We start from the raw sequence: 57,671 nt of genomic DNA, 5'->3' as shown, positions 1-57,671 counted from the left end.
TCTCGCTAAATGTTAATGAATTAAAAAAAATAAAAATCTCTCACGCACATGTACACACGTGTCGTCGTTTAATATATTCCATTATTATGTTATTTATGAGTGTAACGAATAAATAATATAATATTCCTTATTCCATTACGCGCGCGCGTGCGAGCTTGACTTTTGCTTCCCCGAAAAATACACTTTGGTTGGCGTTTGGTTGGCGTTTGCTACCCTTTTGGTTCACGTTTGCTACCCTTTTGGTTCACGTTTGCTACCCTTTTGGTTCACGTTTGCTACCCTTTTGGTTCACGTTTGCTACCCTTTTGGTTCACGTTTGCTACCCTTTTGGTTCACGTTTGCTACCCTTTTGGTTGGCGTTTGGTTGCTTTTTGGTTAAATGTTAATGAATTTAACATACAGGCTATGAAAAATGGAAGATTTTGCTACCCTTTTGGTTGGCGTTTGGTTCACGTTTGGTTGAACTTTGGTACACGTTTGGTTGAACTTTGGTACACGTTTGGTTGAACTTTGGTACACAAAAAGGCGTCCCATACTCACGTACAGAACGCCTCAAACAATCTTCTAACCTTAATTTAACTATGAAACCCTAAGCGAAAATTAAATTATAGCACTTCTACAAGTAGAAGAATTAGACGTTACTCACCATCTTCTTCTTCCTCGCAAAGTTCACGCAGTTTGTCCTCAATGGTGAGCGATACATTATGCGTGTTGATATTTGCATCGACGGCTTTGAGTTTCGCTTGATGAAATTCAAGCAGTCGAAGTTCAGCACTCACACGGTCATCAGCAGTTAAACTCATCTGGTCAAGCTCAAACTGCGTCAGACCATTCTCAACAGGCTCCGTGAAATACTTCTCGGAGTGAGCTCTTATGAAGCCTTTTAGTGGATTATCTTTATTTGGCGTGCCTTTCACACGCCCTCCTGTCTTCTTTCCTTTCATGTGCGACAATACTTAAAATATGAGTGCAAATATAGTATAATAACTTAGCACGCAAATTATAAGTATTGTAACATAAACTTTTCAGATATGTTAGGAAGTATTATCGGAGCAGGCGTAGGAGCAGCTGCCTCTATCTTTGGCGGCATCAGTGCTTCAAAAGCTATCAAGAAGATGAAAGCTAACCTCGAAGCACAGAGAAAGAAGAATCAGGATTGGTATGACCAACGATATAATGAGGATGCAACACAGCGTGCAGACGCACAGCGTATCCTCACAAAAACAGAGGAGGCTTTTCGAAACCGCAACAGAGCAGCACAGGGAGCAGCTGCCGTGATGGGTGGTACAGAGGAAAGCGTAGCTGCAACTAAAGCTGCGAACTCGCAGGCTTTAGCAGACGCTACAAGTCAGATAGCTGTTAATGCTGATGCACGTAAAGACCAGATTGAGCAAACCTATCAGCAAAACGACACTAATATTCAGAACCAACTGAATGCCTTAGAACAGAAGAAAGCAGACGCAATCAGTCAAGCTGCACAGGGTGTAGCATCTGCGGCATCCAATATTGGAAGCTCAATGTAAGATATACGAAAAGTTATGACGAAAATAGGATATGACCAGGTAAAACCTAATATTGCCACAGAGGGAAGTGCAATCAGCCAATCAAGCAATGAAGAAGAAAAGCAGAAGATTGACACAGCAATAGGTGCTGCCAATATAGCAAGTCAACGTGCTGAGAATGTGCATATGCGTCAAAATGGGGCTGTGCCAACCTTTCAGAATAGCACCGCCGTGGTATCACCTGTTTCTTCTATACTCCCAATAGAACAGACTCCACCACCAACTGTATCATCAACAACTCCAGATAATCATAAGGCGGACCTCATTGGCTATGACAATCAGATAGACATCTTGAAGAAAGCACAGGCAGACTATGCCAGTGCAAACGAAACTGAGGAGGAACGCAAGAAAAGGGAGAAGAGAGAGAAATCGAAGCGTGTTATAGCTGCTGTAGGTGATGGCATAAGAGCACTATCTAATCTCTACTTTACTTCACAGTACGCTCCTAACATGTATAACCCCGATGATACTCAATTGGCGAAAGTGGATGCACGGCAGGAAAAACTGAAAGCGGAGCGAGAGGCGAACAGGGATAAGTACCTCAATTACTCATTGAGAATTGGCGACCTTGAGAATGACAGAGCCAAGACAGTTAGAGAAATGGAGGCGCAGGCTGAAAGGCTTAGGCTTGCACGAGAAAAAGCTGATAGAGAGCAAGAGGAGCATAAATGGCTTGCAGACCTGCAGCCAGATAAAAAGCGTGAACAGACTGCTAAAGCGGACGCAGCTGATAGTGTTGCTAAAACAAAAAAGGTTGAGGCTGATAATGCAGATGCAATACAAAAAGCGAAACTCAATACAGAGAAAGAGCGAGGGAAGACAGAGCGGACAAAGCAGGCTGTTAACAACGCTACAGCTAATTTGAGGGGTGCACAGGTAGTTGAAAGTGGTGCTAAGGCAGCAAATGAACGTGCAGGAGCAGCCGCACATTATGCAGCTGCAAGAGCAAGTGACCGTAGTAACGTCAGCGAGTTCTCTGCGTATGACTCTAAAGGAAGAGAACATAAGTTTCGAACGAAAGATGCTGCAGATGCTTACGCTAAGCAGCATGGAACATTTAAGGAGGAAAATAAGACCGAAAAGACAACGACAACGTCAAAGGTGCGTGGCCGTACATCGAGTCGAGTCTCTACAAAGAGTTCAAGTGGTGGTGGGTATTCACAAAAGCCACCACAGAAAAAGAGTACAGGAGTGAAGTGGAAGTAACAATAATATAACATACTATCTATATGGAAATGCAAGATAAGCCTTTACGCAAACTATATATTTCATTAAAGAGTAACAACTATGATGTGCCTGATAACTATGAAAGTTTTGAACGCACGCTGACACAGGTAGGGCAAGCTGGTGCTCAAAGTCGACGTGCCCTACATGAGTCTCTGAAAAAAGATAATTATGATGTACCAGATAATTACGACAGCTTCTATAAGTCACTTTTTACTCCTGTAAATAGTACGACTTCAATGGCTATTGGTAGTGAGCCTGCAAAACCAGCACCACAGAAGCCTACTACGTCGACTACTACTGCCACTCCACAGCATACTGTACCACCTACAAAACCCGCACCAGCGCAGCCTGTAAGACCACAACAGGTTCAGAAACCTCAGGGCAAGCCTATGACGGCAGCACAAAAAGCGGCTGCAATTGGATGGGCACAAGGCTTGACAGCACAGACAAAGGCTAACACGCAGCGTGCCATGCAAAAGATTAAGAACATAGGCAAATACCAGAAGGCGCAGGGGGTGTATGGTCAGACAAAGAAAGGAAATATTGAGTACAACCCACAGACAGGTAAGATGGAGCAAACATATCTTACCCCACAGGGTGAGCAGACTACTCATAAGGCAACAGCGGACTTGGCAAGTCATGAGTTCCGTGTGCAGCAAGGTTTTCTTTCTCGAATGTCAGACAACGGATTGAACCCAGACGACCCAGAAGATGTTGCTAAGCAGCGTCAATTGGATAAGGAGCATCCTATCCGTGATGTACTGGATAGTGTATGGAAAGAAGCTGAAGGTATAGACAAGCAAGCACAGGAAGAGCTACGAAGTAAAGCCTCATCAGGTTTCAGTCTTTCTACACTTGCAGAAGCCTCAAACTCTGCAGGAGCACCACTTGCAGGGCATGATAGGAATTTCAACGACGAGCTATCTTATCAAGAAAAGCGTCACAAGGCATTTGACTTTGATAAGATGGCTAATACAATATACAACAGATTGCCAAAGGACTATCGTAACGATAGATTGAGAGAATACACAGCATATTTTTCTAAGCACCCAAAGGAGGCTAAAGGCAAGAGTGCTGTTGCAGCTGCTAAGGATGCACTGATGGGGCAGATATACAATAATGTATATAGTCATGCTGTGCAGGAACGCCTACCGAAGTCTAATTTAGAGTTCTTACTGCGTAAAGTAGCAGACCAGCCCCTTATCTCAAGTAAAGCAGCTGCAGAGTTTGCTGCTTCATCAAGGACAGGCTCACATGGCCTTGAGGTTGCTGAACGTGATGCAATGGCGCAATTTGGCAGTCAGCATAAGGCAATGAATATTATGGGTACGGTGGCTAACATGGCACTCGACCCTATTACATACGTTTCTGGAGGTGTTGGCGGTTTTGTTGGCAAGAAAGCCCTTGGACTTGCAGGCAAAGCAATGTTAGGTAAGGTTGCTGAAAAAGCCACTGAGAAAGCAGTTGGTAAGGTTGCCACAGATGTTGCAAGTAGATATGCAGCAGGGACGCTTGCTGGACGTGTAGTGCAGGGCGTTGCAGGTGGTGCAGCTAACTTTGCTACATTCAATACGCTGAAAGGAATTGAGGAGCAAGTTGCAACAGGGGGTGTTGTAAACCCTGAAACAGGAAAATCCGAGGGTTTCTCTGTTGGTGAGATATTGAAATCAACAGGACACGGATTATTACTCGGTGCAGCAACTGGTACATTGTCGCCTATCATTGGTAACTTTGCAGACAAGGCAGTAAAAGCAACGACAAGCACAGTTGGTAAGGTTGCATTACGTGTAGGTGAGACTGCTGTCAGTACCCTTGCAGAGGGTACAGTGTTCTCTATCCCAGAATGGATTAGCGGTCAAGGTGACGCATTCGATGTCTGGACAAACAATATGGCAATGATGCTTGGTTTCAAGGCAAGCCATGCCATTAAGAGTGCGCCACGTGTGTTAGACGCATTACGCACAGATGGTAAGAGATATGGTTTCAGCTTTAAGGAACGTCTGAATAAACAGATGGAAGCATCACCTTCTGATGCAGGATTTACGAGTGAAGAACTTGACGAGTTGCGTAACAATGGTTATATGGACTTGTTTATGCTATTTCGTAATGCACAGAAACAGAAGAGTACAAGCCCTAAGAGTCATGAGGTCAGCAAAGAGGTTGTAGATGATTACGAAAATCTTACCCCCGACACATTCGACGGCTACGAAGCCATGAAGCGATTGATGAATGATAAGGGGGTGAGCGAAGCTACTCGAGCAAAGGCATACTACATCCTTACAGGTCGTATGTTACCTATGTCAACCATTACAGGGTACACTACAGATAAGACAGAGGATGGAGACATCGTAGTAAAGAGTATGAGTGCACAAGGAGATGTTGTGACCTCTCGTCAATTCACCAATGAGAAAGCAGCACAAGGTGAGATTGATAAAATTATGCGTCAGTCAGAACTTAACTCTGTAGATGTCGGTGAGAAATATAAGGAAACAGCTTCAAATATGCTTGTTGTGGAGACAGCTATCAAGGAAGTTGCACCTGATGCAGACATGGAGACTGTCTTGCAGAATTACCGAAAGGTGAAGAGTGGACAGGAGGATATGCCTCAAGAACTCATAGACCAAGCAAAGGCTATTGATGCAGCTATAGAGCGTAATCGTGATATTGCAGATGCTAACCGTCCAGAAGCAATTCGTGCAAAGCTCAATAAGGAAACAGGGCTTGATGTAGATGCAACTCTTCGTAAGATGCCGAAAGACCGCACGGAAGAGGAGAAAGAACTTGTTGATACCTATATTAAGTCTTTATTCCCAGAGCAGGAGAAGACAGAAGACGGACAGACTGCAGACGTGCAAGCTGATACAGAATACAAGCAGCGTATAGAAGAGCGTCAGCAAGCATACGATGAGGGTAAAGAAGCCTTTAATGTTGCAGACACAGAGGGTGATAATTCCGATACTGATGCTATCAGACTTCGTTATCGTGAGGCATACGATGAAATCGAACGAGTGTTTGCTGATGATGCAGAAATGCGTATTGCTCAGCTTGAAGAAGACCCTTGGGAGGTAATGAATGACCAGTCGCTTACACCAGAGCAACAGGACGCTGTAGCATACTTCGTCAACTCCAAGGCTGCGATGGATGGACTTACAGCGGCTGCCAATGAAAACAGCGAGAATAAACGTGCAGAAGCCGAGCACAAGATTGCTCAACGCACCAATAAGCAGAGTGGCATGATACACCCTGCCACGCTGAAAGTTGATGATAAGCAGGTTTATATCGTCAGTGGAAATGTAACTATGTTCCCCGATGGTTCTACGGTAGATATTCATCATTCATCGGAGAGTGTCGTTGTATGTGATGCTGAAACTGGTGAATTGAAATTCATTTCTCCTGAGCAAATCTATAAGGTAGATGAACCTGTAGACCCAAGTATGGAGTTGAAAGCTGTAGACGAGGCTATCAGTGCAGAGCAACAGGCTATATTAGGTAATGAGGCTGAAACAGAAGTATCTGAAACAGAAGAAATGCCTGAACAGGAAGAAAATGGTCAGCCACAAGCTATACAGCAAGATGATGCCGTTGAGGAAACGAATCTTGATGTACAGAATGAAAATGAGGTAAATTTACCACAAAGTGGGAATATACCGCAAAACAGCATAGAAAGTGAGGTAAATTTACCACAGAATGAAACTGATGTCCAGGAGCCATCAGCCTTAAACCGTATTCCAAAAGGTGATAATGGTGAGCCGTTGCTTGAACAGACAGACCCCGAAACAGCATGGGACGGTGTTGTGGAGTATATGGAAGATGCCAATGATGCACAGGAATATGTCGAAAGCATGGTGGCACAGCTTACCAAGGATGTTGACAATGCGAAGAAAGCTGTCAGCAAGGTAAAACCAAGTGCAGATATGGCAAAGTTCAAAGCTGATAAGGCAGCTGCAAGGCAGATACAGGCAGATGCAGAAGCACGACTTGATAAGTGGTTGCAGATTTCCAACGTGAATAAAGCACGCAAGCAGACAGAACTCAATCGTATCAATGCAGAGCGTGCAGAGGCTGACCGCATTGCACGTGAAAAGGCTGTAGCAGAACTTGCAGAACAGAAGCGTGTTGAGGCTGAGAAGAAAGCCGAACAAGAGGCTATCGGTGCACATGCCGTTAATCCGAAGATAAAGGAGAAGTGGGACGCTGCTCCTAAGGTTGTAGGAAATGCTGATATTATAACTCTACCTGATGGTAGTAAGCTACGTGGTCATTATGTGCTTACAGAAGCTGGTGCAGCTACAGCAAGTCATGATGTAAACAACGCATACAAACCAACAGAGGGATTCCCTATCGATGAAAATGGACAGAGTGTGAACGATAGAGATTACGAGCGTGATGAAGATGCACGTAAGATTTCACGTAGCATAGCTGATAACTACGATAGTAGAGCGTTGCAGTCTGTTACTGTTGTTGATAATAATGGTATTACGCTAAGTGGTAACGGACGCAATATAGCTGGTGAGCTTGCCGCAAAGCAAGGAACAGACGGTGCATATATTGACTATCTGCGTGAGTTCCCACAGAAGTACGGACTTACAGCAGAGCAGGTTCAAAGTATGCAGCACCCTCGTGTACATTTCGTTCCTGATGAAGTGTTGCCATACGATGCAGCTACATTTGCACGCTTCAATGCACAGGAAATGAAGTCACAGAGTAAGCCAGAAGCTGCGGTAAAACTCGGCAAGGTTGTTTCAGACAACACATTCGGCCATATTGTACGCTCACTCGCACAGTACGACCGTCTGTCTGATTTCTATGCAAATGAGAAAGATGCTAACGGAGCTATCATGGAACTTGTCAAGGCTGGTGTTGTTAACGATAAGCAGCTGCCAGAACTACGTACAGGTGATGCTCTTAGTGCTGCAGGGCGTGAGTTATTGGAAAACACCCTCATTGGTAAGGTGTTCCAGAGTAACCCTGATGCAGTACGACAGATTATTGCACAGCCAGGAATTAAGCAGTCTATTGTGATGGCTCTCAGTGAGATTGCACACAACCGCACTCTTGCTAATGGTTACGACCTTAGTGAAGAACTCTCAAATGCTGTAGACCTTGTAGCAAGAGCCAAGCAGGCAGACCCCGATACTTACAAGGAGGGTATGCCTGTATCACCATTCGGTCGCCAGCAAGGATTGTTTGACGACGAACTTGGAGATAAGCGTGTAACGGATGCAACCACTCTGTTGCTTGCTGACATTCTCAACAGCACCAAGCCGAGCGACCTGCGAAAGGTTCTTGCAACTTATAATGCTGAGGGTGAAACGGCAGCCAACGGGCAGTTGGATATCTTTAGTGGCGACCTCAGAAATAAAGAGGAAATTCTTACAGATATAAACAAACATTTTATCAATGCAACAGCAAAAGAACAACAAGCCCTTGTCGATGCAGCCATCGCAGAGCGTAAGCGGAGAGCTGCCGAAGCAGCAGCTACCGAACAAAGTGGAGGAAACGATACAGCTGAACAAGCTGCGTCTGTTGAAACGAGCAGTGGACAGCCTCAACCAGTACCAGTAGAAACTACTCCTATTGGCACAACGTCTACACCTACTGAAATTCAGGCACAGCGTGAACAGACGGAAACTAATCCAACCGAAGCACAGAAAGAAGCAGGTAACTATCGTAAGGGTCATATCAAAGTAGATGGTTACGACATCGTACTTGAGAACCCCAAAGGGACCACACGTAGTGGTAAGGATGCAAACGGCAAAGAATGGAGTATTACCATGAAGCACGACTATGGTTATATCCGTGGTACGAAAGGTACAGATGGAGACCATATTGATGTGTATTTGTCAGATAATCCAACGGCAGGTAATGTATATGTCGTAGACCAAGTCAATCAACGGACAGGTGATTTCGACGAACATAAGGTAATGTATGGCTTTAACTCAATGGAAGAAGCTGTACAAGCATACCGTGACCAATACGAAGATGGTTGGAAAGTTGGTACAGTCACCGAGGTAAGTCGTGAGGAGTTCAAAAAGTGGGTTGATAGTTCTGTCCGCAAGACGAAACCATTTGCTGAATATAAGAGTGTAAAGTCAGAAATGGGAGTTGGCTTTGATACAGAACACGCACAATCAGGTGAAAATTATGCGCATAATTCAGAAGAAATTATGCACGAGGACATGAAGCCTGCTGAAAGTTCCGAGAAATACACAATTACTCCTACCCAATATACTAACAAGAAGGGTAAGACGAGTGATATGTATTTCGTCAAGTTCAATCATGAGTTGAGCAAAGAAGAGAAAGCTGCTGCAAAGACTTTCATTAGCGAGCCATTGGCAGAGGGCAAACGTACTCCAAGAGGTTGGTATGACCGTGAACAAGAGGGGTATATGGTGCGTAGTGAGGACGCTGCAAAACAATTAGGCGATATGATGTCTGATGAGGTTGCTGTAGCTGATGAACAGCCACTCACAGTGCAGGATTACCGCAATGCAGTAGCGCCAGCTGCTCATAAAGAACAGGAGAAGAAACCAGCTAATACGGTTTCCGTAGAAGATACTGCTATCCAAGATGTAGATACTAAGGTGTACAATCCTAAAGATAGTGGGCTTGACTTTAACGGAGATGTCAGTAAGGAGGATTTCAACGATGCACTTAAAGACTTACGTAGCTTATTGGGCGTATCAGATGACGAGGGGGATGTTGGTATTCTCTTCCGTGATGATGACGAACTTACCAAGGAGCAGCGTAAGAAGATTAAAGCCGCAGGTCTTAGCGTAACGCAGGTACTCGTTGATAATGGTATGGTTAAGTTCTCTGACTACGCCAATAAGATGGTTAGCCTCATCGGAGATAAAATTCGTCCATGGTTGAAATCTTTCTATGAGGGTATTCGTTGGGAGCCAGGCTATGAGAGTGTGGAGTTCACGCCAAGCGATGAAGTAGCAAGGTTTGATGTACAAAATTTCGACAAACCTACTCCAGACGTATTGAAGCAAGCTGAAATGGTTGTTGCCGAACAGAAAGCAGCAAAGATTGCCAAGCAGACAGAGCAAGAAGTTAAAACAGAGCGTAACGAAAAGAGAAAAGAAGATGAGAAACGAACAGAAGCAAATACAGCAGCTATTACAGAAGAAGCAGGAGCTGTTGCAAGCAAAGCAAGAACTGTTGCAAAAAGAGCAACAACTGACACAGAAGTAAGGAATGCCACCGAAAAAGTAGATGCTACACTTGAAAAGGTTAATAACCAGTTGGCACTTCTTGGCTACTATGAAGCTGATAAGGTAGAGAAAGACTTCAACGAAGCATACGGCTATATGCGTAATGCAGAGAAGAAAGCCGTTAAGGATGCTACCGCTTTGGCAAAGCGCATAGCCGACGACCTTGGTGTAGATATATATGAGGCAACTCATACAGCACCAGGTAAGAATGGTAAACGTAAGAGTAAACCATTGGCTGTTGCAAACATTGCACCTATTGGTGGTGAGATTACTATTCATCTACCACTGGAAGATGGGAAGAACTTGAGTATCTATATCATCTTAAAGGCTAATGATACAAAGGGTAGCCTTGTCCCAGGAGATAATCTCGAAGTCGGAGACATCATGTATCGTCTTGAAAAGCCTAATGCGAGCGGTCAAGAGAGATATGGTAGAAACAACTTTGTAAGTTCTGATGTAGCATACAATGAACTTCTTGATGGTATAAGGCGAATAACAGACAGTACAGAAGTACGTGATAAGTCAAATCCTGATATAAAATCCTATTTAGCAGAGCATCTAAACTCTATTGCCAAGGACAAGAGTATACAACAAATCATAAATCCTGCTACAGGAAATTCAGAAGAGGTTATTAGAGATTATCTTGCCAATGAGTTGCCTGGATATGTCATAGACCATTTCACTAACTATGCAGATCCAAAAGTGAAAACCTTATTGGAGTATGTGACAGGAGATAAGTCTTTGAGTAAAGAGGAAAACAAGAAGAATCTCGACTTAATTATAGATGCTCTAATTGACCGTGCTCGTTCTATCTTAAAGGATGGTGAAGACGTGGAAGAGTTTCATGGTGGTGAGCAAGTCTATTCTGTTAAACATGGTGCTTATAAGCATATATTAGCGGCATTCCATGGTTCAGATGGAAAGACGGAATACTATACGTTCTCTGATGGTACAAAGGCAAATGCTAATGAGGTACAGAAGACAGAACCCCAAAGGGATTTGACTGAGGAGATTTCTCAGCCTGTTATAGGACAACCAACCAATAACAAGCTGCTTGCCCAATATAATGCTTTAAAAGAGAAGCACCCTGATACAAAAATCTTGCTTCGTGTTGGGGATTTCTACGAGACGTATCAAGATGATGCAAAAGACTTGTCTAAGACACTTGGTATTGTTCTTACCAAAAGGAATGATGGTGTTAATATGGTTGGTTTCCCATACCATGCACTTGATACCTATCTTCCAAAATTGATACGTGCTGGTTACAGAGTAGCTATTAATGAGCAGTTAGAATTGCCTAAAACTAACGAGGACGTTGTTCCCAATGGTACGCCTCAGCCCAAGAAAGTAAATGTAGAGAGCCTTGTTCGTGAACTTCAAGATAAGGGCAAAGCCAGGTTGAGCGAGCATACCGAAGATGAGAAAGCAACTACACAAAAAGAAAAGCCAACAAAAAAGAACAATTCAAAGAAAAAAAGTGTATCTTTGAAGCGAGAGCCGACAGTCGGTGATTTGTTTGGCGATTTGTTTGATAACAATGATTTAGACAGCAAAGACAATGACACAGCAAGAACTCGACAGGCTGAAAGTAGCAGCCGAGAAAATGGGACGGTGGGCAGTATATCTACTGAGCGAGACGGAGTACTGGACACCCGAAGCACTGGAACAGCTGACGGAGGAGAAGCTGCAAGAGTTTCAGACACGGCAGGCACAGTGGCTGATGGAGAACGAAAAGAATTACTCGGACAGCGGAGCAGCAGAAGCACTTCGGGAGGAAATCACGGAGATGGTGAAGCAGAACGACCGATGCCTGAACGAGGACAACGCATCGGAGATAGAGATGATGCGAATGGACGAAGTGCCATTGCCAGAGCTACTGACGAAAGCCAAAGAACTTCTCGACCAGCAGCAGGAAGCAGTGAGCAGCTGGTACACAGTGAAGCCAGACGAGGAGGACGAGGAGGAAATGTAGCCTCAGCCAAACAGCCTGAACCAAAATTTAAGCGCAACTATCTATATCCTGAAGACTCTTCGGAGGTAGATAATATGACACCTCAACAGCGACTACGGTCGAATGTTGAGGCTTTGGAGCTTCTGCGTTCCTTAATGAAAGAGGGACGTGAGGCTACTGCGGATGAGCGTGATGTACTTGGTCGCTATCGTGGATGGGGAGGTGTAGACTTAGGCAGAGCCTATTCTACCGACATGATGCGTAGAAGTTCTAATGGAAGATGGGGGACGCAGACAGAAAATGATAAACTGCTTTCACGTCTTGCAGACATTATAGACGAACTCGACCCAGACGGGAAGCGTGGTGTTTTATCTGCCATCAACCGTGCAGCCCTAACATCATACTATACCCCTACAGCTGTAGCAAAAACCTTAAACGACTTTGTAGAACTTGCAGGTTTCAAGGGTGGTAATATGCTTGACCCATCTATGGGTAGTGGTATTTTTGAGGGTACAATGTCAAAGGCTGTGCAGCAGCGCACAATGATACATGGTGTCGAACTTGACTGGCTGACAGGTCAGATTGCAAGAAACCTTTATCCAGATGCAAATGTGCTTGTTACAGGCTATGAGCAGGCTGGCACAGCAGACAATGCCTATGATGTGGTAATGAGTAATATCCCATTCGGAGACCTTAGTGTTACAGACAAGACATGGAAGCATGATAGTAGTCCTGTACGCAAGGCTGCGCAAAACCGTATCCACAACTACTTTGCTGTGAAGATGCTTGACAACACTCGCCCAGGTGGTTTGTGTGTCATCATGACCAGCAATGCTATTCTTGATACTAAGAGTAATCAGATAATTAGAGAACATCTTGCGGACAAAGCAGAGGTGTTAGGAGTTGTACGTCTACCAGATAACACATTTAAGGGTGCAGGTACATCTGTTGTAACGGATGTCATCTTATTACGTAAATACAAGAATGAAGCAGACCGCATTGCAACTCGTGGCAACGAAACCTATACTACTAATATTGAGAAGCCTTTCCTTTCATCAGGTGAGTTACAACTAAAGAACCCAACTGATGGAAAAACTTACGATGTAACCGTGAATGGTTATTTCACCAAGAATAAGGATATGATGATTGGTGATGGTAAGGCAGGAGGTCAATACAGGGCCGATGAGTTCGGTCTTAGTAGTGCTATGAGTACAGATGAGATAGCCAAGTCCATACGTAATTTGGTGGAAAAGAGGATTGTCGCAGACCGTAAGGGTAAACTATTTGATACTCATAAGACCGAGCGAGAGGTTAAGCAAGCTGTTTCAGAAGCCTATAAGGGTGACGGCAACTATATCAGCAGCGGAAATATCGTAGAGCAAGACGGCATGATAGGTGTCGTAACCAGCACCAAGAATAAGTATGGTGATGTAACTACGACCTTTAATGAAATACCATCATTGAAAGGTAAAGCAGAACGCATTCAGGCTATGTTGCCTATTCGTAAGGCGATGAAGCAACTTATTGATATGCAGATACAAGGTGTGGATAATAACCATCTTGAAGAAGCACGAACAGAGTTGCAGAATACGTATGACGCTTTCGTGAAGAAATATGGCCGCTTGAACGATAAGGCTAATGATTTCCTTACAGAAGATATTGACGGTTATACCCTACGTTCTTTGGAGAAATATAAAGATAGTAAGTTTATTGGTCTATCGGACATTTTCACAAAGAACACTATCAAGCCTGCACTTGATATGACAACTGCCAAGACACCACAGGACGCAATTAGCCTTTCTCTTGCTGAATATGGAGAAATTAAGCCATCATTCATGAAAGATGTGTTAGGTGAAAACTGGGCGGAGCAATGTGATGATATACTGTTCAAGACACCGTTTACTGAAGATGAGTACGAGACTGTAGATGCTTATCTAAGTGGTGATGTTAAAACCAAATTAGAGCAGGCACGAGCAGCAGCAAAGGAAGATGCAACCTTACAGCGTAATGTAGATGCACTTGAAGCGGTACAGCCAAAAGATATACCATTTGAGGATATTAGCATACGAATGGGTGCAAGATGGATACCTGCAGAGGTATATACAGACTTTATGTTTGAGCAATTTGGTATTCCCAAATATACATATAAAGACAACAAGAGTGGAGTTGAATACTTGCCGGAGGTTGACCAGTATGTTGTAAACGTTGATAAGAATGAACTTGGAGGTGAAGCAGATGCATGGCGAACCAGTCGAAGAAGTGCATCAGAGGTGTTTACCGCAGCTCTACAAGATAAGAGCTTATCAGTATTCGACACCGTTAAAGAAGGTGGTAAGGAAACAAAAGTCCTCAATAAGGAGGAGACCGAACTACTGAACAACAAGATACAGGACTTGCGCACAGCCTTTGAGGACTGGATTGGTCAGAACCCAGAGCGTGAGGAAATGCTGATGCGATTGTACAATGATAAGTTCAATCGTACTGTATTGCGTAAGTTTGATGGCTCTCATCTCAATGTTGCTGGACTTATGGCTAAAGAACTGAGGCCTCATCAGAAAGATGCCGTTTGGATGCTTGTCAACAACCGTGGTGGTATTGTTGACCATATTGTGGGTGCAGGTAAAACCCTTGTAATGCAAAGTGCTATCATGGAAATGCGACGTATGGGTATTGCCAAGAAACCTATGATTATCGCCTTGAAGTCTACCGTTGCACAGATTGCTAAAGAGTTTAGAGAAGCTTACCCAGCAGCACGCATACTGGCACCGACCGAAAAGGACTTTGCTGCAAACAACCGCAAGAAGTTTATGGCCCAAATCGCACTTAACGACTACGATTGCGTGATATTGAGCCACGACCAGTACAATATGCTGCCACATACGGAGGAAGTGGAGCGCAGTGTCATCGATGAACAGATGGCACAACTTGACAATGCAATTGAGTTCCTGTATGGACAGGATGATAAATCCCAGCTTACCAAGAAGCAGATAAAGGGCTTGGAGAAGAGAAAGAACAATCTTGAAACCAAACTCACCAATCTGCTTGACAGAAAGATAGACCGAGAGTTTACATTTGAGGGACTTGGTGTTGATTACCTTTTTGTAGATGAATGTCAGCATTTCAAGAGTCTACCTTATGTAAGTACATACGACCGTGTAGCTGGCCTTGGTGATAAGAAAGGTAGCCAGAAATCTATTGCCTTACTTAATGGCGTGCGTTATCTACAGAAAATGCACCAAGGCGACCAAGGTACAATATTCCTTTCTGGTACGACTATCAGCAATAGTCTTAGCGAGATTTACCACTTACTTAATTACTTGCGCCCTTCTGAAATGGAGCGGTTGGGTATGACAACCTTTGATGCTTGGGCAGGTAACTTTGCTATACACACAGCAGAATTGGAGTATGGAGTAACCAGTGAACTGAAAGAGAAAGACCGTTTCCGCTCACTGACCAACATTCCCGAGCTGGCTAAGATGTATGCGGAGATTGCCGATGTACGTAACGACTTGAACCTCAAGCTACCTAAGCCGAAGATGCGCAGCCATATTGTTACAGTCCCACAGACAGACCTCATGCAGGAAATTAATCGTGAGATAGTGAACATGGTGAAGGGTAAAGATGGCCGTTACTTTAATATCACCAGTAACGATAATACTCCGTGGGGACTGCTTGCCAGCACTCTTTCCGCAAAAGCTGCTATCAATCCTCGTTTGATAGACGAAAGTTGGGAGACAGAGGGAGGAAAGATACCTGCTGTCTGTGAAAATGTCAAGAAGATATACGACCAGTTTGCAGAACAGAAAGGCACGCAACTCATCTTCTGTGATACAGGCGTACCTGGCAAGGGAAAGAAATACGATGCCTATTCCGATATTATCAATCGTCTTGTAAATGACTATGGTATACCTCGTAAGGAAATTGCCGATATTCACGAGGCAAACACCGATGAGAAACGTAAGGAGTTGTTTGCCAAGGTGAATGATGGTAGTGTGCGTATTCTCATTGGTGGTACAAAGAATATGGGTACAGGTGTGAATGTGCAGAAGCGCATTGTTGCCATGCACCATGTAGATGTACCTTGGACACCAGCCGACCGTGAACAGCGAGAGGGACGTGGAGTTCGTCAAGGTAACGAAATTGCACGAGACTTCAATGATGATAATGTAGATGTTTACTTTTATGCTACCGAGGGTAGTCTTGACATGTACAAGTATCAGTTACAGGAAACCAAGGGTAAATTATTCGCACAGTTTAAGAGTGGAACCATCGGTGACCGTACATTTGATGAGGGCGATGCGGAGGGTGATTTTGACCCTGCAGAGGTTGTTGCCATGCTTTCAGGTAATCCTGTCATCTTTGAGAAGTCAAAGCAAGACAAAAAGGTGGAAAAACTACGTCGTGCCAAGAGAGCTTATGAAAGCGATTGGCAGCGTAGGCACGCTCGATATGAGGAGTTACAAACAAAGAAGAGGAATTATGAACGCCTATTATCTTTGAATGCCAGCGATGTGCGAGGATTGGAACGTGGTGGTTTCACAGCAGATGCAGAAGGCAAATATCCATCAACGGTTACGGTCTCTGCTAAGGATGATTACAGTTCTCGCAAGACCTTTGAGAAGCCGAAAGAGGCTGGTGCTTACATACATGAACTGCTGAAACAGAATAAGAGAGTACAGTTGTCAGGTTTCCAACAAACTGCTAATATCAGTATTCCTATTACTGATGCTGGTCTGTTTGGAAAGCCTGTTGCTGAGTTGGAAAGTTACGGAGGTATTAAGTATGCCGTTGAAGTAAGCGACGATGATACCGCAGCAGGTGTGGCATTCCGTAATCTGTTGCAAAAGGTTTACAGTAACAAAAAGGTTTACGAGCGTAATATCGAGGATGTGAATAACCAACTCAAGGGCGCAGACCCTGGAGAGAATGTATATCCTAAGCAAGCAGAACTTGATGAGGCATTGAAAGAAAAGAGACGTCTTGATGAGGAGTACAAAAAGTTGTCAGATGAGGAAGACAAACCAACTGCCAACGATGATACCAGGTATCGTGATTTTGACGAAGAAGTAAATGAACAGTTCAATAGGGAACTGGCAGGATTGACAGAGGAGAATGCAGATACTAAGATTTTCAATCTTGGTAGTCCGTCATCAATTCTTCTGTCGGCAGGTGTCGAAGATAAGTCAATGAAGCTGTATGGCTCTAAACTGATGAAAAAAGCAAAGTTGCATGGTTTCGCTCCGAAAGAACTTGAAAACCTACCTGCAGCCGTGGCAGACCCTATTGCCGTATTCGATAATTATAAGAAAACTGATAATCGTTCTATCCTTACAGAGTTGAAGACAAAGGATGGAAATTTCCTTGTATCTTTGACCATCGGTAAGGGAATAGATGTAGATTTCAATATTATTGCATCAGCTTTTGGGAAAGCCAATGACAGCATCGTAAAGTGGATAAACAAGGGCTTTGCAACCTATATAAATAAAGAAAAAGCCCTAAATTATCTGTACCTCTCCGCACCAATTGCGGAAGCCGCAGAAAATTCAGAGCTTTCTTCTGCTGCAAAGATAGTGAAAGATTTTGTAAATCCAAATATTGGAGAAGAAAAAACTTCACTACAGGGCAAAATTGACCCACAAGACACTACACCACAGGCAAAAGCATTGCAAGCTAAGATGCTATCTGAAAAGTTGAATACACCTATTCGTGTAGTTAGCGACCCAGAGGAAATCGCAGAGTTACCGAGCCGCAGACAGCAAAGAGCCAAAGGTTGGTGGAGTGCCAAGAATGATGAGGTAGTCATACTGTTACCCAATAATGCGGATGTTGCTGATGTCGCAAATACAGCTGTACATGAGGTTGTAGGACATAATGGACTACGAAAACTTATAGGTGTGGAGCGATTTGATGATTTCCTCGGTGAGGTGTATGAACATGCCTCAAAGCCTATTCGTGCAGCTATCGACAAAGCGGAACGCAAGTTATTTGAAGCCGAGGTGGACAAGCTCACCCAGCAAAAGAATGCAGAAGCTGACCGCATGGAAAGTCACAAGGGAGTATTCTCACGTGCAGAGGCAACGGTGGAAGCCAATAAGAAGCGTGAGCAGATGCGAAGAGAAGCCACAGAAGAGTACATGGCAGACATGGCTGGCCGCATAGGTTATGAAGGCTTTGAGAAGATGAGCGCAGAGGAACTCACATTCTGGGGAAAGGTGAAAGCCAAAGTACAGCAGTTCCTTGATAAGTTCCTGCGTGGCTTGAAGATAGCAAAGAGTGTCAGACTTACTGATAAGGATGTAGCTTATATCCTTTACAAGTCATGGAAGAATCTACGTAATGGTGGCAAGCCAACCATAATGGATGCTGCCGAAGATGCACTGATGCGCAGTAAGGCTCATTACGATGAGACGGATGTAAATCGTTTCCGTGATGGTGATATGGGATTAGAAGAAACCATCACCAACATGAAAGCAGAAATTAGTGCAGCTAATAAAGATGACTTCAATGCAAAGGTTGAGGCTATGAAAGCTATTGGTGGCAATCTGCAAAAGTTGCGAAGTGCCATGAGTCGACAGCGTTCATACGACATCAGTACAGCAAAAGCAATGACCGACCTTGCACAGGTATTACTCGATAAAGGTTTACTTGATAATTTGAGTGTTTACGAAACCAAGCGAGTACTTAGTGCTGTTAGGAATGGCGTTGGTAAGGAAGACATCAGCGGACATGTACAGAAGCTCATGGATATTATGGTGGATAACCAATTACATAGTGGTGCAAATATACTTGGTAAGCTTTTCACAATGCGTGGTACAAGATTAAATGATAGAGGGATTGAGGTGCAGGGTAACCTTGACCCACAAGGTCAGATTCTTGTTAAGACAGCACGTAAGTATACATCATTCCCTAAAGAGGAAATAGATAACACTCTTATTCCTGACCTTATGAGCCGTATGGGAAGTGACGACCAAACAATTGCAGATAATGCAGCCATAGAGTATGCAGGTGCTCAGATAGCAAGACGCTATGTAGAAGAAATCACCGAGAGCAAAGCAGAGGAGAAAGCATTACGTGAGAGTATCAAGACTGCCAAAGAAGATAAAGATGCAGGCAAGCTTGATGCAGATGCCTATAAGCAATATGTTAATGCAACCGAAGAAGCTATTCGTCAAAATAAAATAGACCGTGCAGAAGCCTATTCTTCAATAGCAGCGGAGTTTGGAGGCATGCTTGGTGAAAGTGCTAAGCGTGCAAAAGAGTGGCGTGAGGCTGAGCAAAAGCGTATCAATGATATTCATCATAACTGCAATAGCGATATGGAAGGTCGTATCACTGATGAACATCATAAAGATAACAAGGTTCAAAAGCTGATGAACAATAGTGCTATTCGTTTCCTCCTTGCCCCACTTGGTACTTTTGACCAAATGCTTAGGATGTTTGGCAAGAAGAATGTCAACGGTGAGGGTTACTTGTGGAATAGATTCATGCGTAGCTGGGTAGACGCAACAGAAAACGAGTATACAGGTTATCGTGACGATTTGAAAGAACTCGATGCAAAGGTCAGTGAAGTCTATGGAAAGAAAATGAAATGGGCAGACCTGTTTTCTTTAGAGCGTAAGATGGGGAAGGTTTCTGTTGAGTTCTGGGATGGCGGAGAACGTAAGTTGCACGAACTGACACAAGGGAACTTGTTGTATATTTATATGGTTGACAAGATGAGCGATGGTAGGATGAAATTGCGTTATATGGGTATAACAGAACAAGACGTACAACATATAACAGAAATACTTGACCCTAAATTCAAAGAACTTGCCGACTGGTTGCAGGAGGAATATCTTGTTAATAAGAGAAATAAATACAACGAAGTTCACAAGCGAATGTTCGGTGCTCCTATGGCAGCAATAGACAATTATTTCCCATTGAAGATACTGAAGAATGCTCTTGATAAAGAAGAAGATGTTGCAAAGGACGATAATGCTGGTATAGTTTTACCAGGCACTACGACCAATGGTATCATCAAACGAACACGTAATAACAAACCATTAGATGTCACAGGTGCTGACGCTTTCAATGTAATAGCTGACCATCTACAGGAGATGGAGCATTGGGCAGCCTTTGCAGAACTAACACGTGATATCAATACGATGTTAAGTTACAAGCGTTTCCGAAATCAAGTGATGAACATGTCTAGTGCATACGGTGCTGGTGCTGCGTTATGGAAGAATTTCCGTAGTGTCTGTAAGATGGCTGTAGGTGCGTATCGTCCACCAATAGCAGAACTTGATAAGACAGCTGTCAACGTAGCTAAGGGTGTTACGGCTGCAAAGGTAAGTTTTCGTGTCTTCACGGCATTGAAGCAGTTCCTGTCTTTCCCAGCCTATCTCCCAGATGCGAGTTTAGCTCATCTGGCGAAAGATGTAGTAAACCCAGTTAATGCATGGAATTGGTCGATGAAGAATCTTCCTATATTCGAAAAGCGTTGGCAGAGCCGTATGGCAGGTGACCCTCGACTGATGAAGAGCGATATGGACTGGAAGGCATGGCGTAGTCGTATAGTAGAGATTGCTTCGATGATAGGTATGTCTCCTAATGCATTTGTTGATGCGCTCACTGTTGCAATGGGTGCGCATGCTATGTACCAGTCACGTTATGCTAAGTATAAGCGTTGGGGATTTGACGAAGCAACTGCTGATAAGCGTGCAAAGCAAGACGCAACGATTCTTTATAACTCTACACAGCAATCAAGCGAGGGAGCATTCCTAAGCCCAATGCAGGTAGACCGCTCATGGTTAAGTGTCTTGTTCACGGTGTTTAGAAACTCGTCAATGTCCTACACTCGTCAACAGTATGACGCATTCCGAAATGAGGTAAAGCTGTTCACACCAGGTTATCGTCAGCGAGCAGAAGAATTTATGGTTAAGCAATTGCAACGTGAGGGACTGACAGAAGAACAGGCCAAAAAGGCAGCACATGAAGAACTCCGCAAGGGTCCACTTCATAACCTTGCACGAATAGCCGTATTTGGCTTCTTGTTACAATTTGCATGGAACTTAGGAGCTTATCTTCCTTATCTTATTCTTGGCGATGATGATGATGAGAAGAAAAAGATGACAGATGATGCCTTAACGCATGCCTTGTTTGGTAGCCTTGAGGGTTTAACGAGTGGTGATGTTCTTAGTCAAGCTGGTAATATGGCACTTCAAGGTGAAGGGAATTGGGCTACAGTTACGAAAGATATGCCGCTGGTTAGTGATTTGAGCGATATTTTAAAGACATTCCCAAAGGATAATGTGGAAGCTTTGAACGATTGTGTAAATCTCCTTACTCAGTCTGCTGTTGGTGTAAACCCACAAAGTATCACAGATGCTATGGTAGCTATCATGGATTATTGTGGTGATGATGCGCAGACCTCAAGGGAATGTGCATTACTGATGGCTCGTGTTCTTAACTGTCCGCAAAGTCAATTGGATAAGATTTACTTTGACGAGTTAAGTGCGAGTGGTGTTGAAGCAAGTAAGATGACACCAAGTCAAATTGCAGAACGCTTTGCACGGTACAAGCGACACCGCAGTGCACCACTCACAGGGTGGATGTATAGTGATGCAGCCATAGCAGATAAAGACGGTAAACGAAAAGAGACCGTGTACAAGAAAGCGAGAGAAAACTTTAAGGCTGCTGCGAGCAAGTCTAATAAGGAAGAGTTAGAACAGTGGAAAGCAGAATACAAAGAGACTGCTGCAAAACTAAGTGCTATAAAGAAACTCAGAGAGCAAGACGAGGATGAAGCTGACGAACAAATGAATGCGTTAGAGAATACTCCTGAATACGACCGCTACCTGATAATGAAAGACTATAACAGTGATATGAATGATATCACAAAAGCTTGGTTAAACTCAAAGTCTCCAACAGAAAGAGAGCAGCTTACCAAGGCAATGTTTAAGGTACAACAGGAAATGGTCAATGAACTCAAGACCTCTAAGTAGCAATAGATAAACAATGAGGGGTGATGTGAAGAATTATCTTTGCATCATCCCAATATCTAATTAAATGGCAAAGAAAAGATTACATCGGGCAAGTAAGGTAATGCCAATATCTGAAACAGACACTGTACTCCGTTCCAATATATTGGATGGACATACTCGTGCTTATAATATTCTGTATGAAGCACAACAGTATTGGAGTGCTATGGATACATTCCGCAGAGACCGTGAGCGCAACAAAAAGTATACATACGGCAAACAGTGGGATGACTATGTATGCGTAGATGGTGTGCGCATGAGCGAGGAAGAATATATTAAGAAACAAGGTAACGTACCTCTTAAAAACAACCTCATCAAGCGTATGGTGAATGCTGTGCTTGGCGTATATCGTAGTCAGGCAAGCGAGCCGACTTGTACAGCCAGAGACCGTGACGAACAGAAATACGGAGAAACCATGTCAACGGTCTTACAATGTAATATGCAACTAAACCGTATGACAGAGATAAATGCTCGCTGTATGGAGGAGTTTCTTATCTCAGGTTTTGTTGTGCAGCGCAAATGGTATGGCTGGCGTGAAAACAAACTCGATTGTTGGACGGACTATGTACAGCCTAACAACTTCTTTATAGATAACAACATGCGTGATTTCCGAGGTTGGGATGTTAGTTGTTTAGGTGAGATACACGATATTAGTTTTGAGCAATTGTGTGAACGCTTTGCCAAAAATTCTGCGGATGTTGCACAGTTAGGAAAGATATACGAATCTGCACGAGACAAAGGTGCGCTCGGTATGGCGTATGAAAGTTTTGGTTACCCATTGAACAGTTACTATGATTTCCTTGTACCGAACGATGCAACACGATGTAGGGTAATAGAAATATGGAGAAAGGAAAGCAAACCTCGTTATCGTTGTCACGATGTGAACAACGGTGATGTATTCAAGATTGACATTGAAGACTTCGAGGAGTTTGTAGGCAGTGTAAATCGTGAGCGTATAGAACAGGCACATCAACTTGGAATGGCTGATGAAGATGTGCCACTCATCAAATACGAATGGTTTATGGATAACTATTGGTATTATTATTTCCTCTCCCCATTTGGAGATATCCTTGATGAGGGGGAAACCCCCTACGAACATAAGAGCCATCCCTATGTCTTTAAGGCATACCCATTCATCGACGGAGAGATACACTCGTTTGTTAGTAATGTAATAGACCAGCAGCGTTATACTAACCGCCTTATCACTATGTACGACTGGATAATGCGAGCCAGCGCAAAGGGTGTACTACTATTCCCAGAAGAGTGTTTGCCTAAGGGTATGAGCATGGAGAATGTTGCAAATGAGTGGGCACGCTTCGATGGTGTCATTATGATTAAGCAACCTAAAACTGGTACGGCACTACCTCAGCAGATTGCAAACAACTGTACACAGATTGGTATTTCCGAACTCTTGAATATGCAGTTGAAGTTCTTTGAGGATATATCAGGTGTAAATGGGGCTCTACAGGGTAAGCCAGGTTATTCTGGCATGTCAGCAAGTCTGTATAACCAACAGGCACAAAACGCAACTACATCACTCCTTGATTTACTTGATACATTCTCGTCATTTATAAGAGATGGAGCAAGTAAAGACGTTAAGAATATCCAACAGTTCTACGATACTCCAAGAGTATTTAACATTGCTGGTAGAAATGCTACTATTGTAGAATACGACCCAAAGAAAATACGTGATGTTGAGTTTGACCTTTCTATTGTAGAGAGTACCGCTACACCAGCTTATCGTGCTATGTCTAATGATTTGCTTATGCAGATGTGGTCAGCAGGTGCTATTAGTGTACAGCAATTGCTTGAAAATGGTGATTTCCCATTTGCAGACCAGCTATTGCAGAGTATCAAGGCGCAACAGGAGCAGATAGAAAACGGACAAACTCCAGATGGCTTATCACCACAACTTGCAGAACAAGTACAGCAAGAAGCTAACATGGAGGCAGTACAGCAAGGACAGCAGATGTTGCAAAGGTAGTATGTCAGATAAGGAACAGGTAAATAAAATCATCAAAGAAAACGACCGACGAAACGAAGCAATCTATGCTAAGTTCAACCCTGTAACAGGTGAGGGTTCTATCGGAGAACGTACAAGAGTATGTATCTCCGATTTCGTTATGCCAGTTCAATGGCTTCCAAACACGATGATGAAGATACCTTTCGTGAAGAAACTCATTCATCATGGTTCTATTGACAAGTTCCTGACAAACGTTCTACATGTATTCCCCAACGATACGGACCGTCAAAAGGTTTCTAAGAAACTTATCCGATTACGTTATAAGCACGACTTTGCTTTTTGGGCAGCTACACTTGCATATATTAAGGCAAAAGGTGGGGGTAATGATGTGTTGTTTAAACTTAATAGAGCACAGCGGAAACTTATAGAAAAGTTTGAGAAAGACAGAATTGCCGATAAACCTATCCGTCTTATTCTCCTGAAAGCTCGTCAGTGGGGTGGTTCTACCGCAACGCAGATGTACTTCGCATGGCTACAGTTCATACATAAAGTAGGTCTGAACTCTCTTATCATTGCACATCAGGGCTCTACCTCTGATGAAATCAAGGACATGTTCGACCGCATGATAAAGGAATACCCAGTTGAACTGCTCCATAGTATGGGTGAAACATACTCAGACAATGAGGCGAAGATAGTAGGTGTCGGCAAGAGTGGTTCTATCCACCGAGTACCACAACGTAACTGCAAAATCAAGATTGGTACGGCAGAGCGTCCCGATGGTTGCCGTGGTGGTGATTACAACCTTGTGCATCTTTCTGAGGTAGGTATATGGAAATCCACAGAGGGTAAGACGCCAGAAGATATTGTGCGTTCAGCCTGTTCTGGTATCTTGTATAAACCTTATACTATGATTGTGATGGAAAGTACAGCAAATGGTACAGGAAACTTTTTCCATCGTGAATATGAAGCAGCATCAGACCCACATATCCCCTCACAATTTGATGCGCTGTTTATAGCATGGTTTGACATTGAACAGTACTCCTTATCTTTTAATTCTCACGTAGAGCTTAAAGCCTTTGCTGAAAATCTCTATCTCCATAGAGAAAACGCCAATGTGATGTCTCCTCGTGAAGAAAGTGGTAAATACTTATGGTGGTTATGGAATAAAGGTGCAACTCTTGAAGCTATACACTGGTATATAGAAGAACGCTCTGGCAAGAACGACCACGGTGTTATGGCAAGTGAGTATCCATCAGATGATATAGAGGCGTTCGTACACTCTGGTTCGATGGTTTTCGACAGGTACCAAGTGGAGGAGTTCAAGCCTGCATGTCGTCCTCCTCGTTTTATAGGCGATGTCTATGGGAAACAGTCTGAGGGTGAAGAAGCACTTACAGGACTTCGTTTCCATGAAGATGCGCAAGGCTTATTGTGGGTGTGGGCATTGCCAGAAGAAGATGAAGAGGTAGAAGTAACAGACCGTTATCTTACTGTGGTCGACGTTGGAGGTAGAACGGAAAAAGCCGACTGGTCAGATATAGTTGTTTTTGACCGTATCAATCTTATGGATGGTGGTCGCCCTGCTGTAGTGGCAGAATGGTACGGGCATTGTGATATGGATATATTAGCATGGAAGTCAGCACAGATTGCAGGTTTCTATAACAACTCCTTGTTAGTTATAGAAAGTAACACTATGGACAGTAGAGACAAAGAACGTCATGTTGAGGGTGGAGACCAATCACTGTACATTCTCAATCAGATAGGAAGTGTATATCCTAATATGTATGCACGCAGACAGAGCGAGGACGAGATACGGCAGGGACTCCCCAAGAAGTATGGCTTTAACACCAATCCTGCTACAAAGCCAATGATTATATCAACTCTTATCAAGTGTGTTCGTGAACGCTTATACACCGAGCGAGATATGCGTGCACTTGATGAATTGCTTGTGTATGAGAAGAAACAGAATGGCTCATACGGTGCTATATCTGGTAGACATGACGATAAGGTTATGACGAGAGCTATAGGTATGCATATCTGTTTTTATGAAATGGATATGCCAACGATAGTTGAGAGGAAAGAACGAGGGTTACATTATCATCGTGGTCCAATGACTGCTGCCACAATTTAGAGTTCCTCTTTATCGACTTGTGAATAATTCTTATACCTATTGAACTGCTTTTCATACCAACCATTTTTAATTCGGTAGATTAATTCTCCTACAGTACGAGGTGTCATGTAAAACTTAGGTGCAGGTTGGTTTACTACCATAATAGCGAGCGCATAGATAGACTTTTCAGGATATTGTTCACGTGCAATAAGAAAACGACGAAAAATCTCATCAAACATTTCACGTTTATTTTTTCGCATATTGGGAATTACTTTGCCAGCTAACAAAGTAGAAATCACAATAGCCGCACGTTCCTCACTCACCCAAAACCGTGAGCATGGCGAGTTTGCTACTTGCTCAAAGATTTTAGGCATAACGATGTAACCAGCTTTAGATAGTTCCTCTTGATAGACCCGCATAAGTTCTTGGGTACGTTCTTGGGTAAAGTCGAGTATGCTTCCGTAATATTTCACCAGTCTTAGTCAATTTGCTTGTAAAGATACTAAAAATATCTCACAATAGATAAAAGAGAAAGGAATAATTACCACATTATATTTGCAGGTAAATAAATCAGTAACTCTACGAGTATCAACGACATGGCTACAACTGAAAATAATGAAATCAGCAAAAGAGACCGACAACTCGGTCGATTACGTGAGAAGTACCCCGACAAGAAATTCGAGGATGACGAAGAAATATACGGTCAGATAGGTGAAGACTATGACAATTACGAAAAACAACTCGGTGGCTACAGAGAGCGTGAAAAAGCACTTTCTGACATGTTTGCTTCCGACCCTCGTAGTGCAGAGTTTCTTACCGAGATGAGCAAAGGTGGCAATCCTGTGCTTAGTCTGTTGAAGAATTTCGGTCCTGACATTAAGGAAACGCTCGATGACCCTGATAAGATGCAGGAACTTGCAGACGTATGGGCAGAGGAGCAACAGCGTATTGCAAAGAGCAAGCAGCTTGATGATGAGTATGCCGAGAACTTACCAAAATCTCTTGATGCACTCAAGCAGTTCCAAGAGGAGCGTGGTCTTACTGATGAGCAGGCAGATGAAATTATCTTCCACCTTATCAACATTGTGCGTGATGGTGTGATGGGTAAATTCTCACCAGAGATGTTTGACCTCATGACAAAAGCAATTAACCATGACGAAGATGTTGCAGATGCACAAGAAGAAGGTGAGGTTGCAGGACGCAATCAAAAGGTCACCGAAAAATTACGCAAGAATAAGAACGGTGATGGACTTGCACCTTTGAATGGTAGGAACAATCAGCAGGGAAGTGGCAAGCAAGGTATGGATATCTTCGACATCGCAAATATGGCATGATAGAACAAGTGGTAAAAATAGTCAGCAATTCCCAAATAGAACGAACTAAAGGGAGTGCAGGATACAAGACCCAAGTATATGGGGCAGCAGCGACGGTAAGCAATTTAGCCAATGCTACAGGTGGTATCAAAGCAGAAAACCTCGTCAAGCCCAGCATGTAAAAAATAGATTATTCATTTTAAATCTTTATTCAAATGGCAACAGAACAAACAGTACAACAGCATGCAGGTGGCTATCAGCAGCCTACAGCAGGTACAGCAGGAGCCCAGACACAGGTTAGTGGACAGGCTACAACTGTCAGTGCAACTGCTGGTGCTACAGGTGGCGTTGGCGCAGGTAACCTTATTACGCCTGACATTGACCAGAAGCTGTACAAGTTTAAGAGCGACGACACTCCTATGATGCAGATTATGCTGCATTCTAAGCGAGTGAATGTTAAGAGTCCAGTCGTTCGACACTACATCATCGACGAACCCAAAAGTTTCGTAACAACCAAAGATGCTGTAGCGAAGAGCACGGATAATCAGTTCATTCTTCCTCTACTCAGTCAAGACCAGAAACTGCCTCGACCTTATACCACACTCCTTGTTAAGGGTGTTGATGGTTACGATGCAACAGGTCAGAAAGCTACTCCAGGTAAAGACCTGATGATTTTCATTGTCGGCAGGGACACAACTACTGGTAACCCTGTAGCTATTGCTGTTAATGGTCCTCGTGCTGTATCAAGTGATGAGAACTGTACAACCCCAGCTATACCTGCAGGTTCTGTATGTGTGCTTATGGCTAATGCCTGCTATGAGACACAGAAGGAAGTTGACCCAGACCTCATCACGCCACAACCTATTGACTTACATCTGCAGAAGCGTATCTTGAACCGTGTTGTTTCAGATTACTTCGACGCACAGGAGAAGCAGATTCCGTTTAACCAAGCAATCATTGCAGAGGCGCAGATAACAAACTTTAAGGTTAAGGGGAATCGTACTCTATATGCAGGTCAGAAAGGTAAGATTACTGTTGATACCAAGCTGGGTCCGCAGGATGTTTACTTCACAGAGGGTGTACGCTATCAGGTGAAGAAAGAGATTAAGGACGATGGCAAATGGAATTTCAAGAAATTCATTGCTCTTGCCAAACTCATTTTTACAGGCGAAGATGTCCCTAACACTATCCTTGGTTTGTGTGGAAAGAACTTCTTAGAGAAGATTCAGACTATTGACTTCTCAGATCACCCTGAAGTGCGTTTCGAAGTGAATATGAACAATCTTGGTTGGGAGGTAACACGCATCCATACTATCTTCGGAAATTTGGAGTTCAAGCATGACCCAACACTTGACCGTCTGCGTTGGAGCAATTCATGTTTCATGATTGCCTACGACCGTTGTGTACACTATGTCTATAGTGCAGAGCATACAGACAAAGACCGTGTTGAGGGCGAAGAGGCAACACGCAATTCAACAATTGTGTGGGATGGTCTCGGTCTGAAGGGAACCTGTCATGTGTGGATAGATGGTGAAGGTGGTACAGATAACTATGGTACAGATGTGATTCACATGCACCTTTGGAATAGCGACAAAGCTCCTGCCACTCCTAAAGAGAACTGTGTATACTACCTCATGGTAGATTGTCTTGCAATTAATGCTGAAGCTGTTAGTGGTACAGTATGGCAGTACAAGAATTCTGCATGGGAACCATATACAGGCGAGATTCCATTGGGTAACTAATTCTCAAACACCAATTAGAAAACTATAGGCGGATAGGTTTATAACCGTCCGCCTATTTATTTAAGATACAAAATGAAGAAAAAAACATTATTTATGCCGTGGATGGTATGATAGAGTACCAAGCCCTTATCAAGGTAGGCAGTGCAAAGGTGAAAATTTCTTTTGCCAATGGTTATTCAAATGAGAAAGGACGAACTCCTGCAACTTTTTCAACTAAGAATCCAATTATCCAGTTGGCAATAGAGAATAGTAAGGAATTTAAGTCGGGGCATATTTATAAAATGCATGAGACAAAAACCGAAGAGGAAGTATATATTGAAAGCGAGCATGTTGCTCTACAGGAAGATGAGGATGTAGACACTTCCAGTGGAACTGGTAACAACGAAGAACTGACGGGGGAAAAGCAAGGTACAGACACCTCTGTCCAAAAAGAGCAGGAACAATCAGCAGATGAAACTCCAGTAACACAGCAAGAGGAAGAAACCGTTAATACATCAACTCGTAAAGAGTTTACATGTAATGACGACGCAAAGGACTTCCTCGAGACAGAGTTTGGGGTAAAGCGTAGTACATTGCGAACTCGTGCAGACATCACTGCTTGCGGTAAGAGCAATGGCATTGATGTAGTGTTCACTGATTAATCAGCTTTGAAATATGGTGTACGAAGTTAAGGACATCCTGCGTGATGTACGTATAGCCATAGATGAGAACAAAACCAACGAGCAACTTATAACAGATGAAGACATTGACACTTTGATGCTTGATGACATCATCTATAGTAAGGTCGTGGAGGGGGTGCGTCGGACAGTTACCAACGCACCTATCCACTTGCTTGATGGTGGCGTTCCGTTTGGCGATGCTGTTTATTGGCGCAACCAGCATTCGGGTTGGGTGATGCTTCCTGATGACTTTATGCGCCTTATGGTATTTAAGATGAGTGACTGGGAGCGTCCAGTATATGAACCTATTACCGCAGGCGACCCTCGGTATCAGTTACAGTTCTCACGATACAAAGGCTTACGAGGAAATCCACAAAAGCCAGTAGTTGCAATTGTGAGTCGTACTGAAGGACGTGTGTTGGAATTGTATTCATGCAATGACGATACTGCAACTGTAGAACAAGCTTTGTATTATCCTCTACCATCTATTGATGATAACGAGGGAATAATGATACCAGAGCGTTGCTATCAATCCGCTATCTATGAGATGGCAGCCCTTGTGCTTGCTACAATTGGGCAAAGAGAACAATCACAAGTAATGACCGATTTAAGTAAACAACTGTTAGTATGAGTTCTATTAAGACAACCGAAATAGAGGGTGATGTTAGTATTGGACGTCACGTAGGTGTAGGTGGTAATGCCCATGTGCAAGGCAACGCTGTAGTAAAGAAGAATCTAATTGTAGAGGGCTGGCTCGAGGCTAAGAATGTCAAGTCAGCCAACAAGGGTCTTTTTACCACAGTCGAAAAACTTCGTGAAGCATACCCACGTCCGCATGATGGGTGGTGGGCAATCGTAGGACGCAGTTTGCCTGCACCTATCTATGTAGCAGATGGAGGTGCATGGGTAGCAACAGGAGAGAATGGAGGAAACCCTACAGTGGATAGTGAACAATACAATGGTAACATATCTGAATTGCAGGGTGACCTTAACGCTGCGAAGACCGATGTTAAGGGCATCAAAGATGATGTAAAAGCACTCAAAACACAAGTAACAACACAAGGCGATAGTGTGAACCAAACTCGCACAGCCGTAGAAACAGCACAGCAGACTGCCGAGAACGCAAAGAAAGCAGCATCTGATGTGAATGCTGAATTAACCACTATAAAAGACTCGAAAGGCAAGGCAAATGGTATTGCACCTTTAGACGAAGAAGGCAAAGTACCATCTGCTCACTTGCCGAGTTACGTCGATGATGTTATAGAGTTTGATAGTTGTTTGGATAGCTTGACAGCACAGCAGCAAGCTACAGATAAGTCATCAAAAGATGAACATACTAAAGTTATCTACAACAGAGCTAAGAATAAGTTTGTATTGGCAGTAGCATCAGACGAAGATAGTACAACCACATATTATGCTGATTGGTCTGATGCGGACAATTACGGTACTGCTTCTAAAGATGGTCGCACCCCTGCAAGTGGTAAGGTATATATTGATTCTTCTGACAATATTACCTATAGGTGGAGCGGAACGAAATTAGCTCCTATTGGTTCAGACCTCGCTTTGGGTTATACTGCAGGGACGGCTTTTCCTGGTAATGAGGGCGCAGAACTAAAACAGAACCTTACCAATTCGCAAAGAGATATTGAAGCATTACAGAATGATGGTAAGGCAGCCGTTGCTCGTAGTGTTGTAAATGTCAACAAGCTATTAGGTATGGAGAACAGAGATATGACATTCTCTGTTGCTTTGGAAAAGATTAGCGAGTATAAGGACAAAGAAAAGATAATGATTCCTGGTATTGTCCTCACATTCAACACGCCTAATAATGGTTGGGTTTCTAAACAGTGGGTCAATACAGAGAGTTGGAACAAAGAGGGTAACTGGAAAGATTTTGGTGCAAACGGAACTAACATCGGTAATACGCTTAATGTTAACTCTCTTTGTCCTGATGTTGAATATACATTAAGTACAGCTATCAAGGCAGTCCAAGATTTGGAGCAAGCAAGCGGTTTTACCTATTTCAGAAGTGGAGCGGTACTTACTTTCAAGACAGCTGAGAAAGATAGCAACGGAGCGCACGTATGGGCAGCTTTCCAATTTACTCGTGAAGTACCAGACATTAATCCTGCAGATTTAAAACCATGGGTTGCCTTTGGAGGTGGTGGTACTGCAAAGGTTGAGTTAACAGGCACGCCAAGGAATAATGAAGAGAAAGCTTTTTCAAGTGCAGGTGCATATAAGCATATCCCAACCAATCTAAAGGTTAACACAGAAACTGAGGGCGTTGTAAAATTACAGATGACGAATGAAGCAGGAGAAAGTATAGGTGACGAACAACAGTTTGTTGTCGGTACTGGTTCATCTGTGGGTGGCACAACCATAGCTATTGCATTCAAGGAGAACCCATTGTATGGTAAAGCTGGTGGATTATTCAATGTTCATGCTTCTATCTTGAGTGTTACAAAGGCAGGAAACCAAGAAACAAGCAACAGTATTACAAACGTTCAGTTTGTAGACCGTACCACAAAGAAAGTCGTTGCTACATTCGACACAAAGAAACCATCCTCTTCAACTTTGGAAGACTATAGCTTTGTCTTTGACTTGAGTTCACTCTATGTAAATGCAGGACAAGGCAGCTTGCAGATGGTAGTTGTAGATGATAGTGGTAACACTGCAAGCAAAAATCTTTCTGTCGTAGCCGTAGATGTCACTTGCGTGAGTGTGCAGACCCTACACTACACCAAAGACACAAGTCTTGAAGTGGGAGGAAATGCCAAGAACATCTTGATGTATTCTTTCCCAAAGAATAGTAGCGATAAAGGTATCCGTACGACTATTGAATTATTCAGAGACGGTACATGGCAGCCATTAGAAACTACTGTTATTACAGATACGTATTCACATTCTGTAAGAATAGACCCAACAGGATTAGCGCATGGTGCTTATCCTATCCGCATACAAGGTCAAGATGTTGCGTCTGGTGTGAAAGGTAATATCTTGCATACTGCCGTTATGGTCATTCAGCAGGATAGTAGCCTTGATGACTATGACAAGCCTATTGTTGTAGCACGTTGGAGTGATGATAGCGAGGGAAAGAAGAAACTGTATGCTACAGTCATTTTTGATGTGGCAGTTTACCAGCGTAGCACATCACGCCCAGAAGCTGTTGTTTCACTTACCAATGAGACAACAAACAAGACTGAGACAATCACACGACAGGTGATGGCACGTGATACTACACAGGTGATAAACAGACGTCTTATCGGTTACCACGATGGAGATAACCTGCTCTTTGGCGTTAATAGCGGTGATGCCACATTAAAAGAATCGTATAAGGTTACTATTAGCGGTACGTTACTTCCTATCAGTGAAACCGAAGGTGCCGTACTTAAATTCAGTATGGCAGAGCGTAGTAATGCTGACAGTGATAAAACGATAAAGACGGTCACGTCAGATGGGCAACCTGTAAGTATTAATGTAAATGGTGCAAACTACACAACTAATGGCTTTGTAAAAGATAGCTTTGGCACAAGCGATTATGGTACAGCTGGTGACAAAGGGCGTATGGCATTACGTATTGCTGAAGATGTAACAGCAGAGTGTACTTATCAACCTTTTGCTTCGAACGCTATCGAGACGAACGGTTTGGCATTCTCATTCACCGTCATGACTAAGAATGTTGCAGACCGCAACGCACACCTTATTAAATGTATGGGTGAGAAGTTGGGCTTTGTGCTGACAGGTGAAGAGCTCATCGTTGCTACTAACGGCTCTCTTACAGATGCCGCAACGACAGCACTTGTGCCATACGTCAATGATAAGCCAACACGCTTCGACATCGTGTTTGAACCATCTACGATTGCACCATACGGAGGCATTGGTGTTATCAAGGTGTTCTTAAATGGTGATGAGGCTAGTGCTGTAGCATATAAAGCTGGTGAGTTAGCAAATCATAACTCAACTATCCATTTCGATGGACACAAGGCAGATGTGTACCTCTACGAGTTGACAGCATGGAATACTTACTACAACTATATTCAAGCATGCTATAACTATCTTGTTGGCTTGACAGATACCACAGCGATGATTGGGGAATATGAGCAAAACAACGTTATGGCAAGTATTACCGCAGAGGGAACAACTAAAGACCGTCCAACAATGCAGAAGTGTCTTGATGCAGGTCTGATGGTATGTGCTATCTGTAAGAATCCAGATGCGGAAGACATTGCAGCAAACTATCCTGACTATCTTGAAACGAAAGACGGTGACAAGAAGACGAAGCAGATAGTTGACTGGTATTGTTACTTCCCAGACCGCCCTTGGCAGAACTGCAAGATAATCGGTATCACGCAGACCAATCAAGGAACAACCTCTTCATGGCGACCAATCAAGAATAAGAAAGGTAAGATGAAGAAAGCCATTGTCACCTTATTGTATACACGTGAAGAAATTCAGACTATGTTCCCTGGCAATGCAGATGCACTTACCAAGTATGATAAGTGTGTGAAGATGGCTGCCAAGAACCGCATACAAGTTGTAGATGGTGGGAACTTCACTAACATCATCTGTATTAAGGTGGACTATTCTGATAGCTGCGGTGCACACAATGGTGCTATGATGGAGCTGATGAATGAGACCCAAATAGCACTGGGTGAAAAGTATATGACACCAGCACAGGTGTACAATGAGGGTGAGTACGAGATACACACCAGTATTGATAGCGTCCCATGCGCTTTGTTCCGCACCGATAGCCGAATGAACCACAGCGATGCCGAGAACCCTACCAAGGCATATTTCCATGCTAAGGCAAACTTCAATGCAGATAAAGGTGATGCCGATTTCTTTGGTTTCAAGGGGGTTAACGGATATAGTAAGAAGTGCCTCAATTATGGTGACTTTACAGAACTTGTAGCAGCACAGAACCAAACACTAACAGCTTTCAAGTCGCAAGTATTAGCAGACACCACCCAATTAATTGCAGGAAACATCTATGTTCTTAGTGAGTATTGTGGCAATGAGCATATTGTGATTGAGAATGATGGTAAGGGTGCTATGCGAGAGGTACAGGCTGTAGAAAAGCCTGTTGCAGTCGACAAAACGCTTGCAGAAGTTCTTGCAGACGATGTTAAGAACTATACTTGGCTGAATGTCTACAAGACCAGTGATGACCACTATGTACAGTATCAAGGTGGCAACTGGATAGACACTACTGGCAGTATGACTTTTAACAAGGCTACTAAGAAGTGGAGTGTTACAGGACGAGTTGTAAATCCAACAGAGTGCTACGAATACTTAAAGTATGATAGTCTATGTTGGGGGCAGGGCGTGAACAGTCTTGATGACATGATGCGTATTGACCCTGCAACAGGAGCACCAATCTGGATGAGTTATTATGAAACTCGATATCCTGATGATGACAATCTTGAAGAGCTTTACAAAACAGGAAAGAAAGTCCCTTATAACCTTTATAAGTGGCTTGTGTTCTCACAGCAATGTAACCAACATCAGACAGAAGCGAATGGAAACATTACACTTGGTGGTGTATCAGTACCAGGAACAAAGGAAAATCGTCTAAAGAAATGGCAGCAAGAAGTACATAAGTACGCTAATCCATATTCTTTGTGTTGCTATACAATTGCGTCCGATTACAAGGCGGCAGTAGACCAGCGTAGTAAGAATATGATGATTGCCTTCTATTTGGAGCCAGATGGAACTATACGAGCCTACTTTAACCATTGGTACGATGGTGACTGTGTTGACCGTAGTGATAATGATTGTGGTCTTACAATTCCTTGGGATATGGATGCCGTTACTTCACATCTATACCAAGGTTGGGATAGTGTAACATTCGTTCAGACGTATGCAGCACCAAACTTATGGGTAGACGATAGTGGCACAACGACTATCACACTACATGAAGTGGCGGCTGCTATGCGTAAGACAGAACGCAATAGTAGAAAAGTATTCAGTGCTGATGGCTGCTATTACTATTGGATTACAAAGCGTTTGTCACGTTGGGCAAAGGTTATCAGTTCTTTCGATGGCGAACGTAAATATATTCAGAACTCTACAGCAGCAGCCAACTATTTCTACGCACTTCACGGCTTGCGTTTGGAAGACTTACCAGACTACCAGCGTAAACGCTTTAAGCTGCGTGACGGCTATTATCAAGTAGGCGACCTATATACGGCACCATTCAAAGCACGTATGATGGGAGAAATCTCCATTAAGATAACAGCAGCGCAAGATGGTTTCTTTGGTTTAGGAGAAGACCGTGCAGACACTGTTACCGATAGCTGTTACCTTAGAGCAGGTGAGAGTTACACATTAAGAGCCAATGCAGCGCAGGAGAGTGGCAAGATGGTGTATGTGTTTGGTGCTGACAAATTAGCAGTGCTTGATATATCAGCGTGTACTCCAAAGCAAGAGGGATTCGACATCAGCACTTGCACACTATTGGAAGAGTTGATTGTCGGTGGAGAAAGTTATACACCTGCCTACACAACAGGTGTTCTTACCTCTCTTAATCTTCCTGCAATGCCTTTCTTAAAGAAGATTGATATACAACACACCAAGGTGCTTAGCGTGCGAGCAGAAAACAGTCCACGTTTAAAGACATTCCTTGCTAAGGGTAGTACATTAAGAGCATTCACTCCTGCAGAGGCTTGTCCATTGGAAGTAGCACAGTTCCCTGCAAGCATGACAGACATTGTGTTTGTAGGTTTGACAAAAGTAACTTATCCTAATGGAGGTTTGACATACGAGGGTTTGGGTAATGTTAGCAGCGTACGCATACGTAGATGTCCGAATATAGACCCAGTAAGAATATTGGAAGATACAGTTGCCGCTGGTGCTACTATTAGTACCATTTCTATAAAGGATGTTGAGTGCTCAAAGAAAGATACCGTACTATCTGCAATGAAAGAAATGGGCACACGTGGTATTAACTCGGAACACACGAATATCTGCGATGGTTTAAGTGGTACATGGGTACTCACGAAGTATATTGAAGATAGTAAGCTTGCAGCTTTGAAAGAGTATTACCCGAACTTGATAATACATCAGTCGCAATACTCACTGATAGTCTTTGATGATACTATTGATGACCCTGGTAATATTAGCAACCTTGACAATGAGACAGGTCAGATGTTCTCTAATGACTTTGTACCAAGTGCGCACGTAGCTAAGATTAGACAGCAGCTTATACCAGTTAAGGGAAAACTCAACACAGAAAGAAATGTGTGGGAGGGCGTTAAGGTATCAGAAACGAATTATCACAACCTTGCCAATGGGGTTGAATTTGACTATACCGATAAGGCTGCCGACGGCTTTGACGTGATGATGCGTTGTCCTGCTATGTGGTATAAAGGTATCAATGACTTCAAGAACCAGAAGAAATATATCGCATGGAGTAGCCTGGCTACTGAGCCATTATCTACTGCTAAGCGTGTCACACGAAAGAAGCTGAAAGATATAATACTAAAGGCTAATACAGGTGTGATGTCTGAAAAAATCAGATTAAACGAAAGTACGTTGGATAGTGCTGGTGTTCTTGCAGAGGTATCAAATGTAGACGTTTACAAAATTGATGTTGCAGGAATGAAGCAAGTTAGATGGCCAGGTATGAATAATGCCACAGTAGGAGCATGTTTCCTAAATGCAACAGGCACTATCATATCGAAATTCAATCTTGCAATAGGCAATACTGCCTTTGACTTCATTGATGGAGACTATGTCTTTATAGATGTGCCACAAGGTGCTAATGAGTTTGTATTCTCGTCAAGCAATGTAAACTCTGAATTGGAGGCTATTGCAGTAGACAGTACAGAGATAGAAGCCATTGAGCCTGATTGGGTACGCAACGAACCATGGCTATTGGGTGTTTATCAAGCATCAGTAGATAGTCTACTTAGACTACGTTCTGTATCTGGAGCAACAGTGCAGAGAGGAAGTAATAACAATCGTACATCTTCTGAATGGCTATACGACGAGGAGGGTTATGCAACCAACACACCTGTACGCAAAATGGAGTTCACATATAAGGATTTCCAAAATCTTGCACACCGCAGAGGTAATGGATTTCAGATGGTAGACTATGATATGTCTAAACTGATGGCTGTTCTCTGGTTCTCATTGTCAGGTACACGTGACTCACAGTTGGTTTGTGGTTACGGCAATGGCAGTAGTGATGTTACAGGCTATCGTGATGATATTGGCAACTCTGACAGTAGACGTGAAGATAGCAGAGGAACAAAGTGCTTAGGTTTTGAGAGTTTCTTTGGTGTCTATTATGAGTGGGAAGATAATGTTGCCGTGAACATACCGTCTTATCGTCAGTATATGAAAGACAAGACAGTAGAGGTTAACACTTATCCGACAGACGCTATATGGCATATCTACGACCCTATCAGCAAGACAGAACGCCTTGTGCAAGGAACTAAAGATAATGGTTACTGTATAGCACGTGTAAGACATGGACGCTATTGTGACATCATTGCTTCAAGAGTAAGCTCTGATAATAGTAGATGGGCATCTAACTACGCAGATGGGCAATGGTATAATCATGCAAAGAGCCGTGTTGTCGGGCGTTCGAATTACGGTGCGTATGCGAATGGCGGTCTCGTCTTTGCGTATGCGAATTTCGCATCATCGCAGTCGTACTCGAACGTCGGTTCTCGGCTTGCCTTCCGTGGAAAAGTTGAGATAAACGAATAAAGCGTAAAAGCGCAAAGCGTCGGTGGGCGAAAATCCGCCACGCTTTGCTCTTCAATAAATCAAGGTAGAGGATTCCGAAAGCCGTGTTGTCGGGCGTTCGGATAACAGTGCGAATGCGAATGGCGGTCTCGTCTTTGCGAATGCGAATAACGCATCATCGCAGTCGAACTCGAACGTCGGTTCTCGGCTTGCAAACAGAAAGATATATTATATCGCTCCAACAGCATATTGTCACGTGATGACAAATAGTCGTAAGCGAAGAATCCGAGCCTCAGCAAAAGCACCTTTTAAAGGTTGGAAAGCTGAAACATAACAATGCAGGTAGAGATTGGTAGGTTAGTTCTCGAACGTCTTAGACCTGGGAAACTGAAGGTAAATAAATGAAGCGTGACGGATATATCATAGAAGAGATTATAGAACGAGCTAATTTAGAAAGCTCGTTTGATACTGTTGTGCATGGGACAAAAAGAAAAGAACTTAAAGAGGGCAAATGGCTTCTTGCGCACAGAGAATCTTTCCTTGATGATGTAGCAAAGGAGATAGCCTCTGGGCACGTCAATGTAAGCAACTATCACGAGAAGCATATACACGAGGGTAATAAGTGGAGGGACATACAGGTCTTTAATATGCGTACACGTATAAAAATAAATGCCGTGATGAGTGTCGTTGATAAACATCTACATCGTAGATATATCAGAACGACAGCAGCATCTATCAAACAACGTGGTATGCACGACCTTAAAACCTATATAGAAAAGGATATACAGCTCTATCCAAAGGAAATGAAGTATATCTATAAGTTTGATATTAAAAAGTTCTATCCTACGATACAGCAGGATTTTGTGATGTACTGTATCAGACGAGTATTTAAAGACAAACGTCTCATTAGTATCTTAGAGGTTTTTGTCAGACTACTTCCTAATGGCTTAAGTATGGGACTTCGTTCATCACAAGGACTTGCAAATCTTTTGCTTTCTTTGTATCTGGACCACTACCTAAAAGACCGCTATGGCATTAAGCATTTCTATCGCTATTGTGACGATGGTGTTATTGCAGCAGGTAGCAAGCGGTACTTATGGGAGTGTAGGAAGATTGTACATGAAAGGATGGAAGCTATAGGGCAGACCGTCAAGTTTAACGATAGTATCTTTCCCATAACAAAGGGACTTGATTTCCTTGGCTATGTTATATATCCAACCCATGTTCGTTTGCGCAAACGAGTGAAACAGCATCTTGCACGCAAACTACATAAAGTGAAAAGTCGTAAGCGTAGGCAACAAATCGTTGGTTCACTTTATGGCTTGTGCAAACATTGTAATAGCAAAAACCTATTAAACACATTATTAACAACACGAGAGATGAGAAAATTTTCAGAGATGGGAGTAACCTATACTCCTGAAGATGGAAAGAAAAGATTCCAAGGTAAGACTGTACGCCTTGCAGAAATAGTAAACAGTCCCATAGAGGTACACGATTATGAAAAAGACGTGGTAACTAAGCATGGTGACCACCGCTATCTTATCTCATTTAGAGACAAAGCAACACGTGAGTTCAGTAAGTTCTTTACCAACTCCGAGGAGTTAAAATCCATACTCGACCAAGTCGCTAAGATGAAAGACGGTTTCCCTTTCGAAACAATAATCAGAAGCGAAGCGTTTGATGGAAATAAATTCAAATATAAATTCACTTAAAACATACATCTATGAATACAGACTTTTTTAAGGTGTACGGAATCAAGGAACGTAACGACAGTTTGTTACGTCTATCCGATGACCACTATGTGTTGTTCTATGGCTTTGGCAAAGACAAAGACAGCGATGAAAGCGGTTACTACTGGCGTAAGGACTATGGGCACAAGCCTACAGAAGAAGAGTTAAAGGGCGATATAGCCACACATGTCAACAAGCTAATTGATGAAAAGATACTTGCAGGGTTTACCTATGAGGGTAATATTGTATATCTATCTTCAGAGAATCAGTTTAATTACAAAGCTGCTTTTGACTTGTGTATGCTTACAGATGGAAGCAACCTACCTGTAACATTCAAGTTCGGACAGGAGAACGACCCTAAGTATCGTCAGTTTAACACAAAGGATGAGCTGAAAGAGTTTTATTTATCTGCCATTTCGTTTGTAACCAATACGCTTGCAGAGGGGTGGGCAGAAAAGGATATGATTTATAAAAAGGATATGCAGTCATGGTTTACTTAATCATTTTATCGGTAGTACTTTCAGTTGCAATAGCAATAGTAGCAGCTAAGAAAGCAAAGGAGTTACCAGATAGCGTGAGTAGTTTCAGCTATTATGTAGGTGATGTCCGCTTTTCGTTGTGGGCAACAATGACGGCAGCTATCTTGTTATTCTCTTCTCTTCATGCCTTACCGCCTAAGCATGCTTATATTGCAGGAATGATGAGTGTAGGCTTGTTGATGGTAGCTGCTTCGCCTTGTTACAGGACAGAGAACAAAGTGCTACATTATGTAGGAGGTTATCTCTTTGGATTAGCAAGTCAGATTGTAGTAGCTTTGCTTATACCATGGTTACTCATGTTGTGGGTGTTGTTCCCACTTGTATTCATTCGTAAGAGTTGGAAAGAGAATGCTACATTTATTGCAGAAGGGATATGTTATACCACTTTAGTAGGCAGCCTCATCATATCTTTACTATCGTAATTACAAACATAAACCTTTCAATCGTTTTTCCTATATTATTTTTGTAGAAATTTATTGTAAAAACAAGATGAAAAAAGTAATTAAATGGCTTAAAGAAAGTAACAGGTACAAACATCTAATAGGTGGTGTACTCATCGGTGCTGGTGCTAATAGCTTGTATTGTGCAGCGTATGCAGGTATGGGAGTAGCAACCGCACTTGAACTTAAAGATAGAATGTGGGGCGGAAAAGCAGACATAATCGATTGGGGGCTGACAGTCGGTGGTGTGGCTATAGGCTTTGGAATAAGAACGTTAGTAAAACTTCTATGATATGGCAATGGATAAAGGCATAAGAAACGCAATGATAGGTGTTATTGGCTCAATCATTGTAGCTGTTGCAGGCTCATGGGTACAGCTCAATCAGCGCATATCAATACTCGAGGTGCAAGTTATGAACGACCACCAGTTATTCGTAGGCTCTCAAGAGGATATGAAAGAAATAAAGTCGATGCTTGGTGAAATAAACATTAAGGTATCGCACCTTAATGACATCAAGGCAGACCGACCTAATATGGATAGTCATATAACACAGAAAGGAGGCGAATAATGAGAGCGTCATTTAAAAGCATTATAAGCAGGTGGAGAGCGACAACACCGAAGTTCTTTAAGAATATTGTCGTTTGGGGTTCAGGTGTCAGTATTGTTGCTGTTGCCATTCATACCGCTATGACAGCAGCAGCGGCAACACCTCCAGAATGGTGGATAAAGATTTATCCATATCTTGTAGGGGCAGCAGCAGGTATGGCAGCTGTGGCAAAATTAACAAGGGAGAAGTAATATGAGAAATATAAAATACATTGCGGTTCACTGTACCGCAAGCCACCAGTCTATGACGATTGAGGGATTAAAGCAGGAATTCAGACGCAAGGGGTGGGTTAATCCTGGCTACCATTACGTGGTGTCGCCAGACGGCAAGATAACACAGCTTCTTGATGAAGACAAAGTAAGCAATGGCGTTAAGGGCTTCAATTCTGTTTCTATCAATGTCGCTTATATTGGTGGTATTGATACTAACGGCAAACCAACTGACAACCGTACAGACGCACAGAAAGCAAGTCTACGCTCGCTGTTGAAGATGCTACACAAGAAGTACCCTACAGCGGTTATTCAGGGTCATAGGGATTTCTCTCCAGACTTGAATAAAGATGGAAAGATAACATCTAACGAATGGATGAAAGCTTGTCCGTGCTTTAATGCGAAAGAAGAGTATGCTAATCTTTAGCAACAGATAAAACGATTAGATACTTTGTATAGATTAAATTTGTGCAAACCATTTTGAACTGATATGAAGAAGTTTTTGTGGGGTATTATACCCGTAATCATTCTTGCGTGTGTTGCGTTTTTCCTTGGCAGGGGAACACAACACACAGGGGGAAAGCCTTTGCACGAGACTATCACAGACACGGTGCGCTATGTTGATACTATTAAGTACCATAATCCTGCACCAGTATTTGTGAAGTCTAATGGGACTACAAAGGTATCTGTTAGCGTAGCCCACTTAAAGGAAACTTTGAGAAATGCTATGCTCGATACCTTACCACGCATTAGAGCAGACACTTTAGAACAGATAGTATTATGTGAAAAAGACCAAGATAGTGTACAAATAGAATTACCCATGCTGCAATCCGTATATAAGGATAAAGACTATACGGCATATATCAGTGGTGTAAATGCTCGACTTGACAGCATTTTCGTCTACCCAAAGCGTGAGGTAATAACAATAAGGAAGCCTCCTAAGCATTGGCATATAGGTATATCCAGCGGATATGGGACAACAGTACAAGGATTTAAGCCCTATATTGGAATTGGAATTATATACTCTCTAATCTCTTTCTGATGGAAACAATAACCATAACTATTTCACAGAGCGATGTGTACAACGAGGTAGCAAAAGCAACGGACTACACAGGTTCAAAACTAATAGACGGAGATGAGAATGCGAGAAATCGCATTCTTGCCGTTGATGATGATTTCAAGGAATTGGGTCGCTTCTGGGATGAGAGTGTAACAGCCGTGAATGAGGACTTGAAAGAAATGCTTGTGAGCGGTGCGACCGATGTAGATAAGAACTACAAGGCAGAATTACAAGTAAGCAAATCGTGGGACAAGACATTGCAGGAAAGTGTTCAGAGTTCGCTGCGTAGTTTCTTCATAGCATCCATTACGGCACAATGGTTTCGATTTGCCAACAAAGGAGAAGCTAAGGAATACTTTTCGACGGCTGCTGAAATAATGCTTAATGTAGAACGACTACTTTATGCTCGTAAGCGTCCTATGTTACCAACAGATTAACAATTTCAAATAACAAAGATATGCCAACCCCAACATTAGGTGCAAAGAAACCTGTAAGAGCAACTATCAAAATATCGTGGTTGCTTTACGACATTATGAACGAGACCTTTCTTCGTGGTCGTACCATTCAGAACAAGGAGAACCACAAAGAGGTAGCTTCGATGTTTGCCAGTGAGGACGAGGAGAACCGTGAGAAGATACTCCGAAGTATCAAGAAAGGCTTTGCAGAGGTGAAAACCGAGCTTGCAGAGTATCTTGATGAAGACGGAACAACCACCGATAATAGCCACTTTGATGGTAGTCACAATTTGGAACTTAACCTTACCATGCCGAGTAACTTCAACGAAGCAGCAACGGCAGGAATTGGTGAAGCTGTGCATGACTATCTGAAGAACACAGCTATTGCTGAGTGGTATCTGGTCACGAACAAAGCAGATGCAGAGCAGTACATAGCTCTTGCAACTCGTAGTATGGCTTCTATTCAACAGTCTGTGAGCAAACGCAGCAGACCAAAGACACCGACAGATTAAATATAAAGTTTATGCAGGCAGACGAAAGTAATATCTTTGGCTGTTACACAGATAAGAACGGCAACATAGAGGCTGTACTTGGTTTTAAGCGTAGCCAGTTATTGTATGATATCGAGAATTACTCCTATATCGAAGGTCATATTATGCAGACTGACAACCTACACGCCAAGCATACAGTGCAAGATGTTGGCGAAGAGGGTAATGTGAACAGGGTTACACGATTACTTGATTTGACAGTAGCTCAATGCAAGGAGTTGCTATATCCGTACACAAAGAATGAGATTAGCAACCATGAGCTTGATAATGTCTTGAAAGAGCAGCCTACCTACGGCATTGTCCTTAGTCTTCCTGCCGACTTTTCTCAGACAACACTCAACTTGTTATCTAAGCTTATCCATGAGTATATCGTTTGTTATACAGTGGCAGACTGGATGAGTATTACCAATCCTGCTAAGGCTGAAACTTGGGCGGTCAAGGCAGAAGATATGGAAAGACAGATACGAGTGGCATTACATAGCAGAGTAAACAGAGTACGTCGTCGATTGTCAGTGTTCTAATAGAATACAGATGAACAGAGCAAGGGCAGACCTGCATCACGCAGACCTGCCCTTTAATTATGGACGTATAAAAAAAGAAGTTATCGAAGTTGGTTTATAAGTCGTGGAGTATAGGAAACAGACGCACCGACTAATGTTTCACCAATAGAAAGGTCGGTTATTGCGACTATACGAAAATACTTGTAAGGCGTTCCACGGAAGCCTTTTAGATAATGTTGCTTAGCTGAATGTACGAGATGCCAGTTGATATTGTCTCGTGAGCCATACAGAATTACCTGTACTTTCCCCTTGCCAAACAGTCCACGGAGGAACACTGTATCGAATGTTTTAAGCATTGAAGCGACATCCAACTTTATAGGTCGAGTTACAATCAAGCCTTTCTGATGTGTTTCAGTAGAACGTGATAAGTCCACAAGACAGTTGTTTGTCACCTCCTGTTTGCCATCACTCCCAACAGTCTTTACCTTTGCCATAGCATACGCATTAGGATAAGAATTAATAGCAGTAATGAGCGATGAGGCTACAATACCCCATAGCTTAGACTTCATAGAGAAGACATAAGCGTAGTTCTTATTTTCATTGAACACTATTATACGCTGATTTACATAGTCGTAAGACATACGTGAACCTTTGCGAAATTCTGAGAAGGTACAATCTACTTGAGGAATTCCATCTGGGTAGAGTTTAGACAGTCCAGGCAGACGGTCAAGCGGAAAGAAATCGTTACCATTAATAATATCGGTCAGACATTGCGTCTGTGAACCAGATATTTCCATTATACCCCTATCGGTAGCGAAGAGTACCGCAGTGTCAATCTGCGTGATACTGTCTGAAGATATACACACGTCACGTGTGATAGGTTGTTTGGCAGAGTATCCACCTGATGAGTTTACCTCCAATGCCCATACACCCTCATCTGTGAAAGCATATAGTGGGAACTGTCCGAACTGACCCTGTGATAGCGCTTTTGCTGCAGTAGATATACCCAAAATTTTACCTGTACCAACAGTGTTTATGCCTGTAACAGGAAAATAGAAGGGGTTATTTATTTCTGATGTATATATTTTGTTAGTTACATCTATAATATTTTCAAGTTTTGTCGGAGGTTCTGTATGCGTAGTATTCTGTGTCCTTGTAAGCTCATAATCAAGGACGGCGTATGCACCATTAAGGAATTCGTGCGGCTTAAGTTTCACCTCGTATGTTTCTACACCTGCATGTATACGCATCATAGTAGCATGTGTATTAGGATAGAAAAGGTAGCAGCCCCATGATGTTGGAGCATATTCCCCATTAGTATACATACTTGACATATAAGGAGCAAGATGTGAGCTTGTATAGCTATTCACTACAAATCTCTCTCCATTTTCTTCTATCATAGTCTGTATATATATATCACGAAAAGCTAATGCTCCAAAGTCTATTATAATCTTTCCATTAGTTAAAGCCCAGCTTGGTGCACTGTTATTAGCATAAGAGAACATAGATGCCGCCATAAATCCTTGATACAACTCACGTCGTATTCCAGACAGGTTTAATCGGCCATTATATGTCTGTGAATATTTAGCGGTAATTTGGTCGTGCGAAAGATAATCATCCGTCATAGCCTCTCTTGTAGTCAGTGATTGAAGATACTCTTTGTTCACGACAATATCTTTGCGCTCTCTTGTAGAGAGCTCATTAATATTGATAGATTTAAGAAAATAGAAATTCTGTACATTTTCCAGCATCTCTCTATTCTTATCATCAGGATACTCTGGTAAACTAATAGTTGTTTTTGGATAGGTTGAATCTCTTGAGAAGAAAAGAGTGTATAGCTTGCTGTATTTCCATTCTACATAATTTTGGCCTAAAGGGTTCTCACGTCCTCCAGGTGTGTTACTTGTGAGGTCTACCCCGTTAACAGAGATAGGTAAGAGCGCTGTATCTTCAGCTATCTTCCTTACGAACACATCCACAAGTCCATTTGATACCGGTGTATAGTCCCCGGAGAATTTTGAGACATCCAATGCACCAATGAATTTAGTATCAAGATTATCTGCATCTGCAAAAGACTTGCAGTTTCCATTTTGGTCATAGGTGTATATAGGTTTGGAAATAAAAACATCAACAGAGGTGATTATGTCTTTCCAATCGTTTATTCGATTATGCGAGTTTTCTCCGTCTTTGAGAAGTTGATAATCGAGCCCTGCTGAAACCAGCATAATATCGCATTCAGCCTCAGAATATCCACCCTTACCACTAACTCTATTCCAAAAGACAACAGGTGCTGTTTTTGTTGATGGGTTCATAAGTATAGGAGCAGAATGACACACTAAAGAACCGTCATATAATCTTAAGGCATAACGGACAAAGAAGGGAAGGGCAAATCGCCCTTCCTTTATCGTTTGGTTAGCAAGGAATTTGTTCACTTTTGCCATTATCTGCGAAGTGATTTTCTTCTGATTTTCTTCAGTCCACACTTCGTACAGTTTACTTTCATCTATCTTCTCAAATTCTACTTTAAAGGTAGAATGACTTTCATCAGAGAGAGAATATATACGAGGCTTACCCCTAAGCCCGAACGATAGTTGTAGATTTGGTAAATGATTTCCAAGCATAGAGTATTGTCCCTTCTTCCAAAGGAAATACAGGATATATTCTTCACAGAAGAGCAGCAAGGTGTTTCCTATTGAGTTCACATGAGAAAGTGATGGAAAAGTTCCAAGCAACTCTGCCTCTTCAAATAGTTTCTTATTTGCGCTGAGAGCATAAATTTCAGAGGTCTTAGTATCACGTATGATATAGTTAGAAAAGAAAGCCGTTCTGTGTAAATAGATAACTTTCTTATTCTCTCCAAGCTGTAGTAGTGTCTTAGGCGCAAGCAGTGATTTGTATGCCCCATCTTCATTGATGAGGTTGTATGCTTGCGTAAGCTCTCCGTCTGAACATTCATAATCAGACGGAACAGCAGTATAACCTGTAAAGCGTATGTCCTTTTCCATTTCTTTCCAATTCTTGCAAGATTTTAAAGTATTTGCAAATATAGTTATCGTATAAGGTTGTTCGATTTTATCTTTTGGTGGTTGAGGCTACCAATCAAACTTGCTCCATGCAAACCTTTTACGATGTGGCAAGTAATTCAAATCATCTTGGTATGTATAAGCCTCAACTTCAAATGAGATATTACGATATGCTTTATGCCAGTTGCAGAAATAGAGCAATGCAAATAGGAACTCAAGTATATATAACAGATAGAAGCCGACAAACCACAGTTCCTTTTCTTGTTCATAGTGTATGCACTCGTGGTTGTAATCTTCTGCTGTGAAGTATTCTTTAGCATCCTCTCTTACGATTATCCATTTCAACAAGGTGATTGCCTTGTAGCCCTTAAAGGGAAAGCGTTTATTGTATATTATCTTCATAATTCATTTTCCTAACTTGTCATGATACTGTAATAATATATATTGCAGCTTGTTGGTAGTTTCCACTAACATCATGGCTATACTTTTCGCATCATATTCATCACGAAAATAATTGCCGATGTCAAAAAGATAATCATCTATGGAAGAATATGTGTCATAAGTTGTCTCTACCTTAAAATTTGCATTTACAAAATAGTAGATACCATTATTTTCTGCTCTCCATCTTTCTAAGAAGACATTATAGTTTTTAGCATCCCAGTACAGACGTTGTTCTTTCATCTTGTCGAACAAGATTTCTTTCTCCTCATCAGTAGCAAGACGTATCTTAGACTGGTACTCATCGTGTTTTCTTACAACAGGTATGCCTTTATTTCTTTTTATAATACCACCATGTTCGTATATGACAAAGCAATCATACCTACCATATTCGTCTCTGTGTCCTGTACAGATTGCTGTTACAGTTTTGTTATAAGTGGAATAAGGTACATGATATGTGCAAACAACAACATCTCCTCTTTTGGGGACATAGTCTGCATCTTTAAATTCCGCCTGAAAAATGACCTTACCATCTTCAATGACCGCTTTGCAGCCCTCTGGAATGGTGATTGAATCACCGCGTAATTCTACTTTCATAGTTTGTCTGTTTTAACCAATTAATTTTATATGTTTAATCCCTTTTTCTTTCAGCTCCGCTAATATCATCTTAACTAAACCATAGTAGTTACGGTTCTGAAGAGCAACCTTTATGATGTCTTCTGCACCTTGATGATATTCTTGAACATAGTTTATTATCGATTCTTCGAACGCATCGCAGTCAACGCCTTCGTAGTAGTCGCTGAAATCAATAATTGATGTCAACTCACAGCACTCCTCATGGCCCTTGAAAGACCACACTTCGCTGCTATCGTCTCGGATAAACTGCCTGCGGTATCTTTGCCCTTTGCTAATTATGCGGCCACATAGGTCGCAAATATAGTCCTTACGTGCAATAGGGTTAGTCTCTTCTATTAACTCCATTACGCATTACTTTATTAATTCAGGATTGGCTATTATGTTGCCTAATACTTCTATGTCGCTTGCCCAATAGGTTAGGCCTATGTAGCTACTTGCGCCAATCTGCTTTGCGGCAAATCCTGCATTGTACCACATTGTTAGATATTTAATATTTGGGTCTCCAAGAGAAATTATATCTCCCTCAAATATTTTAACCCCATTTTTATCTGTCAGTCCTGTATACTGCCCAAAGCTTTCAGGAAAGATAGCATCAAACGTAGGGGTCTTACTGCCTTCTCTATAGTAGGCAATAGCTATATCATCATTTGCGTATGAATGGAAAAGGTCTCCGTAAACCCATTCTTTCTGAAAATTTATTCCTCTAAACAATATATCTCTTTTCATAACCCCAATGCTTGTTTAATTCGTTTCTTGTAGTCCTCGTTGGCATACGTTTTTGCTTCTTCGATAGTCTTAAAGCCATTTTTGACAAATTCATTAGAATGTAGCTCTACGTCTTTAGGATAAAACCATTCCTGAATTAGGTATTCTTCTAATGGTTTATGCGCTCTACATACATTAACATACCTTGCTTTTTCACCAAATACGCCAATATCCTTCCACTCTAACTCTGACGCTTTCTCCACCACGCTCTCACGCCCTGCGTTGAAAGCTGCCTTAATGTCGTCAAAGGTAAAGCACCTATTGTCTTCAAAAATAAGGTCATCTTCCCCATTCACACGTACATACTCTTTGAGTGCGTATTCTTCTGCTAAATCTTTCTGTTTCATATTGATTTTGGTTTTAATCTTTACAACTCTCCTCGAAGTGAGGACATCTCCCAGTTTTCTCTTGGTATTTCTCTTGCACCCACCACATATAAGCATCGGGAGGGTCTGGAAGATACCGCTTGCAGTAGTTGCTTAACTCGCATCCCACGCCCCTGCAATAGGCATAGTCTGCGTTGATATTGTCGGTTCGCATGGTTATTTTTTATTGTTACCTTCGACTGACACCGCCCATGGGAATAATATTGTAGGTCTTAAATCTGTCTACTAATCTGCCAAAGCCATCGTTACGTTCGAAACGTTTGCGCAAGGCTTTGTCATCAAGATTGGTAGTCAGATGAGCACACTTACCATATTGTGTCCAAATCTCATTGCGAGCATGGAGGAACTCATCAGTAAGCAAGCCAGTGTCCATACCGAAGAATGTCTTATCCTGTATGCCTATGTCATTAAGACAGATGTTTACAGGCGTACATTGGAAGCCCTTGTTTTCCTCTTCATTAAAAGTAAATCGGTCAAGGTTATTATGAAGTGTATAGTAATTGACCATCTGCGTAACAGATAAGTTATAAAAGAAACGAGGTGAGCGTATACGCATGAGATATTCAGAAAATACTTGCATGAGCATTGTCTTGCCGACACCAACACCACCTTGCAGCATTATATTCTTGTGTAGTTTGTATCCACGACCAGGGAATACTTCTTCTGCAAGCGGACAACCATTGAAATAGTAGAGTAGGAAACGTATTACACTACGATTATTATCATCAATTACGAATTGGCGACGTTGTCGTGCAAGCACGACGTTATTAGCTATATAGAGCAGCAGTTTAGCATGTGCTTTGTATGTGCCCTCGTCTTGTAAATCAAATGATGAGAGGCGTGCCTTTTCAATATCATAATGCACTTTCAATGCTACATCATGCAGCTCCAACCAAGTTGAAGATGACTTTTCTTTGTTTCTACATGAGGCAAGGACTGCTTGGTCCCAGTCAACATTACCAGTAGGTTTCTTGTGATACATTGCGAGTGCATCAGCAAGGGTCTTAGGATATTCGTTCATAGTTATTTATTCTTTTATGTTATACATCTTGTCCTCCGAACCCACCATTATAAGTATAGTCGGGCTGTGATGGTTCTTCAGATGTTGTTTGAGGCGGATACTTTTTGTGCATCCACGATATAAAATGTCGGTGCGCATCACCGATACTGTCATGTCCCACACCATCCATTGTACATTTCAAGTGGGTTGAGAACTCACTAATGCGTTGCTTAAATTCTTCGCTGTTAATTTTCAGCTGCATACATACAGGCTCATTCCACTGTTTGTTCTCCAGCATTTCCTTTATCTCATCGTCATAGGTCATCTGTTTAGTATTCACCTTGCTTACAGTTCGCTTTGACGCAGAGATATTGCCGCCTTTTCTGCCATTCTTGTATCGTGTAAGGCTGACATCTATATTAGGCTTCATTAGAATGAATATCCCCTCAGCTGTTGGGGACAAATCAGGAACGTTACCAGTAAAGCCGTATTCCATGATTGCATTATACACCTCGCACTGCACATCCTTATCCATGAGTTTCAATCCCTCCCAATAGGAGCGATAGACAATAAAACTGTCTCTTTTAATTTCCTCCATGCTAAACTTCCTTTATACGTATGCCATGCACAGAAAGCATGAGTTTGCGTTTAATTATGTACTCTTTTGTCCTCATACCTTTTGTATCTTCGACTATTGTCTGTCCTGTACTGCAATCAATATAGACGAAGTCTGCGATGTATGAACAGGCACGTTCAAGGAGTACACGTGTAGTTCGTCCTTTGAAGTCTTTTCCACATTCACCATACTGGGCAGGTATAAGTTCATACTTTACCTGCTCTCGCAGGTTTGCAATAATACCAGCACGCTGCATCATCTGCAAGGTAGCAGAGCGGTAATGCTCTTTTTTCGAAGCATGTTTACCGACACGCTTTGCACCGTATTTATTGCAAGCCCCACGAGAGAGTTTCTTATATTCGTCAATCTTCATTGCCAGCGTTCAAATCATGTCGGAACACATCTAAGACCTTTGTCTCATCGAGAGTGGCGATGCTATAGTCAATCATTGTTCCTACGAAGAAAACATCAATGGCATTCTTTGCTTCTGCAATAGTATCGGCATTGACGAAATAATAGTTTGGAGTTTTCTTCTCCTTACCTGTTTTCTCGTTAAGGGTGATATAATTCACCTTTGCCTTAAACCACTTCTCCTTGCTGCTATCTCCGATTAGCTCTGTACAGCGTGAACGTTTGATAGTTACTATATCTGTCATAGTACCATAAACAGAAACTTCTTTTGTAGTACTTGCCTCAGCCTCTGTGAAAGATAAGGCATCAACTACAAACTGTTCGAGGACTTTTGCGTGAGCACCATTTTCTAAAGTGCGCTCCATGCGCACGCCAACTTCAAATAACATCATAGAGCTTACTTGTTTAATTTTGTTAGGGTTTCCTTACTTGGTTTGAAGCGCACTGATTTGTGTGCAGGAACGGTGATAGGCTTTCCTGTCTTGATGTCGTTCACCTTACGTTCAGACTTATTAACGACAACGAAAGAGCCGAAGCCACGAAGTTGAATACTTTCGCCCTTGGCGAGTGTCTCAGCAATGACACGTAATACACCGTCTACGGTCTTGAATGCTGTTGATAGCGTAACCTTTTCAGATACAGCTACCTCTTTTGCTAACATGTTCTTGTTCATTTCAATTTTGATTTGAGTTTTGTTAATAACTTATTTATAGAATATCGCCTGCTTGAGGCTGATAGAGTTTTTATATTCGCATACAGTCCATCTGCTTTTTCCAGCTCAAAGATGATGTTTTTAATATCTGTCTTGCAGAACTCATATTTTTTAGGTTTCTCCATTGTAACAGGGGTTAAGAAACATATCCGTAAGTTGGTCGAAATACATCTTATCCGTTGGAATATCATCTGTGGATGCCATTATCTGATTAGCTACAGACCGTTTATTCTGTATGATGTTATAGAGAGTATGGTCAATGGTTCCACGACCAATGAGATAATAGCATGTAACATTGTCTTTCTGTCCGATACGATGCGCACGGTCTTCACATTGACAACAGTCAGAATAGGTCCAGGGAAACTCACAAAACGCCACATTAGATGAGGCTGTAAGCGTAAGACCGACACCTGCTGCTTTGATAGAACATATGATTAGCTGTGCTTGTCCTGATTGGAAGGCATCAACGGCAGCCTGTTTCATCATCATGCTATCACGACCTGTAACTGTAACCGCCTTTGGGAAAGCCTTTTTCAATTCATCGACAATCTCATGTAGAGAGCAGAACAGAATGAGAGGCTTTCCATTTGCAAGAAACGTGCGGCAGAAATCGATAGCTTGTTTTACCTTGCCTTTGGCTGCTATCGAACGTAGCGCCATAAATTTAACAAGAGCTTCCATTCGCATTTTGCGAGCTACCTCATAATCAGTACACTCCTTGTATTCACGTAGATAAGTAGCAAGGTCCTCTGCAGCACAAGCGTACTCCTCACTATTTGATATATCCACATAGAGGTCGGTACGTGTCTTATCAGGTAACTGTGTGAGTACCTTTGCCTTTTCTCTACGTATCATACAGCGAGAATACAGTTCAGAAGAAAGTTTATCGAGGTTTTTTACCTCGTCTGGCTCCTGACTTCTGTTCTCTCTGTTTAAGTCTCCACCGCCATACTCTTGCAAGAAGTGAGTGCGTCCTCCAAACTCTGGTAACCTGCCCATGATAGACAATTGTGCGATGAGGTCAGCTGGACGATTGACAACAGGAGTACCAGATAGCAAGATGCGATAAGGCTTACCATCTGCTATGCCTCGTGTGAAGATAGTCTGTTGTGCTGAAGGGTCTTTAACCCTGTGGCTTTCGTCAATGATGATAGAGCGAAAGATTTTTATTGCAGGGTTGAATACAACATCTTTCAGTCGGAATGAGCCTTTTTGTTTGATATCCCAGACAAAGTATTTGCGCAGACTCTCGTAGTTACAAATGGCTACATGGTGCATTCTCATCTTAAGGAGATATGGCCACGTTGTCTGTACAGCATTTTCAAGTACAAGTGCTTTCTTGTTAGTGAACTTCTCGAACTCACGCTGCCAGTTAATCTTAAGTGATGATGGACAGACAACAAGGCATGGATAAGCATTTGCTGTATCAACAATGCCGATGCTTTGTAAAGTCTTACCTAATCCAGGCTCATCCCCGATTAAGAGACGTTTCATTTCCATTCCAGCTAAGATACCCTCACGCTGGTATGGATAAGGTTCTATTTTGAGATTATGTTTCAGTTCTTTCATAATGAATAACACCAGTATTTGTATGCTAAATCCTCATACTTTTCTCTTCCACGACTGTATACATCATCGCCACGCTTTATAAACTTCTTAAATACTCTGTTGTTCTGCTTTGATATTGCGTATATGAAATCATTATCACTGTGTGCGATGTCCATGTACCAAGCACGGCTACGGTCCCAATCGAAGAAGTCTATAGCATCGTTGAACTCTGCATCTGTAGCAGCTGCTGTTGTTTTAAGGTCTCCTCCGAAGTTAGCAGCCTGCAACCACCAGTCCCATTTGCATCGAGTGTCAAGAGTGAAACAGAAGCCGCCGTTGTCAAATTCCTGCGCCTTGTTCACCATGAAGCGTTGCGTGTCCGCTATCTCTAAGACCTTTGCGAGAAATGGGTCATGCCGTGCTTCTGCACGTAAGGCACGTTGCATTTCACGTGCATGTAGCCATATTTCTTCATCTACAGGCTCACCATCTACCAGTTTATTGATGAAATCAACTCTTGTGGGTTCTGTAATTAAGGCATCTACTATGCTACCGAAGTAGAAAGCTGCCTCACGGTCGCCATATTGAGGTCGTGGGTAGAGCTGTTCTTTAAGTGCAGTGAGGTCAGAGTTGGAGACCTCACTGCGGTTATAGTATTCATCTGGATTATGAGTTGTCATGGTTATTTTGCTTTTACTTCATCCTCATACCTAACATGCGGTGAATTTATGAATTCTGCATTAACCTTATCGTTTGCATATTTCTCAACAGCAGTAATCTGTTTCTTGAACATCTTCGTCAAGTCCTCTACACTCATATACATACCGTCCTTACTCCACCAGAATGAAACAATATTGATGATACCCTCTGCATCAAGAGCAACTATCTTTTTCTTTACAGAGGTCTTAGGAGTATAAGCAGGGGTAGAGACGGAGGCAGAATCGAAAAGATTACCTACTTCCTGTGCTTGCGACTGAATTTCCTTTGCAGCCTTGGCTTCCTCTTCCTTACGCTTACGCTCTGCTTCAAGTCGTGCAGCCTCAGCAGCTTCTTTTGCCGCAAGTTCCTGTTTCATGCGTTCTTGTTCCTCTGCATTGGCTTTTGCCATGCGCTCGAGTTCAGCATGCTTAGAATTTAGTGCATCTACGATAGTATCTTTATAGTCACCTATCTCTGTAGTGTATTGTTCGTTGAACTGTGCAAGCAAGTGTGATTGAACACTTGCACGAATTTTAGCAGCCTCATCTGTTGATAATATCTGTGGAATAATGACAGAGAGTGTAAGATGGTTGAACAAATCAGCAGGCATTGCTGTAGGATAGTCAACAATCTTCACGGACTGTGTATCGAAGTTTTCAAGTGTAAGTGATGTGTTGAGTGTAGTTAGTTCATTGATACGTTGTGTGACGTACCTACTAAACAACTGTCTGAAATCATCTTCTACATCTGTTTCATATTTTGTGAGTGCCTGCTGCTTTTGCAGTTTCATAGCCTCTTCACGTCTGCGCTTTTCTTCCTCCTCACGTTTCTTTGCTGCGAACTGATTACGAAAAGATTGCACCTGATTAGGTACGTTTCCGGCCTTGGTTGGGTCGATAGAGTTTTCCATACCTGTAAACTCGGTGCGTATCTGGTCAAACATCTTCGTAATAGGTGAACGCTTCTCATTCATTAACTTAACCGTCTTGCGTGATTTCTCAATGTACGCTGCACAACGCTGGTCGAGTTCATCACTCATTCCTTTCTCCTTTATTTCGGATAGCAGTTGAGCACCAGCATTAGTGCAACGCACTGAACGCTGTTGGTTTTCATTGTAAATCTTTGGCGCATTTTGTGCTATCATCTGCACATTCTCTGGGCGCACGATACTTAATTCTGTACTCATAGTTACTTATATTTTTCGATTAGAAAACATCATCATTAGCAGTACCTTCTGTGTTAGCTGTCTCAGTAGGATTTACGACAACACCTTCAGAAGTGTCCGCAGCAGGTCCGAAATTCTCTTCGGTCTGGATAACCTCGCCTGTAGTGGTGTCTACAACTTTGCCAACTCCGTAGATGTCATCATTAATTTCTACATCCTCGGTTTGCTGAGACTCCAATTGAGTACCACGACCGATACGAGCCTTTGGATAAGTCTTGAAAGCGTGCTTGATGAGCTTCGCAACAAGGAAGCCTTTATCAATCTGTCCACCATCAGCAACATATAGGTCATTGGGCTTACCGTTCACATACGAACGTGCGTTGTTATCCCATTTGCGATTTTGCTTTTCGCTGTAGCCTTGCAGTCGTTTCCAGTCTTCTGGGAGCAAAACAGCATAATCAGTAGAACCGTCATTTCGTGTAATCTTCATGAAAGCAGCTACAATCTCGTTGGAGGTGTGGGGAAGGCGGCAGGTGTAATTCACAAACTTGTTACCATTCTGTTCTCCGAACTCAAAGCCATCCTCCTTGTACACGATAACAGGATTGTCTGCGTGGCGTATCTGACCACAGCGAGCACGGAGGACAAGTTCACCATACCCTGATACTGTGAGTACGCACTGTGTTACGTACACATTCTTCCCATCCTGTCCCTTACCAATATTAACAGAGCGGGAAAGTAGGTATGCTTGTGCTCGTACTCCTGGCTCAACACTTAAGCCTGATATAGCAACATCAAGGAATGACGTGAATATGGAGAACTTACTGCACTTGGTACGTAGGTCTTCCTTTTCGCAAATTAAGCTATTGAAAAATCTGCTTTCTCTTTCGTAAGCAGCATCACCACTGACACCAGTGGTATTTGCCCACATTGTGTCATAGATTTGTACGAATTTCTCTCGTACTCTGTCGTCTGTAATAATCTCTGTACTTTTCAGAGCGTTGATTTCTTCGACTGTAAGATTGATTTTACTCATAATGTATATCTTTTATTTGTTAGAATTGAAGAATTCTGAAAACTTCTTTCCTCCGTACTCATCTTCTGTAAGGGAAATCATTTCCTGTACAGTATACTTCTCTTTATGTGGTTTTGGGAGTCTGTTCTCTATGTAGTCTCTTGTACCAGCTGCACACGCCCCCGTAATAGTCCTATATGCAGCAATAGCCTCTTCATAGGTTAGTGTGTCATCTAAAGACATATTTTTGTACACCGAGGTGTCTCGGTCGTTAATCTTGAAGATAAGGTCTGCACGTGCATCTTGGAGAGTATCACCGTGCGCCCAGTGGTTTTCTCCATCTGTTACAAGATAGAGCTGTTCTCTACTATTGAGTTTGTGAACACGATATACATTCCCGTGATGTGAGTCAATAGCTGTAAACATATCATCAACCTTGATATAGCTTCTGTTATTCCATTTCCAGAAGATAGGTCTGTTTGAAACCCTGTTTATTGCAGCTATTGCTTTAGGAGAAAGAGTCTTATTTACTTTTACTTCATCTGTAATGCCTGTGCCACGTAGGTCAAGATAGCCACCCACCGTTAGGTTATCGGGTAGTGCTGTAATGCCTGTGCAGTTTTCAAGGTCAAGAGAGCCACCCACCGTTAGGTTATCGGGTAGTGCTGTAATGCCTGTGCAGTTTTCAAGGTCAAGAGAGCCACC

Annotated in this window: 41 protein-coding genes; 22 read left to right on the top strand and 19 right to left on the bottom strand. The window is 42.5% G+C overall.

Annotated features, from left to right (window positions below):
- Positions 1 to 638 precede the first annotated feature (638 nt).
- Positions 639 to 944, bottom strand: coding sequence for a hypothetical protein (locus tag HMPREF0666_RS05410; protein WP_009011338.1), 306 nt, complete (start codon positions 942 to 944; stop codon positions 639 to 641).
- Positions 945 to 1,031: 87 nt separating this feature from the next.
- Between HMPREF0666_RS05410 and HMPREF0666_RS05405 the strand changes: the two genes are divergently transcribed.
- From HMPREF0666_RS05405 to HMPREF0666_RS05385, 5 genes are all read left to right on the top strand, one after another.
- The gene (locus tag HMPREF0666_RS05405; protein WP_009011337.1) at positions 1,032 to 1,523 is read left to right on the top strand and encodes a hypothetical protein; all 492 of its coding nucleotides are present in this window, start codon (positions 1,032 to 1,034) and stop codon (positions 1,521 to 1,523) included.
- 15 nt (positions 1,524 to 1,538) lie between these two features.
- Positions 1,539 to 2,768 (top strand): hypothetical protein, encoded by a 1,230-nt coding sequence (locus tag HMPREF0666_RS05400; protein ID WP_009011336.1) that lies wholly within the window; start codon positions 1,539 to 1,541, stop codon positions 2,766 to 2,768.
- 23 nt (positions 2,769 to 2,791) lie between these two features.
- Entirely contained in the window at positions 2,792 to 21,943 is a 19,152-nt protein-coding gene (locus HMPREF0666_RS05395; RefSeq protein WP_009011335.1) for an N-6 DNA methylase, read from the top strand.
- A 64-nt stretch (positions 21,944 to 22,007) separates the two neighbouring features.
- The gene (locus HMPREF0666_RS05390; RefSeq protein WP_042856021.1) at positions 22,008 to 23,963 is read left to right on the top strand and encodes a hypothetical protein; all 1,956 of its coding nucleotides are present in this window, start codon (positions 22,008 to 22,010) and stop codon (positions 23,961 to 23,963) included.
- Between the two features lies 1 nt (position 23,964).
- Positions 23,965 to 26,073 (top strand): hypothetical protein, encoded by a 2,109-nt coding sequence (locus tag HMPREF0666_RS05385; protein ID WP_009011333.1) that lies wholly within the window; start codon positions 23,965 to 23,967, stop codon positions 26,071 to 26,073.
- On the opposite strand, the gene HMPREF0666_RS05380 is transcribed toward HMPREF0666_RS05385, so the two are convergent.
- On the bottom strand, positions 26,070 to 26,525 hold the full coding sequence (locus HMPREF0666_RS05380) for a hypothetical protein (RefSeq protein WP_009011332.1): 456 nt from the start codon (positions 26,523 to 26,525) through the stop codon (positions 26,070 to 26,072). The genes HMPREF0666_RS05385 and HMPREF0666_RS05380 overlap by 4 nt on opposite strands.
- Positions 26,526 to 26,648: 123 nt before the next feature.
- Here HMPREF0666_RS05380 and HMPREF0666_RS05375 point away from each other — a divergent pair, with 123 nt between their 5' ends.
- The 17 genes from HMPREF0666_RS05375 (at position 26,649) to HMPREF0666_RS05300 (ending at position 44,573) form a co-directional block, all read left to right on the top strand.
- Positions 26,649 to 27,386 carry a hypothetical protein gene (locus HMPREF0666_RS05375; protein WP_009011331.1) on the top strand — a complete coding sequence of 246 codons (738 nt, stop codon included), beginning with the start codon at positions 26,649 to 26,651 and terminating at the stop codon, positions 27,384 to 27,386.
- Positions 27,383 to 27,547 carry a hypothetical protein gene (locus HMPREF0666_RS17255; protein WP_009011330.1) on the top strand — a complete coding sequence of 55 codons (165 nt, stop codon included), beginning with the start codon at positions 27,383 to 27,385 and terminating at the stop codon, positions 27,545 to 27,547. Before HMPREF0666_RS05375 ends, HMPREF0666_RS17255 begins: the two co-directional genes overlap by 4 nt.
- Positions 27,548 to 27,580: 33 nt before the next feature.
- Positions 27,581 to 29,107: a hypothetical protein gene (locus tag HMPREF0666_RS05370; RefSeq protein WP_009011329.1), complete on the top strand. Its 1,527-nt coding sequence runs from the start codon at positions 27,581 to 27,583 to the stop codon at positions 29,105 to 29,107.
- Between the two features lie 107 nt (positions 29,108 to 29,214).
- On the top strand, positions 29,215 to 29,748 hold the full coding sequence (locus HMPREF0666_RS05365) for a hypothetical protein (protein ID WP_009011328.1): 534 nt from the start codon (positions 29,215 to 29,217) through the stop codon (positions 29,746 to 29,748).
- Positions 29,749 to 29,761: 13 nt separating this feature from the next.
- The gene (locus HMPREF0666_RS05360) at positions 29,762 to 30,397 is read left to right on the top strand and encodes a hypothetical protein (protein ID WP_009011327.1); all 636 of its coding nucleotides are present in this window, start codon (positions 29,762 to 29,764) and stop codon (positions 30,395 to 30,397) included.
- The gene (locus HMPREF0666_RS05355; RefSeq protein ID WP_009011326.1) at positions 30,394 to 38,484 is read left to right on the top strand and encodes a hypothetical protein; all 8,091 of its coding nucleotides are present in this window, start codon (positions 30,394 to 30,396) and stop codon (positions 38,482 to 38,484) included. The genes HMPREF0666_RS05360 and HMPREF0666_RS05355 overlap by 4 nt, the downstream gene beginning before the upstream one ends.
- A 380-nt stretch (positions 38,485 to 38,864) precedes the next feature.
- Complete coding sequence (locus tag HMPREF0666_RS05350) at positions 38,865 to 40,175, top strand: reverse transcriptase domain-containing protein (protein WP_009011325.1); 1,311 nt, start codon at positions 38,865 to 38,867, stop codon at positions 40,173 to 40,175.
- Between the two features lie 11 nt (positions 40,176 to 40,186).
- Positions 40,187 to 40,693, top strand: coding sequence for a hypothetical protein (locus HMPREF0666_RS05345; RefSeq protein ID WP_009011324.1), 507 nt, complete (start codon positions 40,187 to 40,189; stop codon positions 40,691 to 40,693).
- Positions 40,681 to 41,154 (top strand): hypothetical protein, encoded by a 474-nt coding sequence (locus tag HMPREF0666_RS05340; protein WP_009011323.1) that lies wholly within the window; start codon positions 40,681 to 40,683, stop codon positions 41,152 to 41,154. The genes HMPREF0666_RS05345 and HMPREF0666_RS05340 overlap by 13 nt, the downstream gene beginning before the upstream one ends.
- A 67-nt stretch (positions 41,155 to 41,221) precedes the next feature.
- Positions 41,222 to 41,464: a hypothetical protein gene (locus HMPREF0666_RS05335; protein ID WP_009011322.1), complete on the top strand. Its 243-nt coding sequence runs from the start codon at positions 41,222 to 41,224 to the stop codon at positions 41,462 to 41,464.
- 1 nt (position 41,465) lies between these two features.
- The gene (locus tag HMPREF0666_RS05330; protein ID WP_009011321.1) at positions 41,466 to 41,741 is read left to right on the top strand and encodes a MerR family transcriptional regulator; all 276 of its coding nucleotides are present in this window, start codon (positions 41,466 to 41,468) and stop codon (positions 41,739 to 41,741) included.
- Positions 41,741 to 41,971: a hypothetical protein gene (locus HMPREF0666_RS05325; RefSeq protein WP_009011320.1), complete on the top strand. Its 231-nt coding sequence runs from the start codon at positions 41,741 to 41,743 to the stop codon at positions 41,969 to 41,971. The genes HMPREF0666_RS05330 and HMPREF0666_RS05325 overlap by 1 nt, the downstream gene beginning before the upstream one ends.
- A 1-nt stretch (position 41,972) precedes the next feature.
- Entirely contained in the window at positions 41,973 to 42,416 is a 444-nt protein-coding gene (locus tag HMPREF0666_RS05320) for an N-acetylmuramoyl-L-alanine amidase (RefSeq protein ID WP_009011319.1), read from the top strand.
- Between the two features lie 63 nt (positions 42,417 to 42,479).
- Positions 42,480 to 43,031, top strand: a complete 552-nt coding sequence (locus HMPREF0666_RS16080) for a DUF6808 domain-containing protein (protein WP_009011318.1) — start codon at positions 42,480 to 42,482, stop codon at positions 43,029 to 43,031.
- Complete coding sequence (locus HMPREF0666_RS05310) at positions 43,031 to 43,486, top strand: hypothetical protein (RefSeq protein WP_009011317.1); 456 nt, start codon at positions 43,031 to 43,033, stop codon at positions 43,484 to 43,486. The genes HMPREF0666_RS16080 and HMPREF0666_RS05310 overlap by 1 nt, the downstream gene beginning before the upstream one ends.
- 20 nt (positions 43,487 to 43,506) lie before the next feature.
- Entirely contained in the window at positions 43,507 to 44,016 is a 510-nt protein-coding gene (locus tag HMPREF0666_RS05305) for a hypothetical protein (protein ID WP_009011316.1), read from the top strand.
- An 11-nt stretch (positions 44,017 to 44,027) separates the two neighbouring features.
- Positions 44,028 to 44,573 carry a hypothetical protein gene (locus HMPREF0666_RS05300; RefSeq protein WP_009011315.1) on the top strand — a complete coding sequence of 182 codons (546 nt, stop codon included), beginning with the start codon at positions 44,028 to 44,030 and terminating at the stop codon, positions 44,571 to 44,573.
- Between the two features lie 80 nt (positions 44,574 to 44,653).
- On the opposite strand, the gene HMPREF0666_RS16075 is transcribed toward HMPREF0666_RS05300, so the two are convergent.
- The 17 genes from HMPREF0666_RS16075 to HMPREF0666_RS16060 all read right to left on the bottom strand — a co-directional run.
- Positions 44,654 to 47,557: a hypothetical protein gene (locus HMPREF0666_RS16075; RefSeq protein ID WP_009011314.1), complete on the bottom strand. Its 2,904-nt coding sequence runs from the start codon at positions 47,555 to 47,557 to the stop codon at positions 44,654 to 44,656.
- 87 nt (positions 47,558 to 47,644) lie between these two features.
- The gene (locus HMPREF0666_RS05290) at positions 47,645 to 47,977 is read right to left on the bottom strand and encodes a hypothetical protein (RefSeq protein WP_009011313.1); all 333 of its coding nucleotides are present in this window, start codon (positions 47,975 to 47,977) and stop codon (positions 47,645 to 47,647) included.
- Positions 47,978 to 47,980: 3 nt separating this feature from the next.
- Positions 47,981 to 48,610: a hypothetical protein gene (locus tag HMPREF0666_RS05285; RefSeq protein ID WP_009011312.1), complete on the bottom strand. Its 630-nt coding sequence runs from the start codon at positions 48,608 to 48,610 to the stop codon at positions 47,981 to 47,983.
- A gap of 12 nt (positions 48,611 to 48,622) precedes the next feature.
- Positions 48,623 to 48,994: a hypothetical protein gene (locus tag HMPREF0666_RS05280; RefSeq protein ID WP_009011311.1), complete on the bottom strand. Its 372-nt coding sequence runs from the start codon at positions 48,992 to 48,994 to the stop codon at positions 48,623 to 48,625.
- 6 nt (positions 48,995 to 49,000) lie between these two features.
- The gene (locus HMPREF0666_RS16070) at positions 49,001 to 49,375 is read right to left on the bottom strand and encodes a YopX family protein (protein WP_009011310.1); all 375 of its coding nucleotides are present in this window, start codon (positions 49,373 to 49,375) and stop codon (positions 49,001 to 49,003) included.
- On the bottom strand, positions 49,372 to 49,761 hold the full coding sequence (locus HMPREF0666_RS05265; RefSeq protein ID WP_009011309.1) for a hypothetical protein: 390 nt from the start codon (positions 49,759 to 49,761) through the stop codon (positions 49,372 to 49,374). The genes HMPREF0666_RS16070 and HMPREF0666_RS05265 overlap by 4 nt, the downstream gene beginning before the upstream one ends.
- 13 nt (positions 49,762 to 49,774) lie before the next feature.
- Positions 49,775 to 49,954, bottom strand: a complete 180-nt coding sequence (locus HMPREF0666_RS17250; RefSeq protein ID WP_009011308.1) for a hypothetical protein — start codon at positions 49,952 to 49,954, stop codon at positions 49,775 to 49,777.
- 15 nt (positions 49,955 to 49,969) lie between these two features.
- Positions 49,970 to 50,821, bottom strand: a complete 852-nt coding sequence (locus tag HMPREF0666_RS05260) for a hypothetical protein (RefSeq protein WP_009011307.1) — start codon at positions 50,819 to 50,821, stop codon at positions 49,970 to 49,972.
- Positions 50,822 to 50,840: 19 nt separating this feature from the next.
- On the bottom strand, positions 50,841 to 51,398 hold the full coding sequence (locus HMPREF0666_RS16065; RefSeq protein ID WP_009011306.1) for a DUF6291 domain-containing protein: 558 nt from the start codon (positions 51,396 to 51,398) through the stop codon (positions 50,841 to 50,843).
- 1 nt (position 51,399) lies between these two features.
- The gene (locus HMPREF0666_RS05250; protein ID WP_009011305.1) at positions 51,400 to 51,789 is read right to left on the bottom strand and encodes a DUF1064 domain-containing protein; all 390 of its coding nucleotides are present in this window, start codon (positions 51,787 to 51,789) and stop codon (positions 51,400 to 51,402) included.
- Positions 51,779 to 52,219, bottom strand: a complete 441-nt coding sequence (locus HMPREF0666_RS05245; RefSeq protein ID WP_009011304.1) for a DUF4494 domain-containing protein — start codon at positions 52,217 to 52,219, stop codon at positions 51,779 to 51,781. Before HMPREF0666_RS05245 ends, HMPREF0666_RS05250 begins: the two co-directional genes overlap by 11 nt.
- Before the next feature lie 5 nt (positions 52,220 to 52,224).
- Positions 52,225 to 52,506 (bottom strand): HU family DNA-binding protein, encoded by a 282-nt coding sequence (locus HMPREF0666_RS05240; protein ID WP_304412062.1) that lies wholly within the window; start codon positions 52,504 to 52,506, stop codon positions 52,225 to 52,227.
- Between the two features lie 144 nt (positions 52,507 to 52,650).
- Positions 52,651 to 54,108 carry a DEAD/DEAH box helicase gene (locus HMPREF0666_RS05235; RefSeq protein ID WP_009011301.1) on the bottom strand — a complete coding sequence of 486 codons (1,458 nt, stop codon included), beginning with the start codon at positions 54,106 to 54,108 and terminating at the stop codon, positions 52,651 to 52,653.
- A complete protein-coding gene (locus tag HMPREF0666_RS05230; protein WP_009011300.1) occupies positions 54,105 to 54,767 on the bottom strand; it encodes a PD-(D/E)XK nuclease-like domain-containing protein in 663 nt (220 codons plus the stop codon). The genes HMPREF0666_RS05235 and HMPREF0666_RS05230 overlap by 4 nt, the downstream gene beginning before the upstream one ends.
- A 2-nt stretch (positions 54,768 to 54,769) precedes the next feature.
- On the bottom strand, positions 54,770 to 55,972 hold the full coding sequence (locus tag HMPREF0666_RS05225; protein WP_009011299.1) for a hypothetical protein: 1,203 nt from the start codon (positions 55,970 to 55,972) through the stop codon (positions 54,770 to 54,772).
- Positions 55,973 to 55,991: 19 nt separating this feature from the next.
- The gene (locus HMPREF0666_RS05220) at positions 55,992 to 56,987 is read right to left on the bottom strand and encodes a recombinase RecT (protein WP_009011298.1); all 996 of its coding nucleotides are present in this window, start codon (positions 56,985 to 56,987) and stop codon (positions 55,992 to 55,994) included.
- A gap of 12 nt (positions 56,988 to 56,999) precedes the next feature.
- Positions 57,000 to 57,671 (bottom strand): hypothetical protein (locus tag HMPREF0666_RS16060; protein WP_009011297.1); only part of this gene is annotated, 672 nt, incomplete at its 5' end.

It is taken from the genome of Prevotella sp. C561 (genome assembly GCF_000224595.1).
Taxonomy (GTDB): Bacteria; Bacteroidota; Bacteroidia; order Bacteroidales; family Bacteroidaceae; genus Prevotella; species Prevotella jejuni.
This window is presented reverse-complemented; position numbering and strand designations above follow the sequence as displayed.

Excerpts from the sequence above, each read along its gene's own strand:
- HMPREF0666_RS05285 (WP_009011312.1), bottom strand. The coding sequence starts at position 48,610 with ATGAAAGTAGAATTACGCGGTGATTCAATCACCATTCCAGAGGGCTGC.
- HMPREF0666_RS05335 (WP_009011322.1), top strand. The coding sequence starts at position 41,222 with ATGAAAAAAGTAATTAAATGGCTTAAAGAAAGTAACAGGTACAAACAT.
- HMPREF0666_RS05300 (WP_009011315.1), top strand. The coding sequence starts at position 44,028 with ATGCAGGCAGACGAAAGTAATATCTTTGGCTGTTACACAGATAAGAAC.
- HMPREF0666_RS17250 (WP_009011308.1), bottom strand. The coding sequence starts at position 49,954 with ATGCGAACCGACAATATCAACGCAGACTATGCCTATTGCAGGGGCGTG.
- HMPREF0666_RS05235 (WP_009011301.1), bottom strand. The coding sequence starts at position 54,108 with ATGAAAGAACTGAAACATAATCTCAAAATAGAACCTTATCCATACCAG.
- HMPREF0666_RS05395 (WP_009011335.1), top strand. The coding sequence starts at position 2,792 with ATGGAAATGCAAGATAAGCCTTTACGCAAACTATATATTTCATTAAAG.
- HMPREF0666_RS05355 (WP_009011326.1), top strand. The coding sequence starts at position 30,394 with ATGAGTTCTATTAAGACAACCGAAATAGAGGGTGATGTTAGTATTGGA.
- HMPREF0666_RS05400 (WP_009011336.1), top strand. The coding sequence starts at position 1,539 with ATGACGAAAATAGGATATGACCAGGTAAAACCTAATATTGCCACAGAG.
- HMPREF0666_RS05260 (WP_009011307.1), bottom strand. The coding sequence starts at position 50,821 with ATGAACGAATATCCTAAGACCCTTGCTGATGCACTCGCAATGTATCAC.
- HMPREF0666_RS05220 (WP_009011298.1), bottom strand. The coding sequence starts at position 56,987 with ATGAGTAAAATCAATCTTACAGTCGAAGAAATCAACGCTCTGAAAAGT.
- HMPREF0666_RS05310 (WP_009011317.1), top strand. The coding sequence starts at position 43,031 with ATGGAAACAATAACCATAACTATTTCACAGAGCGATGTGTACAACGAG.
- HMPREF0666_RS05375 (WP_009011331.1), top strand. The coding sequence starts at position 26,649 with ATGGCTACAACTGAAAATAATGAAATCAGCAAAAGAGACCGACAACTC.
- HMPREF0666_RS05290 (WP_009011313.1), bottom strand. The coding sequence starts at position 47,977 with ATGAAGATAATATACAATAAACGCTTTCCCTTTAAGGGCTACAAGGCA.
- HMPREF0666_RS05280 (WP_009011311.1), bottom strand. The coding sequence starts at position 48,994 with ATGGAGTTAATAGAAGAGACTAACCCTATTGCACGTAAGGACTATATT.
- HMPREF0666_RS05345 (WP_009011324.1), top strand. The coding sequence starts at position 40,187 with ATGAATACAGACTTTTTTAAGGTGTACGGAATCAAGGAACGTAACGAC.
- HMPREF0666_RS05245 (WP_009011304.1), bottom strand. The coding sequence starts at position 52,219 with ATGATGTTATTTGAAGTTGGCGTGCGCATGGAGCGCACTTTAGAAAAT.
- HMPREF0666_RS05265 (WP_009011309.1), bottom strand. The coding sequence starts at position 49,761 with ATGAAACAGAAAGATTTAGCAGAAGAATACGCACTCAAAGAGTATGTA.
- HMPREF0666_RS16065 (WP_009011306.1), bottom strand. The coding sequence starts at position 51,398 with ATGGAGGAAATTAAAAGAGACAGTTTTATTGTCTATCGCTCCTATTGG.
- HMPREF0666_RS16080 (WP_009011318.1), top strand. The coding sequence starts at position 42,480 with ATGAAGAAGTTTTTGTGGGGTATTATACCCGTAATCATTCTTGCGTGT.
- HMPREF0666_RS05350 (WP_009011325.1), top strand. The coding sequence starts at position 38,865 with ATGAAGCGTGACGGATATATCATAGAAGAGATTATAGAACGAGCTAAT.
- HMPREF0666_RS05410 (WP_009011338.1), bottom strand. The coding sequence starts at position 944 with ATGAAAGGAAAGAAGACAGGAGGGCGTGTGAAAGGCACGCCAAATAAA.
- HMPREF0666_RS05250 (WP_009011305.1), bottom strand. The coding sequence starts at position 51,789 with ATGAAGATTGACGAATATAAGAAACTCTCTCGTGGGGCTTGCAATAAA.
- HMPREF0666_RS05225 (WP_009011299.1), bottom strand. The coding sequence starts at position 55,972 with ATGAGTACAGAATTAAGTATCGTGCGCCCAGAGAATGTGCAGATGATA.
- HMPREF0666_RS05320 (WP_009011319.1), top strand. The coding sequence starts at position 41,973 with ATGAGAAATATAAAATACATTGCGGTTCACTGTACCGCAAGCCACCAG.
- HMPREF0666_RS05230 (WP_009011300.1), bottom strand. The coding sequence starts at position 54,767 with ATGACAACTCATAATCCAGATGAATACTATAACCGCAGTGAGGTCTCC.
- HMPREF0666_RS05325 (WP_009011320.1), top strand. The coding sequence starts at position 41,741 with ATGAGAGCGTCATTTAAAAGCATTATAAGCAGGTGGAGAGCGACAACA.
- HMPREF0666_RS05390 (WP_042856021.1), top strand. The coding sequence starts at position 22,008 with ATGGCAAAGAAAAGATTACATCGGGCAAGTAAGGTAATGCCAATATCT.
- HMPREF0666_RS05365 (WP_009011328.1), top strand. The coding sequence starts at position 29,215 with ATGATAGAGTACCAAGCCCTTATCAAGGTAGGCAGTGCAAAGGTGAAA.
- HMPREF0666_RS16075 (WP_009011314.1), bottom strand. The coding sequence starts at position 47,557 with ATGGAAAAGGACATACGCTTTACAGGTTATACTGCTGTTCCGTCTGAT.
- HMPREF0666_RS05305 (WP_009011316.1), top strand. The coding sequence starts at position 43,507 with ATGCCAACCCCAACATTAGGTGCAAAGAAACCTGTAAGAGCAACTATC.
- HMPREF0666_RS05360 (WP_009011327.1), top strand. The coding sequence starts at position 29,762 with ATGGTGTACGAAGTTAAGGACATCCTGCGTGATGTACGTATAGCCATA.
- HMPREF0666_RS17255 (WP_009011330.1), top strand. The coding sequence starts at position 27,383 with ATGATAGAACAAGTGGTAAAAATAGTCAGCAATTCCCAAATAGAACGA.
- HMPREF0666_RS05370 (WP_009011329.1), top strand. The coding sequence starts at position 27,581 with ATGGCAACAGAACAAACAGTACAACAGCATGCAGGTGGCTATCAGCAG.
- HMPREF0666_RS16070 (WP_009011310.1), bottom strand. The coding sequence starts at position 49,375 with ATGAAAAGAGATATATTGTTTAGAGGAATAAATTTTCAGAAAGAATGG.
- HMPREF0666_RS05405 (WP_009011337.1), top strand. The coding sequence starts at position 1,032 with ATGTTAGGAAGTATTATCGGAGCAGGCGTAGGAGCAGCTGCCTCTATC.
- HMPREF0666_RS05330 (WP_009011321.1), top strand. The coding sequence starts at position 41,466 with ATGGCAATGGATAAAGGCATAAGAAACGCAATGATAGGTGTTATTGGC.
- HMPREF0666_RS05385 (WP_009011333.1), top strand. The coding sequence starts at position 23,965 with ATGTCAGATAAGGAACAGGTAAATAAAATCATCAAAGAAAACGACCGA.
- HMPREF0666_RS05340 (WP_009011323.1), top strand. The coding sequence starts at position 40,681 with ATGGTTTACTTAATCATTTTATCGGTAGTACTTTCAGTTGCAATAGCA.